Origin of the sequence: Maribacter aquimarinus (assembly GCF_047345505.1) — a bacterium.
In the GTDB taxonomy this organism is placed as follows: domain Bacteria; phylum Bacteroidota; class Bacteroidia; order Flavobacteriales; family Flavobacteriaceae; genus Maribacter.
Genome location: NZ_JBLFEO010000009.1, coordinates 1 through 57,671 on the forward strand (window position 1 = coordinate 1; position 57,671 = coordinate 57,671).

Consider the following 57,671-nt stretch of genomic DNA (forward strand, 5'->3'; position numbering starts at 1 on the left):
GGTATGTTACCCTAAGTTACGGAAACCCGTGCACTTGTACAACGGAATTCGTCGATTGTTCAAAAATAAAATGCTGATTGTTAATATCTTACGTTCCCGTTGATAGAAAATCAGCAAGCCCTAGTTTAGTTTCACGTCGATTATTAAAAAATCTTTACTGAAAAACGACGTTTCCATATTGTTCCCAACCTTTTTTCGTTATTTTTTCTATGTAGGCTTCCGCCACCTCGGCATCCCTATGCCATTTCCATTGACCACTTGGCACCTCTTTCATCGTTTTGATTTCGGCGATCATTTGCCTTGTTTCTGCAAGACCTTCTTCAATAATGGCATGCAGCTTTTCGGTGCGATGTTCTTCCCCACGGGCATAGATTCGATACCCGTAATACGCTTTTGCCACAGCTCTTCTTAACTTGGCCGCAATCAACGTTCTATAAAAAGTATCGTAGAGCACTTGGTAAGATTTGGTTTCAACCTTGTTTTCTACAGCTTTTATATGGCCTAAAGCTTGCATTGCCAAATCGACCCCATAATCTTTTTCCGTAATGACGTATTCCAAATATTTTTGATTCATTAGCTCCTTAGGTTGAATCCAATTAACCTCTAAAACCTTTGGGATTTCCTTGAGGTTATATCCCTCGGCTTTTTTGTGGTGGGCAGGTGCGAGGTGGTTGACGATATGCTTCCAATAATGAAATTCTTTGTTTACGCCATTTTCAACCTTGACCATTGGAGAATCCGTCCATCGCCCTGACACGTGGCGAGTGTAAATTGACCGATAATCGAAATCCAATCCGCTGTGGTTGTTCGAGTTTAACCCTAGGGTGTAGAAAGAGGATTTTACTATACCATAGGAAAGTCTAAAGGCTTTGTTTAAATCGGCAAACGCTGCTTCACCATAGCGCTTTTTCAAAAATATGTTATAAATGGAATCGTATTTTTCCAGTGTTGGGGCACGATACATGGCTTCCAAAAGGATTTCAGAGGGTTTGTCGATGGTCTTGGTCGTTCCGTAACGGTCTACCCTTGCCACGTATCCGATAACATGGGGGCGGTCCTCAAAGCTTTTCCATCTATTGAAAACATGCTCCACATAGGTGTTGGCAATAATACTTTGCCCATTGAATTCATTGCCCAGATCAAATTCTACGAGGGTAGGGCGGTCTATTTTTCCAGGCAACGGGTTGGGAGGGTGGTAGAGAAAAAAATCGTGGGGCGTTTCTTTTATCATCAACTTGATTTCGTCGTGTTCCAAAAGTTGCACACATTCCAACACATTTTTGTATTCGGTGTCGTTGTAGGCAAAAGTTCGTATGTACAGGCTTTTGTCCAATTCTTTGATAAGAACGTCGGCGATGGCGTTTACCACTAGGGCCAATTTTTCACCTCCTGTCTTCAGGTATTCCGAATACTGGTCTTCGGCGCGTGCACCTGTTTCGATAAAGGTCAATACGATGCCATCTACCTTGGGTAGCAGGGCCATCATTTCCCGATAATCGTTTTTGAACCATTCCCAAAACCCGGCATTGTCCAGATCCAGTTTTCCTGCACTGTTCTTGAATTCATCCGGGTAGTAGTCCAGATTGTATAAGGCGTGATCCCATACCAAGACTTCTTTTATATTTTCTTGGTGTGCCTTGTCGATAAACGAATTGACCAAGGCTACCTTCCTTTTATCTCGGGCATCCTTTAAATCCATGATCAAATGATGCGACAATTGTAGGTGGTTGACCTCATATTCCTTCGCTCGTTGGATAATGGCTTCCCCTTCTTCGGGGATATTTGTCAGGATATTCCACCCCCTAATAATGGGTTTTAAACCGTTATCATCTTTCTTTTGTAAGTCGTTTTGCGTCAATCCACACGCGGAGAAACATAGGAGCCATAAACTCAGTAGTGTAGGAGCTTTCATTCTTTTGTCCAATTATTGGTGATCAACCAGTTTTTTAATAGCTGTGTCCATTGTGCCACATTTCCTTCTTTCCTCAAGGCCATTCCATATCCGTGTCCACCGTTTTGAAAAACATGCAGTTCGGAATCTTTAACCCCGTTTTCGATTAAGTTTTCATAAAATCGAACGCTGTTGGCGAACGGAACTGCCGTGTCATCTGCGGAATGTACCAAAAAGGCGGGCGGCGTTTGTTCGTCAACGTGGTCTTCATTTGAATATTCGGCCACCAGTTCATCGGTAGGATTTGGCCCCAGCAATTTCTTTCGCGACCCCATGTGGGTAAAGGTGCTGTCCATTGTGATAACGGGGTATATCAATACGGAGAAATCGGGTCGTTGTTTTTCATTGTGATGGGTGGAAAGCGAAGCGGCCAGATGCCCTCCTGCCGAGAAGCCCATAACCCCTACTTTTTTAGTATCTATATTCCAATCTTCGGCATTTTCCCTAATCAGCTCCATTGCGCGCTGCGCATCTTGTAGCGGAACGTTTTCTTTCTTCGTCATCATTTTGTCATTTGGCAAACGACTTTTTAATACGATACCGGTTATCCCCAGATTTTGCAACCATTTGGCCAAATCGACACCCTCTGGAGTAAAGGAGAGATAGGTATAGCCGCCGCCAGGGCAAATAAGAATGGCCGAGGAACGATTGGAAGTGTTTTTCGCCTTATAGATGCTTATCGTAGGATGCTTGACCTTGAAAATCCGTCGCACCACGGTATCTTCCATTTGTATCTCTTCTTCGATGGTATTCGGGATGGCATTCGGAATGGCGCCATCATATAAGGGTACCACGAGGTCTTGGGCATTCAGCCAACTGCCAAGGATAAAAAGACACAATGGAACAATGTATTTCATACTAAATTTGGGTTAAGAGTTGTACTTCACTTTTCAAAATTTTTAAGCGCCACCAATTGCCCAGCGATAAAATCAGCTTGTTTTTCCCTTATCTCATTATGAAAATGAACATGGTCTTTATAAGCTTCCGGGCCAAATTTTTGGGTAAACGTGAACAGGTCTATTACGCTGATATCTGCGTCGGCCATTAATTTCCCGGCCTCTTGATTGTACCGAAGAACATCTTTTGAAAACCGGTGAAAACTTGCCTTTCTATTGTGGATGGAATCGATTACCGGGGTCGTGTTGATCCAAACCAATTCGGCTCCCAGTTTTTTGGATATACCGATGATGGAATCAAGATTTTTCTTATAAAGTGCCAACGACACCTGCACTTCGCCCGTAGCGGGCTTTGTCTTGATATCATGTAGTCCACAGTTGATTACCAAATAATCCGTGGCAAAACCAACGCTATCCTGTAGCTTTTTAAGATAGTCCAGTACCATTTTGGAGTCGCCGCCATTGGCACCTACCGGATTATCCAAATCCTTTAGTGCTTGGCCATCATCCCGCTTACGGTCATATTCAAAAAATCCATTTAAAGAATTTTTTAGGTAAGGACCATATTGGATGGATATACTATCACCAATAACAAATACCTTGGGTTTTAGCAGTTGGATATCAGCTGTAAAGGCTATTAATAAAAGGGAGATACTAAAAAAATAATAAATTTTAAACATATGAACCAAGGGTTTGTTTTTGAATGAAATACTAGTTGAACTGTAAATCTATCTTTTCTTTTTTTTCTGCCGAGAATATAGCTGTTTTCAATGTGCCATTTTCTAGGGTAAATTCAATTTCGTGGTCGTTTTTAAGAATTTTCGAAACCTCATTATCAGTATGAACAATAATCTGCCATTCCCTACTTTGAGACATGTTTTTAAAATAACCTTTTATAGGATGAATAGTAAAACTAAAATCATTTTCGTTCTCTTGTTTTAAATCAATCGAAGTAATCGAAAAAATACCCTGTAAATAATCATTTGAAATTCCGTCGTCTTCGATTAAATCGAAATTTCCGTTTTCACCAGGATATATATGCAGTTCAATGAAATTATTGGTGCCCGCTTCGATGCTTCTTGCGTATTTCCGATAAGGTATGATAGCTCCTTTTTTTACAAACAGCGGTATTTGATTGATGGGTGCCTCAATAGTGTGGTTCGTTCCAGATTTATAGAATGCTCCCGTCCAATAATTAATCCAATTTGAGCCCTTTGGAAATTTAACTTCCCTAGAGGTTGCTCCCTTTTCATAAATAGGAGCTACCAAGATATTCTCTCCAAAAAAATAGGTGTATAAATCGCCTTCTATGGGTCTGATGGTATTTACCCCATCAATACGCGATTTATGGGCGTAGGTATATATGTATGGAAAGAGTTGCATTTTTAGATGTGCAAACTTTCGAAAAATTGTATCAGCTTGCGCTGATACTTTATAGGCAAAATTCCTTGATTCGTTTTCTGGTTGGGCAAAAGGAGTGGTCAAAGGAACGAAGGTTGAAAACTGTAACCATCTTATGTATAATTCAGTATCTATAAACCCATCTTCACTTACGGCAAAGCCCCCCATATCATTGGCCAAAAAAGGAATAGTATGATAGTGCTTGTCCAGGTCTGTGTACATGGCGATATTCTCTTTAAGACCAATTTTGGGTATCCAAGGTTGAAACTTTCTTTCGTGAGTAAACGCAGACCAGTCCGATCTGGTGTCATCTGTCCATTTCCCAGGATATTTTTTATATTCTCCACTTTCTGTGCCATGACTATGAGAAAAAACAAAACCTCTACCTTCGGTTTCCATGCCATATTCTTGTGATAACTCGAACATAGTTTTGACTACTGGTACTGCATCGGTTCTATCGAGCTTTAAAAAATCAACTCCATCTTCAAAAAAAGGCTTCATTTTTGATTTGAAATAGGCAACAGCTTTAGGGTTTTCAAAATCAATATTGCCACACCAAGTGCCATCGATTTCCGTATCATTTCCATCCATAATAGTACTTCTGCTACCATTATGCCAAGAATTGGTGTTTATAAATTCATCTTTAAAAAACCCTCTAGATTTAAAATCTTCATAAACTTCCTCATTTCCGGTTTTAAGTATACAATCCCAGACCCACATTCCTGCTTTAATGTTCTTATCTTCCAAAAAGCTCCATAATTCATTCCTATCTGGATAGGAAATTGTGTCACCAACAAAATCCAAGTATTTATCTGGCCCTACACCTTCGTTCTGATAATCCCAAATCCATGAATCTATCCAAAAGGCGTCAATAGGGTAATCATGAGCTAATATTTCATTAATCAATTCAACACTTTCTTCCTGATTACTGTATGCACCGTAGATATAGCCAAAAGCCCACGATGGAGGTAAAACTACCATCGAATCGGCCAGTTGAACAGTTAAGGGCTTATCTTCTATATCTTTAGATAGGCTGTGATCTTTGCACGAAATGACGTAAAATGAAATAGTGAATAGTGCTATTTTTAAGAATCTCATCTTAATTATATTTGTTTGTAGAACTTCAATCCTTGAATCGACCCCTTGCGATACGGTAATACATAGCTATTTTCCTTCCAATAATCAGTATGGTCTGTATTCCTAAATATCCCCTTTAAGGAATGCCTATTTTAGTTTTTAAATTGATTTGGAAAGTAATAGCAACCTAAAGATAGAATCAGTAGGAAATAGAAAATATTCTTTGCATGTATCTTTATTGTTTAAAAATAAAAGGCTGCTTTTGAAGGAACAAACTAAAACTAACTAACTCAACTTAACTCAACCCAAAAACCGGATCAGTGTTCAAACAAACCTTTTGCAGCCTTTTACATTTTTTAATTTTTGGGAATCAGTCTTTTATACCATGCGACCGCCCCGGTACCATTCTGCTGAACGAATCGAACGTATAGCGACTCCTCGGTGATTTCCAGTATTTCGTACTCCGCGGCATCTACATCCATTCCAAGATAGGCCCCTTCCGAAAATCGAAGCAGCGGAACACCGTCATCTTCGCGTATGGCAAGCGACCATGTTAGGCCACCAGGTGAAACATAGTCGGCTTTGAAATCTCCCCCTGACAGAGTTCCCGCCGGACAGATATCGGCGGAAGGTTCAGAGCTATCATATTGGTCTATAAAAAGGTTTCGGGTATAAACATCACCGCCCGTTTCCAAGTCATACGCAAAACCATCTAGTTTGAAGGTATATTCGTCGTTGTAGAGACCGAGACACTCCATCGCCCCCGCAGGCCTTGACCAAAAATCATCGGCAAGTCCGGTAGACACCCTTCCGGCGGTTGAATGGCCGTCGATATCTTTATCAATGACCCAAGTCTTGCCTTCTAAAGAGCCTCCTGTTAAGATAGTTGCGGCTTCTGGAAGCGGCACCAATCGAACGCCCCAACGCACGGCTCCTTCACCACCTCCCTGAACAAATGCCAGTTGTATTTCATTCTCATTAAATACGATGGCCTCGTATTCCAGTGGTTCTACCCACATGCCCAAATAACCTCCTGGAGAGAGCGTAATAATTTTGGTGCCATCCGCTCTCGTACTCAAATTATAGGTTAAATCCGAAGGTGCATCATAAGTGGCCAAACGATCGCCTCCTGAAAGTACAGGTGGCGTTTCGCCTTCGGCTACATCATTACATCCGGCATCGGCAGGATTGAGGGAACTGGCAAAGCCAGTATCGAAGCCGTTTCGGGTATATACATCTCCACCCGTTGCTAGTATGAACTGATTATCTTGTGTTTTACCTTCTTCAAAGTTGAAGATGTAAACATCGTTGTACATTCCCATACAAGCCATATTATTCGCCGGGCGAGACCAAAATCCAGTGATATCACCTGCGTCACCTGTTCTTCCTGCTGAAGAATGACCATCGGTAAACCGGTCAACTATCCAAGCCTTCCCCTGACCTGGAATACTTCCTGTCAAAATTTGGAAATCTGGTGGAACGTTGGGTCCCGGGGGAAACTTTAAATCCACATTCTTATTTTTGGTCGTAAAACCCACATCATTGTAAGTGGTCATCGTTATGGTGTAGGTACCCTCGTCCGGATAGGTAACTTCCGGACTATACTCGATAGATCGATCCGTTCGCCCTTCTTCTATGATACCAAAATCCCACGCCAACCGAACCTGCGTGGTGTCGATGTTCAATGGAGTAAGCTTTATTTTAAGGGGATTTATCGAATCCAAGGCAATCGTGAAATCACCTCCTTCAGGCTTTTCCCCGAAATCAACGTCATCATCCTCGTTGCAGGAAGCGAGCAACAATAGCGACAAAAAGCATATTTTATATAGTTTCATAATTTTCATTTTTTAGTAGCCAGGATTTTGGGTTAAAAGAGGATTGATTTCCAAATCTCTGATGGGTATCGGCAACAATAATTTACCAGGGTTTCCACCACCTCCAGGAGAAGATGGGTCCAAACTTGTAGCTAGGAGTGCCCTATTCCCGCCATCATAGCTATCATATCGCAACAAGTCAAAAAATTGGTGCGGTTCGAGCATCAACTCCCGTTCACGCTCATCCCTCAAAAATTCCCTGAAACTATCTTGTGTCGAAAGCGTATCGAACGAAACAGGATCTACACCTGGGTACGTTATGTTGTTATAGGTACCAGCGGTTCGACCTCGCAGCTGATTGATAATATCGAGTGCTTCTTGGTTGGGATACGATGTTTCATTCAATGCTTCTGCCTTCAGTAACAACGCATCGGCCAATCTTAATAGTACAAAATTGGTAGGGTCATCGAAAATACGGGACCCATCTACATCGAAAGGGATAAATTTGACACCCCTGTAATAAACTTCACCAAAGAGTGGAGCTCTTCTAGCCGTAACACCCTGTCTCAGATCTTTGGGGTCATCTTCATCTCCTTCGTATAGAAAATATTTTTCAGGTGGAACTGAATTGATTCTCACATCAGGCACCAAGAATAAATATCCACCTTGATTGTTGAAGCCCGGATTAAAAGTTTGGATTTCCCAGATGGATTCGTCGGTATTCTGAAAAAACGTCCCGAAAATGCTGAAGAAATCATCTACTAGGGTAAATTCGCCACTGTTCTCGATTTCATTGACCAACCCTATTACATTTTCCCACTCTTGGTCTTCTGCCGCTAGTTTGGCCAGCATCAGTTTCGCGGCACCCTTGGTAACGCGGCCTTTGCTATTGATTGTCTCACCATTTTCGTTGCTATTGTTTTCGTCCAAGAGATTGGTATATCTCCAAGGTAACGACGCTGCCGCCGACTCAAAATCCGAAGTGTAAAAAGCGCGTACTTCCTCGACAGGGGTACGTGCCACATCATTGGCTCCTGGATCTGAGGATTCGGGAAATTGAGTGATCAATGGAACGTCACCAAAAAGCTTTGTCAAATAGTAATAGACATGCCCTCTCAAAAATCTGGCCTCTCCAATAATTTCTTCTTTTCTCGAGATACCTGGAGTACTACCTTCAGGAAAGGAATTTTCATCAACTAGATCAATATTGTCAATTAGAAAGTTTGCACGGGCAATGGCATTGTAGCCTACCTCCCAATATCGATCCGCCCCTCCGTCGTTATCTGCCCTCATAGCAGGTCGAAAATTGAATACATTGTTTTCAGGTGCGGTCAATCTAAAAAATTGATTGGCCGATTGCGGTAAACCTGTCATTGCCCGTTGTTGAAAGTCCCTAAAAACTTGAAAATAAACTCCTAAGAGTAGACCTTCTGTATCGGAGATCGAGTTAATGGTTAAATCTTGCCTGTCCTCTGGTTCCAAATCCAAAGCATTATCACAGGACACTTGCATTAGTACTAATACCAGTAAAATGAGTTTTATAGTGTTGAATTTCATAGCTTAAAAGTTTAAATTAAGGCCAAAGATGATTGTAGCTCCCGCAGGATACGTTCCATTGTCATATCCTTGCAGTATCCCTCTTGAAATATTATTATGGTTCACTTCGGGGTCATACCCAGAGTAATTTGTGAACGTTAGTACGTTGTTCGCAGTGGCGTAAAATCGAAGCGATTTTATCTTCAACTTTTCCAATGCGGTTTTAGGCAAAGAATAGCCCAGCGTCAACGTCTTTAAACGAAGATAGGAACCGTCTTCAATGTATCTGTCAACAGGCACCCCCCCAACGTAATTGTTATTAAAGTCTATACCTTGATACGTGGCGTTCGTATCGCCAGGACCTCGCCATCTTCCCAGATAGGCCTCTTCCAAAATATTTCCGGTGACTTGATCTCTATCACCAAGACCCGTGTTTTCCAGTATGGCTAGCGTATTGTTGACAATATCGTTGCCGTACGACCATTGCCAGAATATGCCCAAGTCAAAATTTTTGTAGTACAAATTATTGGCAAAGCCCCCGAAATGATCGGGCAGTGGACTTCCAGAAATTACGGCATCGTTAATATCGATAACGCCTATTTCATCCTCATCAAGTACCCCATTTTCATTGATGTCAATATCGGTTACATTGAGATAATTAAAATCTCCGGTTTCGGGATTGATACCGTCCGTTCGAACTGCCCGGAACGAAATTGGCTGGCCCTCTCTTGCAATTGAATACGTTCCAGCAACAATATCTTCCCCATTATTCGCCAATCGAAGTATTTTATTCTGATTGTAGGAAATATTGAAATTCATGTTCCATCGGAAATCCTTGCCCTCAAAAAGTCTGGCAATAAATCCAAGTTCCAATCCTTTGTTTTCAATATCTCCGATGTTACCTGTGCGACTTAGAAAACCACTAGTGCTGGGTAATTGAAGGCTGGAAAGCAGGTCTTCTGTTTTCTTTCGATAGTAATCCGCTGTGATTTCCAAGCGGTTGTTAAAGAAAGAAGCATCCAAACCAAAATTGTATTCTTTGGTAGTTTCCCACGAAAAATTTCTATTATCGATATTATCAGGAGCTAAGGTACCTTGAAGTAAATATGTCTGACCACCCTGTGGACTAACGGTTCCCTTCCATTCAAAAGGATTTCCCAATTGATCGTTACCAACTTCGCCATAGCCTGCCCTAAGTTTTAATAGGGAAACAATGTCATTGTCTTTTAGGAAATTCTCTTCGGATATAAGCCATCCCGCGGAAGCGGAGGGGAAGAAGCCCCATCTATTATCAGGTCCAAACCGAGACGAACCATCGTACCTACCCGCCAGTTGCAATAAATATTTTTCCTTGAAGTTATAACTCAACCTTGAATAAGTTGAGGCCAGGGCAAAATCGTTGAAGGGTAGCGCATTGTGCCCCGCATAAACCCCTGCACTGATACTGGCAACCGGTGCTGCCAGTTCTGAGACCACGACAGTAAAACCTCTGCTGTTGTTTTCTTGAAAACTAAAGCCCCCTAGAAGATTTAAATTATGGTTCTCACCAAGAAATGGAAATTCGTAGGTCAAATAATTCTCTGTGAGCCAAAAGAACGTTTTGGATGCCGCATTGATCAACCGTCCGCTTCGGGCAATCGCCGGATCGGGTGGATAGAAATAGTCATCAAACTGATCCCTTAAGTCAACACCAAAGCTTGTATGCAGTTTTAGTCCGTTGACTACCATAATGTCTGCAAAAACATTTCCCAAGAATCTGTTTGCCGTATTCTCAAGGTTTTGAGTTAAAGCCAATCCAACGGGATTCACCACATTATTGAGTGGATCGATGGTAAAACTTCCAAGTTCGTTCTTTACTGTATAGGTAGGATTGGCCACGAGGGCCGATCCGATTACACTGGGGCCGAAAAGGGAGTTGCCGTTGCCGAAATCATTGGTGTCGTTACCATTGTTACGCAATCGGTTACTGTTGCTTTTGCTGAAAACTGCTCGCGTACCTACCTTTATTTTATCGGAAAACGTCCAATCCAGATTGGTACGAAACGAAAACCGATCAAAATCTGAATTGATAATGGTTCCTTGTTGGTCAAAATAGGCGGCACTAACAGAGTAGGCCAGATTTTCACTACCCCCAGAAACACGTAGATTAACATCCGTCATAAGGCCCTGGCGAAAAATTTTATCTTGCCAATTCGTATTATTCTCGGGTGATTCAATATAAAACGGTGCCTGTCCTATTTGCGCCAGCCCTTCATTGGTCATAGCGGCAAACTGCTCTGCATCTAGAACCTTGTATCTATTTTTCTCAGGAATAAAGGTAACACCCGTGTAGTGGCTAAAAGATATTTGTGGTTTGCCCACTCTTCCTCTTTTTGTGGTTACCAAGATAACGCCGTTAGCTGCCCTTGATCCGTAGATACTGGCAGCTGATGCATCTTTAAGTATTTCAATCGATTCAATGTTCTCAATCGCAATATCGGCGATTGGGCTGACCGTTTCGTTACCGGCAGCACCTCTACCCCCATCCGCATCCGACCTTCTAAATGGATCGAATTGACCCGCTGGGTCATTTATGATAGGAACGCCATCCACAACATATAATGGTTCCTGACCTGATAAGAGCCCTGTAGTTCCTCGAATTCTAATAGAAACTCCTCCTCCCGGCGAACCTGTGTTTTTAGTTACCTGAACACCGGCAGCTCTACCTTGCAAGGCCTGGTCAAAACTAGCAACCGGAACTTCGACAAGTTCCTCGGCCTTTACCGAACTTATGGAAGAGGTTACTGCTTTCTTGATGCTAGAACCATATCCAATGACCACAACATCTTCTAACTGCTGTGCATCAGGTAGCAGTGAAACATTCCTGGTTGCAGATTCCTGAACACTTATTTCTTGGGTTTTGTAACCAACATAACTAAAAGCAAGGATTGCAGGAACATTTCTTAGCGTTATGGAATAGCTTCCATCAAAATCGGTGACGACACCATTTGAGGTGCCTTTTTCAATGACATTGGCACCGGGCAACGGTGCGCCATTTTCATCCGTAACCGTTCCTGTAATCTGTATTCCTTGCTGTTGCGCGCTTTTATCGAATACCGCTGAACGTTTGAAGTCGATAAACGCGTCTTTGTCTCTCGTGAGAATAATCTGTGTATTCCGTACTTTATATATCGTAGCGGTCTTAGAGAAAAGTTTTTCCAATACCGTTTCGATATTTTGTTTATCCACTTTCAAGGATACCGTCCGTTCGAGATCAACATCTCTGGTTTTGTAAACAAATTTGAACTTGGTGCTAGATTGAATTTCATCAATAACCTGTCTTACGGTAACGTTCTCTAGGTCTAAACTAACTTTTGCGGTTTGTGAATAGCTATCATTTGCGTGAAGCCCCAACATAGTGGTCAGCAAGAATAGCGTGGTAAGTTTCATTTTCAGACTGAATTTAAAACGAGGTTCTTCCAACCAAGTCGTATCTACTGGTTTTTTCATATTTTTGAGTGTTTTAATTTGGTTAGCAACTGTTGCCAATCAATTATTGTCACGCCGGAAGATGTTCGCCCATTTTCCGGCTTTTTTTTAGGCCAACTGACAAAAGCTTGCTTGAATTTTTTGCCTATTATTTTATCTTCATATCGTGCTGTTTGTTTGTTTGTTTGATTAATCAATGATTACTTTATTGTTCTTTATGGTGTATTCAATTTCGTGGGCATCATTAAAAAAACTGAGAATTTCCTCGATTCCGATATCATTAAAACTTGCATCAAACACCTCTTTTCCCAACTGGACATTATAGTTTTCTATCTCAACATTGAAATGCCGTTCTAACTTTAAAAGGATGTTGTCAAACGTTTTATTTTTAAAGACCAACTGCCCATCGCGCCAAGAGGTATATACATCTGTATTCGCCTCGTTGACCTGAATTTGTTCGGAATCGATATCAAAGGAACCTATTTGGCCAGGAATCAATGTAGCTGCCAGGTCGGATGTGCTAATACCTGTCAAACGTACCGCTCCTTCTACTAGTACGACGTTTATGGAATTGTCTTCACTATAGGCGGAAATATTGAATTCGGTGCCAAGAACCTCTGTGTTCAACTTGTTAGACGTTGTCACTATAAAGGGTCTCTCTTTGTCTTCAACAACATCGAAATAAGCTTCCCCGTCCAAAAAAACCTGTCTCTGCCCTTTTTCAAAAAAATTTACAGGATATCTAATGGAGCTTCCTGAATTTAAAAATATCTCCGTTCCGTCGGAAAGAAGTAATTGGAATTGTTTACCAAATGGTATTCGTAAGGTATTGAATACCAGTTTTTCAGACTTAGCAGCATTGCTGTATTCCAATTTTAGATTTTTTTGGCTGGCAATGACCTTACCTTCGGTATTCTTCAGTTCCTTTGTTTTTTTGGGATTTACGACCTCCACCATACCATTAGCAAGAGTAACCGTAATATGTTCATCTCTAGGAACCAAACGGTTCATATTATCCTTTGCATTCGTCTGTTTATTGTAGAAGTATCCGGCACAAAAAACAAGAAGCATTGCCGCGGCATATTTCATAAACCGCTTTACCTGCAACCTGTAAATGATACTCTTATCTTTGCGTATATTTTGGACAAGCTTCTTCTTTGCCTGCTCGGTATCAAAGTCTTTCATATAGTAGTCTATTGCGAAATTGATTTTAATAAAAGCTTTGAAATGCTCAAGGTTTTTTGGTTCTTCAAGCCATTTTTCTAGCTTTTTTCTATCATTAAGACCGCATTGGCCCGTAACATACCTTGAGATTAGAATTTCAACTTTCTTTGTCAACATATAGCTCAATCCTATATCTTTAAAACGAGTGCCATTTGCGACACCCCTATTTTTTTTAACTTTTATTTTACATTTGAAATATTTTTAATGATATTTATATCAATTCATCAATAGTCATTTTATTTTGAAAACAAATTTTCAGGACGACAAGGAACTGATTAAGCATCTTCAAAAAGGTGATGAAAGAGCCTACCAATATTTGGTAGATATGCATTATCGCAGATTATGTGTTTTTGCCAATAGTCTGGTACATGATGTGTTTCTTGCAGAGGATATTGTCCAAAATGTACTATTAAAGGTTTGGAAGAAAAGAAACCGACTGAAAGACGATTTTAATATCAAGGGTTATCTTTCCCGTTCGGTATACAATGAATTCATCGATCAACAGCGCAAACAGTCCGCGCTGCCTCTGGAACTCAAATACATTGATGCGCTCACAGAGATTGTCGAGGATAATAATACCGAGCGGCTATCAAAACTGGTTGCTATCGTAAAAAAAGAAATACAGAACTTACCGCCTAAATGCCGAGAGGTTTTTATGCTCAGCAAGCAAGAAGGCCTAACGAATATTGAAATATCAGGTTATTTGAACATTTCCGTCAAAACAGTAGAGAATCAAATAACCAAAGCCTTCCGAACCCTTAGAAAAAAATTAGATGGAAAAATGGGAACTATCTTGTTTCTTTTGTTCGATGTTGAAGTGTTGGAGACAGATAAAACAAATATTTCCTAATTTAACCTCAGATGAGAGGATCCGTGTCAGCCTCAGGCGCAATCCAAATGCTAGCTAATGGGGCGGTAAAACTATATTTCAATGTGTCGGGAGTGATCCCTTCTTTGTTCGCGCCGGTTAGGCAGCCTTGGTTACAACGGCCGCTATATGGTCTCCAAATTTTTCCACGATATTGTCCTTCCACCATCTGCTTCTTGTACCGCCACTTGGAGGTCTTCTGGAAACCGCTGGTCCACCAGCTTATTTCATTCCCAGACCGGATATTGAGATGGATGTTCTGGTACCGATATCCAAAAATCCCGGTGAGCGAACGGAAGGGCAGCGCTGTTATTGGGCTTTTAGTTACAACCTATATATGCCTGTGGCATTGTTCCATCCCAAACCTTTTCAGGAATTTGAAGAACCAAAAAACTATTAAGCCTTCTATCCCCAACGCCTCTATGGTTTTGTGGATGGGAAACTGGTGGTACCACAACCAGGCGGCTTTTACGCCGAATGGATAACGCCGGACCTGGTTGGGCCATATAAGGGCGAAAAAGGAAGGAACACTGGTAAATTCAATGAACACGCCATTAGAAACACTATCCCATCATTTCTTTTTGTGCTTAGACCGTATTTTATGGAGGATCGTGAATTGTAGCGTTTCTAGCCACGTCGTATCCATCACCTTCTCTTATCCCTTGCATCCTCGGAAAAGGCCACCAGATTGAACATTTCCCGCATGCGGCTGCGCACCCTGTCGCCATACCTTTTTTCCAATTCGGAGGCCGAGAGGTTAGTAGTCAGGTGGGTGATCCGCCTTTCGTTTTGCATAAGCTCAAACCTAGAGATCAGCAGTTCACCCATAACATTGCAATCTGCGGCATAGTGCCGTCCATCCGGTTCAACCCCTAGGTCGTCAAAGCAATAGTGCTTTTTGTTGCCAAAATCCTCTATGGTCTTATAGCCGAGGTGGTTGAAGGCGAAGACCACGTTTCTGCAGGGTATCACTTCGTACTGCGGCTTGTGTGGGACCAGATAGCGCATAAGTTTCATCAGGGCGGTCTTGCCACAGCCCACCGGCCCAGTAAGGAGAATGCCCTTTTCAAGGTCCATTCCCTTTGCCCTGCAGTGGTCGATATCGCCAATGAAATAGTTGACCAGGTCATAGATGAGGCCATAATCCGCTTCGTGCAGTCTGAACTTTTTTCCGAAGAGCTGCTTGCCCCTGTATTCCAAAAAACGCAATACCATTGGAAAATCGTAGACCAGTTGGTTGTTGGTGAGCTCGGCGACCTTGAACTCTTGGTGGCCCACAATAAGCTTAGAGGGGTTCCGCATAATTCTGGTCTTTTGGGGTGGAGAGATGGTCCTTTCTCAAAATCTCTGTACCATTGGCTGGACCGGTCTCGTGCCTGAGCATCCATTTTTTGGCCAGGGGCCTCCAATTTTTTATGATCTGGTGGCTGCCCAATTTCCAGTGGGTGCTGGAATAGTGCAGAAAGAATTTCTGCGCCTCTACATAGGGCCATTTTTTTTTCTTGAAAAAATCGAAAACATCTTTTTTTTGCGGCGCCCCACTCTGTTTTAAATAGTTTTCTTTTGTTTTTTTAATGTTTTTATAAGATCCCAATGCCTGTTCACCACTGGTACCATACCTGTCCACAGCCAGTCCGGTACTTGTATCAAAATTGAGCATGATCACCTCACTGCTCTTCATGGGGTTGTGGGTGGGCAGGTACCTGATGTACTTCCAGTTGTCCAGATCCCTGATGCACCGATGGTAGGTGTTCCTGGAGCCCACTTTGGAGAGGGACATCACCTCGTCCCGGTGCACGAAGAACCTTTGCTTAAAGCGGTAGAGGTTCCACGTTTGGAAGAGCGCCATATAGATGCTGATATGGCTTGCATTTAGCCGGGCGTCCTTTCGGAACTGCTCGAACACCCCGGTGATGTGATGTATGAAATTTACTGTCGGCATAGTTCAAAAGCTTCTGTCCACCCGGTTGTCCGAGATGACTTGTTGAATCTGTTCCCAATCGTACAAAAGCACACCACCTACCTTGGAGTAGGGCAGGGTACCGTTTATTCTGAGGTTCTGCAGGGTTCCCTGGCTGATCTTCAGCAGTTCCATCACCTCGGAAGATTTAAGGAAGCGTTTTGGTGCGCCCACGGAATTGGCCGTGAGCAGGGTGCGGATCTCGTCGAGGAGCTCCAGTTTAAGGTCCATCAGGTCCTCTGTGGTCGCAATCTTTGCTGGCATAATGTTCGGTTTTAAGAAGGGACCCCGGACGGTTCATCTTTTTTAGATCCAGAGCCCCATCATTGATTTGACTTTCGCTCCAAAGATGAAAAGGACAATTGGAAAAAACTACCTAGGGGGTAACAACAGGGTATAAAATTTAACATTTCATAAAGAGAATAAAGCAGGAAAGTATGGGTGGGTTTGTAGGCATTTTATGGTAAAATCGAAGGTAAAATGTGCCGTTGGACGGACAAAAGTGACCTGTGGCCCTTATTATGGCCCAGAGTATTCCATATGGCATACATTGAATGGAGGCACTGAAATGTATGGGAGCTATTGATTTTCAACATATTGCCCAATTGGATGGAATGGACTGCGGTCCCGCTTGTCTCAAAGCCATTGCAAAATACCATGGCAGGGACTTGCCCTTGCACCAGATAAGGAACCTGTCCTACCTCAATGCAGAAGGTATTTCTTTGGCAGGCATTTCAAAGGCTGCCACCTTCTTTGGCCTGGAGAGTTTTTGCGTGCGCATAGACTGGAACGAGCTACAGTCCTCCCTAACCGGTCCCTGTATGGTTCATTGGAAGGGGAATCACTTTATCGTGGTCTATCGTATTACCGAGGGGTTTGTTCATGTATCGGATCCAGCCATGGGCAATCAAAAGGTCTCGATATCCATGTTTCTCGAAGGCTGGTTGAACAGCGGAGACCAGGGTGTGGTGGTGTTTTTAGAACCGAACGCCAGCTTTTATACGCCTGACCATCTTAGTGAAACTTCCACCACAGGGAATCACCTGATGCATCACTTCTTTTCACATGTCAAGAGCATACACCAGGTTTTTATTGCTTTGGTACTTGTATCCGCTATTCAATTGACCTTACCATTTTTAACCCAGAGTTTGGTTGATTATGGTATTACATATCAGCATCATCAGTTTATATGGGTGGTACTGCTGTCACAATTGATGTTGGTTGGGGTTCAAGCCTTTTTACAACTGGTGAGGGATTGGAACTTACTGCAAGTATCCACGAATGTAAGCTTACAGTTGATCAATGGTTTTTTGGTGCACTTGGTGGGCTTGCCAATGATGTATTTTTCGTCACGGTCAGAAGGTGATCTGTTGCAACGCATAGCGGATAATGAAGTATTGGAGGAGTTTGTGAGCGATGGAGCCCTGGGTGTTCTTTTTGATATGTTCAGTTTACTTCTCTTTGCTCTGGTCTTGGGTTTCTTCAGTTTCAACCTGCTTATGGTTTACGCCGTTGGAACCATGTTCTATTTGATGTGGGTATTGATTTTTATGAAGGAGCGTGCCGTTTTGGACAAGGCCTTCTTCCGTGCCAATTCTACGGTGACCTCAAAGCTGTTGCAAATGCTACGTCATATGGAAGATGTGAAGATCAATGGGTCTTTTGGAAGGCGATTGGGCAATTGGCAGCAAGCACAGCGAAACCAATATCTTTTGAACGGTAGGCTGATGAAGCTCAAACAATATCAGGTAACGATCGGTAATGTGATTCATCAGATAAAAAATTTCATCCTTCTTTTTTTGGCAGCAAAAATGGTAATGGGAGGCACTATGACCTTGGGCACATTATTGGCCATATTGTTCATTATTGCCCAAATGAACGTACCCTTGAAAAATCTTACCCAGTTCATTTTAGATTTTCAACGCGTGAGGTTGGCTTACGAAAGATTGGGGGAAATTGAGAGCGAGCCACTTGAAAATACCGGTGATGGTCAGGTTGAAGTAATGCACCGAACCATTGCTTTAAAGAAACTACATTTTGATTTTGATTCCTCAGATGAAGGGTTTTCTTTGAAAAACTTGAACCTGACCATTCCCAAAGGCAAAGTAACGGCCATAGTGGGAACGAGCGGAGCCGGAAAAACAACCTTGTTAAAGTTACTTTTAGGGTTTTATAAACCCATGGGTGGGGCCATTCTTATAGGCAACGCAGCCCACGCAAATTGTTCAATGGATGCCTGGAGAGCACGGTGCGGGGTGGTGCTACAAGAAGGAAATCTTTTTGAGGACACCATACGAAATAACATTACGGAAGGGCGCTCCGATGAACCTTTCAATCCAGAACGCTATGACAAAGCCGTAAAAGCAGCGCTTTTGACAAGTTTTATTGAGGGTCTCCCTTATCAGAACGAGACTTTACTGGGAGCTGGTGGAATAAGGACCAGTGGGGGAGAAAAGCAACGGGTTTTAATGGCCCGGGCACTTTATAAGGATGCCGACTACCTGTTCCTTGACGAACCCACAAGTGCACTGGATGCCCATACTGAAAGGATGCTGATGGATAATGTATTGGAAGCCTGTAAAGAAAAAACGGTAGTTGTCATTGCCCATAGGCTCTCTACCATTGTCAATGCAGATCAAATTGTTGTAATGGGGCAGGGGCGATGCCTTGAAGTGGGAGGGCACAGAGAACTTTTAGAAAAACGGGGGATGTATCACAATCTCATCAAAAACCAATTGAACTATGTGGAACACTAGTGTTCATTGGCAACGGCAAATTCCAAACCTTGAATTTTTCAACGAAAAATCGTTGTGGAGCAATGGCGCGTCCTGGTCTGTTGTATTGCTCTTGGCGTTGATGGGCTTAGCTTCATTATCCTCCTATGCCGATATCTTGGTTGGACCTGCACAAGTGTTTTCAACCAATCCACCCATTCATGTTATCGCCAAACGCTCCGGACAGTTTAAGATGGTCAATGTATTCCAGCATCAAGAAGTCAGCGAAGGGGACGTCTTGATGGTAATGAATGCAAATGCATACCATTGCGATGTAGCGACGCTAAAGCATCAACTGAAATCAGATGACATGTCAATAGTGACTTTTGAATCCTTGAGAAGGCACTACAATGCCGATCTATCCCTGGGCCTGGAACTTCAACAACAATATGGCCATTTCATTGAACAGTACATGCAATTCGTAAGAACGGTTCAATCCAACGACCATCAGAGGGGTTATGAAAAGGAGAGGGGCAAGCTATCGCAATCGAAACGCTTGCTCAAAGCTCTAAATGCCAAGGTTCGCACGCAGGCTCAACGTGTAAAATTGGCCCAGGACAATGAAATGAGAAGTAAGGTGCTTTTGGGCAAGGGGGTCATTTCGCAGGCTGAATTTGAGAGGGTTCAGGAAAGTCTAAATTTCACAATAGCAAATCAACAAGAAACCATAGGTGAGTTGGAGTCGGCAAAAATCAGCCAAATCGACTTGGCGGGTGACGTTTTCGATGCAGCCAATGTTCAAGCGTACGACCTTCCCGTGCAACGGCTCCTTTTGCAAATGCAAAGACGGGAGCTTATGGAATTCATCTCAAAGTGGGAATTGGAAAATCTAGTTTTAAGTCCCATAAATGGAAAAATCAGTTTGGTTAAGCCACTATATGAGGGGCAGTATGTTGCGTCAGGAGTTCATTTGCTCACTTTACTGCCCACGCACCACGGAACTTTTATTGCAGAGTGCCAGCTGCCCATTTACAATTCCGGCAAGCTGCGCGAGGGCATGGATGTCTTTGTGAGTTTGGATAATTTCCCGAAGAGCGAGTGGGGCCAGCTGAGAGGTAGTGTACTGTCTTTTTCTGAAACCCCAAGCACCGACCATTTTAAACACTTGAAGGTTCAGATCTGTTTAGAGGATTTGGTATCCACCTATGGGAGGTCGATGCCCTTTAGACAGGAGATGTCCGGAAATGCAAAAATCGTTCTGGAGGATATGAGTTTTCTTAGGCGAATTGGATATGGTTTTCGGGATATCTGGGACAACTAAAAATCAAAGATGATGACACAAAAGTTGATATACGTTCTATTGGTTTTTTGGTCGGTTACCGCACCTTTAATTGCTCAGGGTGATTTGGAAACCCAGAGGATAGAGTGGCGACAATTGTCCTTGGATAGCCTTATGGACTTGGAACTTAAATTTGAAACTGAGGATGACATGACTTCTTTGACCGAACTTTATAAAACCATAGAACATCGGGCGGAAATCAATAGGGACACCATGCGGTTGATATGGGTGTATAAAAGAATGGTTTGGGTGTCATCCGAAGCCAATGCCATTCAATTACTGAACAAGGCTGCGCATCTCTCGGTTTCATTTGGAGCAGAAGACTTGGAAGGCAGTGTTATGTACCTTATGGGTGTTTTCTATTATGAAATGAACAGGCCCCATTTGGCCATTGAAAAATTTATAGGGGCTTACCAGCTCGCGAAGTCGGAAAATCATCATGAACTGAAGGTGGCATCCCTAAATGCAATAGCTTCCCTTAAAAGTGAGTACGGGGAAGACCAGGAGGCATTGAGTCTTCAGTTGGAGTCTTTCGATTACTTGAGGCAACACGCCAACAAGATTCCACACTATTATGACACCTATTTAGTGTCATTGGATAATTTGGCACTGAGCTATCTTCAATTGAATATGGTTGATTCTGCCAGGGTGTATACCAAGAAGGCCTTGGATTGGGCTTTAAGGCACGATGATATGGAGGCCCACAGGGAATTAAGAATCCTGGAGGCCCAGGTCAATTATCACGATATGAATTTGGTAAAGGCAAGGGACAGTATTTTGAAGTACTTTGATGATATGGAAAAAGATGGTCAAGCAGACCTGTTGTTCTACTTGGGTATGATAGAGGGAAAACTTGGTCACGAAAAGGAAAAACTGGCCTATTTTGAGCGCATGCACCAGACCTTAGCGGAAATCGATTTTCCTCCGATAGATAATACCAAGGAGCTGTATCGGTTTTTGATGTTAAAGGGCAGGAGCCAAAATGACAGTTACTTAAAAAGATGGGCCTATTATGATAGCTTGAACACCGCAATGGCCCATGCTATAAGAACAACCTCCTTCAAAGATTTTGATGTGCCCAGAATTCAAGAAATGGAGGAGGGCATTCTTTCCAACCTACTGATATGGCGAAGGAAAAACATCATTTTGTGGTCTGTCATCTGTTTACTCTTACCGCTCGTTATAGGGGTGTGCATTGTTTATTATAGAACAAATGGGAAACTGAAACGAATTAAGAACCTACCAGTTGAAGAAACTTTTGAGGAATTGAAAGAAGTGGATGGCTTGGACATCAGCCCGGATGTGATAAGGCGGATACGCCACGACCTAAAAAAGTGGGAAGGGGAAAAGGGATTTTTGGACCCTTCACTGGATCAGAAAAGCCTGGCCATGATGTTGCATACCAATGATACCTATATCTCCCTAATCATCAATCATTATCGGAACAAAAATTTCTCAACCTATCTAAAGGAACTTCGAATAGAATATGCCCTAAATACATTAAGGCGCAATCCGCAGATTTCTTTTGGAAAGTCGGTGGTTCAGCTGGCAGAAAAATTCGGATTTAAGTCTAAAGAGTTGTTTGCACGAAGTATGAAATCAAAAATAGGCATTACTCCCGCTGTCTTCTTGAAGCAATTGAAAAGCGATAATTTATAAATGTGGGCATATCATTTATAAAATATCATAGGGTGAAGAATATATTTGACCCATAATCTAAACATTCAATACAATGGAAAAGCTGAAGAAAAGATTCAAAGACAAAGAAGTGAAAAAGTTGCATCTGATAAAAGGAGGGGGAGATGGTACGCTTAAAAAGCGAAAAATGCGAAGGAAAATATAAGTGGTACTTTTAATATCCTAAACAGATAACATAATGTCAATGAAGTGGATACCGTTATATGCTTCTGTACTGGTTTTGATTTTGGTGCTGGCTTGTGCTGTTGAGCCTCGGGATTTGCCTTATCCAAAAATAGAGAACGTTCAACAGGTGGAATCAAGTTTTGGCATTACCTATGTCAACGTTTTTTTGAATTTAGAGGACTATAGAAACAAGGATGTAGTCCAATGGTTCAATACCCAAGATAGCCTGGCCGAGTTCTATTTTAGTTCAGATATGGCATTTCAAAACTATCGCGAACGAATAAGGAAATATGAAAATACAGGCAGTGGCAATGTAAGTGACCTTAAATACGACGAGAGGTTTTCTACGTACTTTTTAAAGGATACGTTGACATCCAGATCCTTGTACAAGTTGAATAACCGAACAGGTGCGGAAGAATTGCTCTTTGATCCAGGAGAACGGGCAACCACAGAAGAGGCTATCATCTTTTATAAACCTTCTTATGACGGCAAACATATTGCCCTGGCCTTGGGTAAAGACTCGGATTTTTTTCAAACCATTGTCATATACAACGTAGCCTCAAAAAAGACAGTGGCATCTGTCCGGGCACAAGTAAAGCCAAAGTTGGCGGGGGGCATTGTGTGGTCACCGGATAGCAAATCCATCCTGTTCATCGCATATCCTAACCAATCGGACGATGACAAAACGGATGAGAGCTTTATGGCGCGTTACGATTTGGACAATCCTGACGGTGAGATTACCGCCATCCTCCAGGACGGTGATTTGGAAACGCCCATAAATGAGGAGTTTTTCATAATGCCCAAAGTAAGATCGGAGAAGGACAATTATATTTTCGCATACATCGCCAATGCCAACGATCATTGGGATTGTTATTATATCACCAAACAAGAGTTCAGCAAAAGAAATTATCGGTGGAAAAAATTGTTCGATGACGATGATCGGGTACTTTATGATTATGGCACGGAAAGAAATCATCTGTTCTTTTACAAGCGGGTCAGGGACGATAGAATTCAGTTGTCCCAAATGGATTTGAGAGACCAGCATCTTCCTGTAAAGGTGCTGTACGAAGGGGAAGAAGAAGACCAATTGGCCAATTTTAAAGTTGTTCGTGATGCTGTTTTTTTTACGGTGAGCAAGAATGGTATACAGGAGCAACTATTTAAGATAAATCCCAACGCCCATATCCTTCCCATCCCATTGCCCAAAACCCCGGGGGAAATCACTATGAAATATCGGTCCCCTTATATGGATGAACTTTACCTTCAATTGAACGGCTGGACCATCAATTATGAGAATTACAAAGTGTTATCAGATGATTCCGTTGTAAAGCAGTCCTTTCCGATACGGAGCGACTACCCAGAATTTGCCAACATCGTCAGTCAAGTGATTGAAGTGCCTTCCCACGACGGCACCCTTGTACCTGTTAGCATTGTCCATCAAAAGGATTTTGAAAAGAATAAAGGAAACAAAGCCATACTTTCAGTTTATGGTGCCTACGGCATATCTGAAACGCCGTGGTTTCACGAACCCATATTGGATTTTGTCAATCAGGGCAACGTTTATGGGATAGCCCATGTTAGGGGTGGCGGAGAAAAAGGTCCGGAATGGCATGATCAGGGCAGAATGCTCAATAAGCCAAATTCGTGGAAAGACCTGAATCATGCCGCCAGGTACCTTATCGACCATGAATGGGTGCATCCCAAAAAAATAGGGCTCAATGCCAACAGTGCCGGGGCCATTGCGGCCGCGATGGCGGTGAACACCGAGCCCGGGCTGTATGGAGCGCTCACCCTTTTCAACGGAGCAGTCAATGATATTAGATCGGAAAGCATACCAGGGTTCGATACAACGGATAATATGTACGAATTTGGTTCAGGTACTGATAGTATAGGGTTAAGGAGCTTGGTGCAATTGGATCCCGTAGTAAATTTTAATGCAGATGTATCTTACCCGAGCACCCTGCTCATTATGGGATACGAGGACTATATGGTACCTCCGTCAGCAAACGGTAAATTTATGGCTCTAATTCAAACAGCCACTAAAAAGCAGGATAGGTCTTATTTGTTGGATGTCAACTTTGAGTTGGAACACGAGATAGATTGGTACGCTGATTATGCGAAAGCTTTTTTTTTTATGGACAAAGAGTTGGAGCGGCAACCTCAATAATCGGCATCTTCCATTGCCCTGGTAAAATTCTGTAGCATCCGATTTAGAAACACAGATCGATCCTTTTTTCTGTTTTTGATAGCTCCGTAGGTGTCATAAATATCAAAGGGCGGTAGTTGAAAGCATTTGGCCAAAACCTGTGCGATCACCTTCACGGGAATTTCTTTTTCTCCAAATGTGCCACTATGATAGAGGCCATAGACCAATTCGGTAAAGGAAACTTTTGAACCCTTCCATTTGAGTCTGGCGATCTCGTTCGTATCTCCCAGTTTGAGTTGTTCCAGTTCTTTTTCATAGAATTTTAGAAGAAGTTCATTTGCCCGTATCCGGCTCAAAAGCAAGTCGTGCACCGTGTGGCGGCCAGGGTCAAGAATCACATCAATGCCCTGTGGCCCATTTATTGCCGCGCCACCGCTGCAGGTGAAATATAGATGGTCCAGGTGGTAGGCACCCATATTGAGATAGCGTTGAAAATTGAGGTTCTTACGCAAAAATGCTCTCGAATCCTTTCGTTTGCTCTTTATATAGGATTTTTGAAAGTTGGTGTCCGCTGGGGGATAATGAGCCTGATATTCGCGCAGGGCCCAATAGTAAAAAAGCTGGGACTGAGCTTCCTGCTTCACAATCTTGAAGTAGTTGATCTCATCCTCAATTGAGCAATTTTGTTTTGCCAGAAAAGCTTGCTCCAGCCCGCTTAGCGTGTTGCGGCAAAAATCAATGGCCTTACCAAATGCTATCATCTTTACAGCCTCCTGCTCTACTATTTCCTTTAGTTCATTCTGAAAGTCCAAACCAAAATGGATTATAAGTTCTAAGCTAAAGGTGGGAATATCTTGGATGTTTTTTTTAAAGCGGTTTACGGGATTTATAAAAGATATGGTTGATATGGAAATTGAAGCAAGTTTACAGCCCTCGGGAGATATACTTTACTTCATCTCCAGTTTTTGCCTCAGGACGTTCATATCCTCGCTCACTTTTTGTTCCAGTACGCGAGCATAGATTTGTGTGGTGGCTAGTTTTGTGTGCCCCAATAATTTTGATACGGTCTCTATGGGCACTCCGTTGGTCAGTGTCACCGTAGTGGCAAAAGTGTGTCTGGCCATATGAAAGGTTAGATTTTTCTTTATACCAACTGCATCCGCAATTTCCTTGAGGTATAAGTTGACTTTTTCATTGGTGATAACCGGAAGTAGTGTTCCAGAAACAATTGTCACAGGATGCTCAGTATATTTTTCAATTATAACACGAGCTTTCTCCAGCAAAGGTATTTTTATGGGTGTTTTGGTTTTCTGTCGTTTTGTTGATATCCATACATTTCCATCAATGCCCAAAACAATATTTTCCCTAACGAGTTTTATAATATCTGCATAACTTATGCCTGTGTAACAACTGAAAACAAATAAATCTCTTACCCGATCTAGTCGTTCTAAAAGGAACTTATAGGTTTCAATATTGGATAGTTCATTGGAATTTAAGAATTCACGTCGTTTAGCTTCAAAAGTAGGCTTCCATCTGATGAAAGGGTCTTTTTCCACCCATTCCAAATGATAGGCCAAGGTTATTATTTTTCGAAATCGCTGGAGATGTTTCATCACTGTATTATGCCCCATAGCCTTTGGATGACCTTTTGGATAGTAATCAATCAAAAAGGTCTCAAAATCTGAGATGAACTTGTAGTCGAGCTCCTTGAGGTAAATGTCGGTTGTCTTATGCTTTTGTTTTAGAAATCTTTTAATGTAGTTTTCAGAAACGCTAAAGTTTCTAATAGTTCCTTGGGTCAGTGTATGTTTAATTTTACCATTGTGATATGTTAGTATATCCTTTAGGGTTTTAGAGCTCTCATCTTCTCCAATGTAAATGGATTTAATAAGTTGAGCAGTTATAAATTTCCCTGAATATTTTAGCTTTTGATAAATGCCAAACAAATTGGCCTGGACCGAGTTTATATGATTGTTGATTTCTCTTGCGGTTGCAGAGTTTCCCCTAGCTTTTTTTGCGCTGTTATCCCAATTTTTAATGTCGATTTTTCTCTTCAGACCAATGTTGGTACGTTTTCCATTTGCAGTAATTCTTGCATATAGTTCTGCTTGACCAGCAATGATACGAGATTTGTTTATCCAGAATAGGATTGTGAATGTGTGGGATGTCTTCATAGTTGTCATCTTTAAGGTTAAAAAATTAAGATGAAAGTCAAATCAACTATGGTTTGTGTTTTTAGTCATTCGTCAACACTGTTGACGATTAAAACATCTGTTGACGATTAGTTGACGTTTAAAACCAAATCAAATCAATTAAAATTATGGCCTAAAAACAACGAAACCCTGCAAATCATAGATTTTGCAAGGTTTTGTATTCATTTGGAGTTTCCTCCCAGTGACCTCGACAGGATTCAAACCTGTAACCTTCTGAGCCGTAATCAGATGCGCTATTCAGTTGCGCCACGAGGCCGTAATGTTGAAAGTTTAAACGCACTTTCCAGCGTTGTTTTTCAGTGACCTCGACAGTCCCGACGCTTCGGGAAAACCTGTAACCTACCCGACAGTAACGTCGGGATGCGCTGTTCTCCCGAGTATTCGGGAGCGCCACGAGGCCGTAATGTTGAAAGTTTAAACGCACTTTCCAGCGTTGTTTTTTCTGGACGCCCCAAGGAGTGCTCAAGGTCGTTCAAACGGGCTGCAAATATATTTCTTTTTACATTTACCACAAAATTATGTGATGCCAATTCCCACCGATTTTAATGCCTATATCAAGGACGTTGCCAATTTTCCCAAGCCCGGAGTGGTATTTAAGGACATTAGTCCGCTGTTGCAAGACGGCCCGGCCCTAAGGGCGGCCATTCTGGCCCTGAAGGATTTGGTTAACGGTGCGCAAATAGACAAAGTGGTGGGAATGGAGAGCCGGGGCTTTATTCTCGGCCCTGCGCTGGCCCTGGAACTGCGGGCCGGTTTTGTACCGGTGAGAAAGGCGGGCAAACTGCCGCGAAAAACCATTAGGCGCTCCTTTGCCCTGGAATACGGGGAAGATGTCCTGGAGCTGCACCAAGATGCCATACAGGAGGGAGACCGGATCTTGATCCACGATGATGTGCTGGCCACAGGGGGCACGGCCCGGGCCGTACAGCAGATGGTGCAGGAGTTGGGCGGCAAGATCGTACAGTTCAATTTCTTGATCGAGCTTCAGTTCTTAAAGGGCATTGAACAATTGCCCCAGCAGCAGGTGGCGGCCCTCTTGAAGTATTGAACCCATAAAAGGGCGGAGGTGCAGCATCCTTTACCGGTCAAGCTTCCAAGGCGCGGGTGGTCACAAAATAGCGCCAACCAATGATGGCCATTTGCCATTTGCTGGCCTTGGCCAGATCCAGCCGTTGCCGGGTAAAGGAGGGCAGGAGCACTTTGTTCAACTTGGCCAAAATTTTAAAAAAGGAGGTTTTCACGGTGCGTTGTTTGGTGGTTTTCTGGGCGATATGCCGCAAGGGACATGCGCATCCGGCGATATCAGATCATAAATGAAGTGCGTATGTAAAGGGCACACAAGACCGGTTGTGCTCACATCATCCGCATCAGGAACATCACGATCAGCGATAAGAGAATTTTTAGGAGTTCTACCATGGCTAGGGTTCTTAAGTTGCTTGGTCCTTGACCGTTGAACTGTGGCAAGGTAAAGGGATTTTCTTACAATACCAAGGGGCCAAAGGTTATTTGGAAGCGTTCTGTACAAGGTTCGCTAGGTCACGGTATTTCAGCGTCAGCCCATAAGGGCTTGCATCCTTTTAAGAATTCATCGCTTGGGTGGCCCATAATACCATTTAGTTCCCATCGTTGCCATATATTTGCCCAAACTTTTTTTCATGCAGGATTTTCTCTTTGTGGTCGCGGGCCTGGTGCTGCTCATTGGTGGTGGCAATTGGTTGTTAAAGGCGGCGGTGGACCTTTCCCTTAAGCTAAGCATTCCCCGGATCGTCATTGGCATGACGGTGGTGTCCTTTGCCACTTCGGCTCCGGAACTCATTGTGAGTGTCAATGCGGCCTTGGACGGTTTTCCGGACTTGGCCTTTGGCAATGTGGTGGGGTCCAACATTGCCAATCTAGGCTTGGTCTTGGCCATTACGGTCATCTTGGCCCCCATAGACGTGCGCAAAAGTTTCTATACCACAGATTGGCCGGTGATGATGCTGGCCTCTTTTATCTTCTTTTTCTTTATCTTTTTTGATGGGGTCTTGGAGCAACATGAGGGCATTATCATGGTGGCCGTGCTCTTTGCGTTCCTCGTGTACCTTCTTCGCTTTCAAAAACAAGCGGTGGAAGGGCCGGAAGATGATTACCCCATTTCCTTGCCCCTGTACCAGACCGTGTTGTTCTTGGGGCTGGGCGGGGTGGCGCTTTGGGGCGGCTCCGAACTCCTGATCAAGGGGGCCGTGGGCATGGCCACGGCATTCGGGGTCAGTGAGCGGGTCATTGCCATTACCATTGTTTCCGTGGGCACGAGCATTCCGGAGCTCGCGGCATCCGTCATTGCCGTGATCAAAAAGGAAAAGGCCATTTCCCTGGGCAATCTCATTGGTTCCAACATCTTCAACTTGTTGGCGGTGCTGGGCATTACCTCGATCATTACCCCGATCCAGGTCGTGGACCAGGGCCTGCTGGGCAATGATATCTTTTGGATGCTTGCCATCTCCTTTCTCATACTGCCCTTGGTCTTCATTCCCAAGGGCCTCCGTCTCGGTTGGCGGGACGGGGTGGTACTGTTGGCCGTTTACGTCGCTTTTGTGTATCTTACCATTACATAGCAATGGTATGGGATGAGAAATCTCTTTTTGCTTTTTTTTATGTCGATGGCCTTGTGGCCGGGGCAGGCCCTTTGGGCGCAGGAGCAAGAGTTTCTGCAGGGCAAGGTCTTGGACAAGAACACCGGGGAGCCCGTGGTCTTTGCCACCGTGCGCATCAACGGAAAGGCCAAGGGGGTCATCACCAATATGGACGGGGGCTTTAGACTGCCGCAGGCCTATAGGGAAGCTGGCGATTCCATCACCGTGAGCTCCATGGGCTACCGTTCCCAGGAGTACGCCCTGCGCCAACTTTCGGCCACGGAGCCCAATTTGCTTTATCTCGGCCCAGGGGTGCTCTCTTTGCAGGAAGCCGTGGTGAAGGGGAAAAAGAAAAGGCCACTTGGCCCCGTGAAAATTGTGCGGCGGGCCATTAAGAACATTATGCAGAACTACCCCGTGGAGGAGTTTGCCAGCATTGGCTACTACCGGGACTACCAGATGCACAAGGGGCAATATCTAAACCTCAATGAGGCGCTCTTGGAAGTTTGGGACCGTGGGTTTGCCAGTATGGACACCACCGGCACCAGGGTGCGCATCTATGACTACCGGCCCAATGATTCTTTTGCAAAAGATGAGAACGCCAGAGCGGAGTACGATTATGGAAATTACACGAAGATCATTGAAAATGCCTACTTGCCCAGTTACGGGGGCAATGAGTTCACCATTTTGCGCATTCATGACGCCCTGCGCAATTACAACGTAAATTCCTTTAGTTTTGTGAATGAGTTTCAATATGATTTTATTGGTAACCATACCTTTACCAAAGAGGCCGATGTGTTCTTGGGCGATGAAAGGTGCTATGCCATAAGCTTTAAGGGCTACAATAGTCCCAGGCACAGGGTCAAGGGCATGATCTACATTTCCAGGAAAGACTTCGCCATTCATAAAATGGCCTATGCGGTGTACAATCGGCAGAAAAAATTGCCTTCGGGGCAGGTGGACAAGGACGGGATGGGCATAGAGGCTGTTTTTGAAGTGGTGGTGGAGTACCTGCGCCAAGACGGTCGTATGTTTCCCAACTTCATTTCCTTCAACAATCATTTTAAAGTGGTGAAATCGGCTAGATTTGTCATGGAAAGGGTGACCATAGACCCCTTTCAAGGGTCTTTTCTGTTGTATTTTACGCAAGCGGTCGATCTGGATTCGGCCTCCAAAGAACGCAATTATAAGATTCGTTTTATGGGCAAGCGCCTGCGGTTCAGGGAAATTGAGGTAGTGGAAAATACCGTGCGTCTCCAAGTGGGTCGCGGCCATAAGGAGTTCAATGATTTTCTGGCCAAGCTCAGGGCTTTTCCGTCCCAAGAGAAGCTGCTAATGGAAAACTTGGTGGTCCGTGTGGAGAATATTATGAACATGGATGGCTCCGAAGAGGTGAACAAGCCGTTCACGGAAAATTATCTCCAGTTCCGGGAGTTTTTTGTGCAAGAGACCAAAAGCAACTCCTCGCCCGATCAGGGCATTCCCTTTATGGATAAGTATCGTCCCATCTTTAAGGACCAGCCCATGTCCAAGCCCAACAATTTCAACGAATATTGGATGAACACCCCCTTGCGGAAGGTGTCCGATCTCTGAGGGGGTGATCTATCAAGCAGTACATGGTCGGGAATTTACCGGGGAACGTCATCCTTAAGGTACGCGGGCCATAGGGTTCTTGTGAGTCCCCCCTCCCTGTTGGAAGTGAGCCAAAAAAGTTCAATTGGTTTTTGTTCTTCGAGAAAGAAACATCGGGAGCGGTATGGCTTTGGTCAATTTTCAATTGGAACATGACGTTATGGGGAGCATGTTCCAAAGTTTTCCTGACACGGTACCAAAAAAAAGCCGCCCCAACGATTGTGGGGGCGGTTTTTTAAAAAGGCTGCTCGTTCTGGCAGCGGTATGTGGTCCTTGTTTTTACAACTTGGCACTTTTTACGGTCTTGATGATCCTACCGGCCACCTTGTACGGATCGGCGTTGGAAGCGGGTCTTCTGTCTTCCAGCCATCCTTTCCAGCCACGTTCCACGGCCAGGATGGGGATGCGCAAAGAGGCGCCCCGATCGGAAACCCCGTAACTGAAATCTTCAATGGAGGCCGTTTCGTGAAGGCCGGTAAGGCGTTCGTCATTGAATTCGCCATAAACCTCTATGTGCCTTTCCGTCACGGGCCTAAAGGCCTCACAGATCTTCATGAAGGTGTCCTTGTCCCCGCAGGTCCTCAGGGTGGTGTTGGAGAAGTTGGCGTGCATCCCGGATCCGTTCCAGTCGCCCTTAACGGGTTTGGGGTGGTATTCAATGTAGTAATCGTATTTTTCGCACAGGCGGTCCAATAGGTACCGGGCGATCCAAATCTCGTCCCCTGCTTTTTTGGCCCCCTTGGCAAAAAGTTGAAACTCCCACTGTCCGCAGGCCACTTCTTGGTTGATGCCCTCAAAGTTGAGTCCTGCTTCCAGGCATAGATCGGCGTGCTCTTCCACGATTTCCCTGCCGTGGGTGTTTTTTCCGCCCACGGAGCAATAGTACATGCCCTGGGGTCCGGGATACCCGCCAATGGGGAAGCCCAAGGGAAGTTGGGTGTGCACGTCCATGATAAAGTATTCCTGTTCAAAACCGAACCAGAAGTCATTGTCGTCATCATCGATCTGCGCCCTGTGGTTGGTCTCGTGGTTGCTGCCGTCCGCGTTCAATACTTCGCACATGACCAAATAGCCATTTTCCCTGGCAGGATCCGGGTAGATGGCCACGGGCTTCAACAAACAATCGGACTCTTTGCCCTCTGCCTGCTTGGTAGAGCTTCCGTCAAAGGACCACAAAGGGCAATCTTCCAGTTTTCCACTGAAATTTTCTTCGATCTTGGTTTTGCTTCGCATGTTCTGTGTGGGATGGTAGCCATCCAACCAGATGTACTCCAATTTTGCTTTACTCATAATTAGGGTTCGTTATATTTTGATTAAAAAGACCCCCAAAAATATCTTTTTTCTGAAGAGTATGGTATAAATCAGGGGTAAAATCCACGAAAAATAAGTTTAATTGAATTCACCCCTAAAATTTATGGGGTATTTTGTGATAATTATAGTTTAAGGACGTAATTTTGTCAATTCCACACTAAAAAAGAACCACCATGGAAAACAACAGAACAGCCGCCCTGCGGGACAGCCAGGGCAGAACGCCCATAAGCGTCGTGGAATCCGGAAGACGCTCAGAAGTATTTGGGCGCCATGTGTTCAATGACAGGATGATGCTGCAGTACCTTACCGCAGATGCCCTTAAGAGCGTGCGCGCCGCCATAGATGCCAATAAAAAAATAGACCGCAAGATGGCCGATCAAGTGGCCGAGGCCATGAAGGCCTGGGCCATTTCCATGGGGGCCACCCACTACACCCATTGGTTCCAGCCCCTCACGGGGGCCACGGCCGAAAAGCACGATGCCTTTTTTGACCTGTTGCCAGACGGCACCGCCCTGGAGAAGTTTGGGGGCGGCCAATTGGTACAGCAAGAGCCCGATGCCTCCAGTTTTCCCAGCGGGGGGCTGCGCAACACCTTTGAAGCGCGTGGCTACACCGCATGGGACCCCACTTCGCCCGCCTTTGTCTATGGCACCACACTCTGCATCCCCACGGTCTTTGTGTCCTATACCGGTGAGGCCCTGGACAACAAGGCGCCCCTGTTGCGCGCCCTGCACGCCGTGGACCGGGCCGCCACCGAAGTGGCCCGGTATTTTGACAAGAACGTGAACAAGGTACAGGCCACCTTGGGCTGGGAGCAGGAATATTTTTTGGTGGACAAGGCCCTGCTCAATTCCCGGCCGGACCTCCTGTTGACCGGCCGTACCCTGGTGGGCCGCACCGCGGCCAAGGGACAGCAATTGGGAGATCATTATTTTGGGGTCATCCCAGAGCGCGCCCTGGCCTTTATGGGCGATCTGGAGAAGGAGTGCACCCAATTGGGCATTCCCGTAAAAACAAGGCACAACGAGGTGGCGCCCAACCAATTTGAGCTGGCACCGGTGTTTGAGGAAGCCAATCTGGCCGTGGACCACAACCTGCTGCTCATGGACATCATGCACAAAATAGCCAACAAGCACCATCTAAAGGTGCTCTTTCATGAAAAGCCCTTTGCCGGCATCAACGGCTCGGGCAAGCACAACAACTGGTCGCTCTGCACGGATGGCGGGGTAAACCTGCTGAGTCCCGGCAGCACCCCCATGAAGAACCTTCAGTTCCTCACCTTTTTCATCAACACCATAAAAGCGGTGAACACCTATGAGGCCCTATTAAACTCCGTTTCGGCATCGGCCAGCAATGAACACAGGATCGGGGCCAATGAGGCGCCGCCCGCCATTTTCTCGGTCTTTGTGGGTGCCCAGTTGAACCAGGTGCTGGATGAGTTGGAGGGGGTGAGCAAGGGAAAACTGTCCCCACAGGAAAAGACCCAGCTAAAACTGAACGTGGTGGGCAAGATCCCGGAAATCTTGTTGGACAATACCGATCGCAACCGTACCTCCCCGTTTGCCTTTACCGGAAACAAGTTTGAAATGCGGGGCATAGGGTCCAAAGCCAATTGTGCCAAGCCCATGACCGTGCTGAACACCATGGTGGCCAAGCAGCTCAAGGAGTTTAAAAAGGAGGTGGATGTCCTGATAAACAAAAAGAACCTAAAAAAGGACGAGGCCATTTTCAACGTGCTCCGGGAGTACATCAAGGACTCCAAAAGGATCCGTTTTGATGGCGATGGGTACAGTGCCGAGTGGAAGAACGAGGCCAAAAAACGCAAATTGAGCCATCCCACCAGCACGCCGGAGGCGCTGAGGAACATGGTTTCCAAAGAGGCCCTTTCCCTTTTTGCGGAAATGGACGTCATGAGCGAGACCGAGGTCATGGCCCGCTACAAGGTGGAACTGGACGACTATACGATGCGCCTGCAGATAGAGGGCCGGGTGTACAGTGAGCTCGTCTATGCCCATATCATCCCCGCGGCCATTGCCTACCAGAACCGATTGCTGGAAAACGTGGGCGGACTCAAGGAGGTCTATGGGGCGGCCCACAAATCGTTTTCGGAAGGACAGCTCACCATGATCGAGGACATTGCCGGGCATATCACCGAGCTAAAAAAGAACGTGGATGCCATGAACGACGCCCGTAAGAAATGCAACGGCATTGCGGACAGCAAGAAAAAGGCGGTGGCCTACGGTGAGGACGTTAAACCTTATTTTGAGGTGATTCGCCTCCACGCCGATAAACTGGAAAAATTGGTGGATGACCGCCTCTGGCCCCTGGCCAAGTACCGGGAGCTGCTCTTATTGAAGTAGCGAGGCATGGGCCGTTACATTTTTGGGCGGCCATGGCCTTGTCAATCCACCCAATCCGTTATTTTTGCCCACAAAACCCATCCTATGTCCTCATCCCACAGCAAACGGTACGATCAACGCGGGGTATCTGCCTCCAAGGAAGACGTGCACAAGGCCATAAAGAACGTGGACAAAGGCCTTTTTCCCAAGGCTTTTTGCAAAATTGTGCCGGACCATCTTACCGGGGACGAAGAGTTTTGCCTGGTCATGCATGCCGATGGCGCCGGGACCAAATCGTCCTTGGCCTATATGTACTGGAAGGAGACGGGCGATCTTTCCGTTTGGAAGGGCATTGCCCAAGATGCGCTGGTCATGAACCTGGACGATCTGATCTGTGTGGGCGCCACGGACAACATCATGCTGTCCAGCACCATTGGGCGCAACAAGAACAACATTCCGGGGGAAGTGATATCGGCCATCATCAACGGTACCGAAGAATTGATCGCCGATCTGGGCAAGCACGGCATTACCATCCACTCCACCGGTGGGGAGACCGCGGACGTGGGCGATTTGGTGCGCACCATTATCGTGGACAGTACCGTGACCGCCCGTTTAAGACGGAGCAAGGTCATAGACAATGCCAACATCAGGGCCGGGGACGTAATTGTGGGCCTGGCCTCTTTTGGCCAGGCCAGCTACGAGACCGCCTACAACGGCGGTATGGGCAGCAATGGCCTCACCTCTGCCCGCCATGACGTTTTCACCAAGGAATTGGCGGCACGCTTTCCGGAAAGCTATGATGCCCAAGTGCCCGAGGACCTCGTTTACTCGGGGGCAATGAAACTGACCGATGCCGTAGAGGGCTCCCCGCTGGATGCCGGAAAACTGGTGCTTTCGCCCACCCGTACCTATGCCCCCATCGTAAAGGCCATATTGGAGCGCCACGGTCCCGAGCAGCTGCACGGAATGGTGCACTGCAGCGGTGGGGCGCAGACCAAGATCCTGCACTTTGTGGAGGGCCTGCACGTGATCAAGGACAATTTGTTCCCCGTACCACCGCTCTTTTCCATGATACAACAACAGTCCGGCACGGATTGGAAGGAAATGTACCAGGTCTTCAACTGTGGCCATAGGTTGGAGATCTACACGGATCGGAATACGGCCCAGGACCTGATGGCCATTTCGGAAGGTTTTGGCGTCCCTGCGCGGATCGTGGGAAGGGTAGAGGCCTCCACCGCCAAAAAACTCACCATAGAGAGCCATTATGGCACCTTTCTGTATTGAGCCATACTAAGGCCGCCGTGCTTGCGTTTGTATAAGAAACAAATGCTATGGAACGCAAAGAATTTCTAAAATCCCTGGGGGCGGGTGCGGCCTTTGCCCTTACCTTTCAGTGTCTTGGGGGCTGCTCCGGCGGCGATGATTCGGAGGGCAACGTGGTGGAGCAGCCGGACAATGTGGATTTTACCGTGGACCTGGACGATCCCAAGGCCAGTGCCCTGGCCAATAATGGGGGGTACATTTTGGTAAAGTCCACCGCCAACATCAGCTTTAACGATGTGGTGGTGGCCCGGAACCTGGAGGGCGATCTCATTGCCGCCACCACCGTCTGCAGCCACGAAAACTACGATCAGGTACGCTTTGTGCCCACGGAGGGCGGTATCTTTTTCTGCGATGTGCACGGCTCCAAGTTCGATCAGGGCGGGGCACCCTTGAACAGCGTGCAAAACACCACGGCCAAGCCCATTAAAGTTTACAATACCTCACTGGACGGCAATCTGCTGCGTATTTTTGAGTAGCTCCAGGGGGCTTTGACGTGCAATGCGCACGATCACGGCAAATGGTTGGCAAAAGGCCTGGTGGGGCACGCCATTTTTTTACCTTTTCCAACGCCATTTTTTAAGGTCGATGCCCACCTTGCGGGACCCCTGGAAAACAAATGGAAATTATCCATTTTCCCCTTGGTGGCATCCCGGACACTTCACAAAAAAATACTAACTTCGTGCCCCTAAGCGACCCAGGAGCATGATAGATAAACTGAACATAATTAAGCAGCGGTTTGATGAGGTGTCGGACCTGATCATTCAACCCGATGTGATCAGCGATCAAAAGCGCTATGTAACGCTCACCAAGGAGTACAAGGACCTCAAGGACCTGATGGTGAAGCGGGACGCCTATATGGAGCTTTCCCAGAATATAACCGAGGCCGAAGAGATCATTGCGGATGGCAGTGATGCCGAGATGGTGGAAATGGCCAAAATGCAGTTGGAAGAGGCCAAGGCCGGCCTACCGCCGCTGGAGGAGGAAATTAAGTTGTTGCTCATTCCCAAAGATCCCGAGGATGCCAAGGACGTGGTCATGGAGATCCGTGCCGGTACCGGTGGGGACGAGGCCAGCATCTTTGCCGGGGACCTCTTTAGGATGTACACCAAATATTGTGAGGGCAGGGGCTGGAAAACCAACGTCATAGACCTCAGTGAGGGCACGAGCGGCGGCTACAAGGAAATCCAGTTCGAGGTTTCCGGGGCAGACGTGTACGGCACCCTGAAGTTCGAGGCCGGGGTGCACCGCGTGCAGCGCGTGCCGCAAACCGAGACCCAAGGCCGCGTGCACACCAGTGCCGCCACGGTAATGGTCTTGCCGGAAGCAGAGGACTTTGATGTGCAGATCGATCCAAAGGATGTTCGCATAGATTTTTTCTGCTCTTCGGGTCCTGGAGGCCAGTCCGTGAACACCACCTATTCTGCCGTGCGCCTTACCCACGTGCCCACCGGACTGGTGGCGCAGTGCCAGGACCAAAAATCGCAGCACAAGAACAAGGAAAAGGCGTTTCGGGTGCTGCGTTCCAGACTGTACGACCTGGAATTGGCCAAAAAGCAAGAAGAGGATGCCGCCAAGCGAAACTCCCAAGTGAGCAGTGGGGATCGATCCGCCAAGATCCGCACCTACAACTACGCCCAGGGCAGGGTCACCGATCACCGCATAGGGCTCACCCTGTACGATCTGCAGAACATCATTAACGGCGATATCCAAAAGATCATCGATGAGCTGAGCCTGGTGGAAAACACCGAAAAGCTCAAAGAGGCCTCCGAAACATTCTAAACACTTATGAAGACAGCACAACTGGTGGCCCAGATACGCAAGAAACAATCTTTTTTGTGCGTGGGCCTGGACACTGACCTTGAAAAGATCCCGCCCCATCTGTTGCGGGAAGAAGACCCCATCTTTGCCTTCAACAAGGCCATTATAGACGCCACCCATGATCTTTGTGTGGCCTACAAGCCCAATATGGCCTTCTATGAAGCCTATGGCACCCAAGGTTGGAACGCTTTGCGCAAAACCATGGAATACCTCAATGCGCACTATCCGGAACAGTTCACCATTGCAGATGCCAAGAGGGGCGACATTGGCAATACCTCCTCGCGCTACGCCAAGGCTTTTTTTGAAGACCTCGCCTTCGATTCCATTACCGTGGCGCCCTATATGGGAAGGGACTCGGTGGAGCCTTTTTTGGCAGTGAAGGACAAACATACCATTTTACTGGCCCTGACCAGCAATGCCGGTGCTTTTGACTATCAGACCAAAGCGGTGAACGGGAACCAGCTGTACAAGGAGGTCATAAAGGTGTCCCAGGGGTATGCGGGTGCCGAGAACCTGATGTACGTGGTGGGCGCCACAAAAGCGGAATATCTGGGTGAGATAAGGAAGATGGTGCCCAAGGCGTTCCTGTTGGTGCCCGGTGTGGGCGCCCAAGGGGGAAGTTTGGAAGAGGTGTGCCGGTTTGGGTTGAATGGGGAGGTGGGACTGCTGGTCAATTCTTCAAGAGGCATTATCTATACCTCCAAAGAAGCCGACTTTACCGATGCCGCACGGAACAGTGCGCACAAACTGCAGCAAGAAATGCAGCAATTGCTAAAGCACGGTGGGCATTAGACCAAATTTTCCAGGGCCTTCTTGATCTTCTGGGCCTTGTTCTCAAAGAACTCACCCAATTGGGTGTTCTTCATCATCGATGCTTTTTCCAAGAACAATTGGTACTGGTGCTCCAAGAGGTGTACGGCGTCCGTTGTGGCCGCCAAAGGGGTTACACTGCCCACTCTACAATACTGCTTTTCCATAACACTGTTTTGTTTAACAAAGATACGTCGCAAATGGGGTTTTGGATGTTTGTCCAGGGCGCAATACAACTAAAATCTGGGTAATTTGACTTATTTTTAACACTACGGGTTTGGATGTCGTAAAATGGGCGCCCAAAAACACGATATTTTTTGGAATAGGGACCATTTTTGAAAAAGTTTCCATACCTTGCCTACTTGCTTTATGCCAATTCCCCTTCATACCTTGTTAAACTACAATAAATACCTTCACGAAACATCGTCCTCATGGGTCACTTTTGTGCACGGGGCCGGGGGCAGTTCTTCCATTTGGTACAAACAGATAAAGGAATTCAAGAAGCATTTTAACGTGTTGTTGCTAGATCTTCGGGGACACGGCGGTTCCAAGACCAACATTAAGGCAGCCTTTAGCGATCGCTACACCTTTGATTCCATTACCAACGACATTTTGGAGGTCATTGACCACGAAAAGGTGGCGCGTTCCCATTTCATAGGAATCTCTTTGGGTACCATCTTGATACGCAACCTGGCCGAAAAGCACCCGCACCGGGTGGAGAGCATGGTCATGGGCGGGGCCATTATGAAATTGAACCTAAGATCGCAGATCTTGATGAAGCTTGGGGTTTTCCTCAAGTCCGTGGTGCCCTACATCTGGCTCTACCGTTTTTTTGCCTTTGTGATCATGCCCAACAAGAACCACAAGGAGTCTCGCCTCCTTTTTGTGCGCGAGGCCAAGAAACTCTACCAAAAAGAGTTCATTCGTTGGTTTAAGCTCACTTCGGAGATCAACCCCCTGCTGCGCTTCTTTCGCACGGCAGACATCAAGATACCCACCCTGTATGTCATGGGCGAGGAAGACTACCTCTTTTTGCCAAGCATACGCAAAGTGGCCAGCGCACACAGCCTTTCGGAGCTTTTTGTGGTGGCAGATTGCGGCCACGTGGTAAACGTGGAGCAGCCCTTGTTGTTCAATGAAACCGTCATTGCCTATCTAAACGGTATGGAACGGCGTCAACTGCCCTAGTCCTTTTTCCCTGCTTCCCCGCCGCCTCCAACGGGCTCGTCCGTTCTGTTACCCAGATGGAGGGATTGCCTCCCCGGAGTTTTTCCGTACTTGCTGCATCAAACGGACAAAACGTTGTATCTTAAACCCGGATTATGCATTGGACTTTTGTAATGAGGGTGCAAAGGCCAATAAAATCAAGACTTTTGCGATTGAGGCACCCGCCTGAATGACAGGGTCGGGCAGGTAGCCACCGCTATGGTGATTGAGCAAAAGTCAGCGCAGCGATTGATTTTGCAGGTATTTGTGACCGTAATAGAACTTCTATTGCTTAATCTGGGTTAAACCCAGCTAAAGTATTGGAGGTTGGTACCAAGGGTGCAGGATAAAATCAACACTTTTGGGGTATAAGTTGTTGATGGACAATGGTATGGGGCGAATATTGGCGCGGCGATCGGTTTTGCAGGGAGTGCAGCCGTATTGGGATTTTTAAGGCTGGGTCTGGACCAAAGGCCTTTAATGGGTGGCCCAAGGGTAACTTAGTGCCCCAGTGGAACATCAACCTAAAACAGTACCAATAATGAAAAAAGAAAGAAAAGGGTGCGGCGTTCCCGCGCCAAGAAGATCATGGTTAAAGAAAGCGGCCTTGGTGGGTTCCGCCGCGGTAACGGCGCCGTCCCTTTGGGCAGGGTCCACAGCTGCGGGGATGCGTAAGGTGAACACAAAACAGGCCATTCGCTTGGTGGTGAGCACCTATTCCTACTGGCATTTCCAAACCAAAAAGTATCCGGTGGAAAAGGTCATTGAGAATGCCGCCCGAATTGGTTTTGACGGGGTGGAAATCCTGCACCGCCAAATGGAAAACGAAACCGTGCCCTATATGAACAAGTTAAAGCGCATGGCCTTTGATCATGGGCTGGCCCTGCCCTTTCTGTCCATTCACCAAAACTTTGTGGAGCCGGATGCCGCCAAGCGGAAGGAACACATAAAGCATACCCTGCACTGTATGGACCTTGCCGTGCAAATGGGCATCCCCGCCATAAGGATGAACACCGGGAGCTGGCCGGGAAAACGACCCGAAAACTACTACAAGACCGGCATAAAGCCTCCGGTGCCGGGTTACACGGACCAAGATGCCATAAAATGGGTCATTGATAGTATGGAAACCTGTCTGGTGGCCGCGGAGCGGGCGGGCATCGCCCTTTGTCTTGAGAACCACTGGGGTCTTTCCAGTAATATTGATTATCTGGTGGAAATCTATGAGGCGCTGAAGGGATCACCCGCCATGGGCCTTAATTTGGATACTGGTAATTTTGTGGGCGATCCTTATCCTCAGCTGGAGCGTTTAATGCCCTACGCCAGCATCATACAGGCCAAAACATATTATGGCGGGGGAGAGGTTTACGACCTTGATCTGGACTACGACCGTATTGCAAAAATCATGCGGGACGCCAATTTTACCGGGTACGTTTCCCTAGAAATGGAAGGAAAAGAAGACCCCGATACGGCGGTGCCCAAAAGTTATGCCCTGTTGCGCAAGGCTTTTCAATGATTCTTACTTTTTTAAGTCAGCTTTTGTGCTTAGGGTGCGGCCTCCAATGAAATCAAGACTTTTGGGGTCTAAGTTGGTGATGGAAAAGGGTATGGGGCGAATATTGGCGCGGCGATCGGTTTTGCAGGGAGTGCAGCCGTATGGGAATTTTATGGCTTCACTTGGGTCCATTGGGCTGGATGCTGACCATAAAAAAACCGGTGCTCCCACCGGTTTTTCCTAAACTAAACTAACTAACTCAAAAACTACTAACTCAAAGAATGTAAAAAATTTGCTTTTTTGGCTCTTTGAAAGAATAACGTCGTGGTCCTTGAATTATTGTACTAGCGGCCAAAAAATCAATCTTGCAGGGCAAACACCCTTTTTAGAAGGTCCGTGGTCCTGGAAGCGGCCTTGTTGCGTATTTCACGTTCTTCCACGGCGATCATGGTGAACACACCGTCCAGCGCTTCCTGGGTAACGTAATCGGTGAGGTCGGGATTCACCTTATTGGTGAGCGGGATGCTGTTGTAGCGGTTTATGAGGTTGGCCCAGATCTTGTCTGCCCCCACTTTTGCAAAGGAAGACTCAATGACCGGGTTGAATTTGGCGTACAACTGGGTGCTGGTCTTTTCCGTGAGATAGGTGGTGGCCGCGTTGTCTGCCCCCAAAAGAATGGATTTTGCATCGGCAAAGTCCATCTCATTAACGGCATTGACAAAAATGGGCGTGGCCTCGGAGACCGCATCCTCGGCGGCCCGGTTCAGGACACGGAGGCCCTCATCGGCAAGGTTTCCCAGGCCAATGCCGCGCAGGGCCTTGTCCACCTTCTGCAGTTCTTCCGGAAGCATGATCTTAACGAGTTCGTTTTTAAAGAAGCCGCCCTCTTCGGTCAGTTTGGCCACTTGCTGTTCTATTCCCTTGTTCAGGGCCTGTTTTAGGCCGTTGGCAATTTGATCGTTGCCCAGCGCCGGGGCCGGGTCGGGCAGTTGGTTCACCACTTGCTGCAGTTCGGTGCAAGCGGTAGGGCCCAACAAAAGGCAAAATAGGAAGGTGGCCTTGAAAATGTTCATTTTGTTCATGGGTATGGGTGTTAAGAGAAAATAATGGTTTTGTTGTTGTGCACCATGGTCTTTCTGTCCAGATGCAGTTTAACGGCCCTGGAGAGCACTATTTTTTCCAGGTCCCTGCCCTTGGCAATAAAATGTTTTATGCTGTGGGCGTGGGTAACATAGGTAACGTCCTGTTCAATGATCGGGCCTTCGTCCAGGTCTTCGGTCACGTAGTGACTGGTGGCCCCAATGATCTTTACACCGCGTTCAAAGGCCGCGTGGTAAGGTTTGGCGCCGGCAAATGCCGGCAAAAAGGAATGGTGTATGTTTATGATCTTGTTGGGGTAGGCGTCAATGAGGTCTTTTCCAACGATCTGCATATAGCGGGCCAGCACCACAAAATCCACCTGGTGCTTTTTCAATAGGGCCAGATGCTCCCTTTCCGCCTCTTTTTTGTTCCACTTGCCCACGGGCACGTGGTAAAAAGGAATGTTGAACTGGTCTGCAATGGGTTTCAGGTCCGGGTGGTTGCTCAGGATAAAGGGAATGTGCGCCTTGAGCTCACGGGCGTAAAACCGGCTCAGCAGATCGTAGAGGCAATGGTTGTACTTGGAAACGAAGAGGGCCATCCTGGGCCAAACATCTTCCGTGTGCATGCTCCATTGTATGGCATATTGCTGCGCCACTTTTGCCGAAAATTGCCTTTTAAAGTCCTGGGGAACAAAGGTTTTTGGGTCAAACTCACTTTCCAGGCGCATAAAAAAGGCGTCAATGGACTTGTCCACGTGTTGGTCCAGGTAAACCACGTTGCCCTTGCTTTCCTTGATAAAGGTGGTCACGGAGCTAATGATTCCCCCACGATCGGCACAATGGATAAGGATAATGATCTTCAACGGTCTTTCTTTGGCCACAAAAATAAGGTTTAATTGAAGACCAACCGCTAGGGAACCTTCCCCGATCATTGCTTTTGTGGAGCCCTTGGGCCTGGTTGTCCTTTTTTCATGGTCCTGGGGAAGATGGGTGCCTCGCCCCGGGCGCAATGTAGGGGTAAATTGACCCAAGGGAAGGTGCGGACGTTCGCCATAAGGGGGCAACCCGAATGAGATCAAGGTTTTTGCGCTCGGGGCCTGGCCATCGCCACGGGGCTTGGGCCAATGGCGGCGCAGGGATTTGCAGCCATTATGGAATTTCTATTGCTTGATCTGGGTTCAAGGGCAACTGTTGGGTTCAGCGGGCATGCCCTTTTATAGGTTTGTGGGGCCGGTCATGGGAATGATGGTGTGCAAAGCTGCCCCGGCCTAGATTTGCGATCGTCGCCAGACTTTGAAACTTTTTTTAAAGCTCTTCACCTCTTTGCGCAAAAGATTAAGGTACTCCACCTCCTTGATGCCGTCCTTTTCCAGGCCCAGACAGTAGGAATTTATGTTCTTGATGATGATCTGTATGAAAGAGGCGGCTTGGATGCGCTCCCTTTGGCAATGGGTATGGGTCGCGGCCTGTATTTTTTCGGGGATGAGCACGCTGTCCGTGAGCAGGGCGTGGGCCAGATTGTCCCTAAAACTATTGGAGGAGCACAATTTTTTCATGTCCTTGTTAAAGGAAATGTAAGACGCTATGGCCTGGGCCATCTCGGACAGGTCCAGGGCCTTTTGGTACAAGGGCAGGTGTTTAAAATTGGGATAGGCCATCACAGCTAATTTTTATTTAAAATTACCATGGTATTCTTAAACAACACTTTTAAAAGCAATGTTCATAAATATTAATACCTTTGAAAGTAAATAATAAAGCTATTTTTACTTTGAATACCAAGATCGATGCCCTAAACTGGAAAATTTTGAGGCTTCTGCAGGACAATGCACGGGTCTCCTTTGCCACCATTGGGCGTGAGGTGGGGCTTACCGCTCCCGCCGTGGCAGAGCGGGTAAAGAAAATGGAGGATAGCGGCGTGATCATGGGCTACAAGGCCTTGGTCTCGCATGCCGTAACGGGCCACCAGCTAAAGGCCATAATAGCGCTCAGGGCGTTTATGGGGAAACTTAAGCCCTTTTTGGCACTCGTGGGCACGTTTGATGAGGTGGTGAACTGCTACCGCATCACGGGAAACGAAAACATTGTGATGGAGGTGGTGATAAAGGACCAGTTTCACCTGGAGCGCTTCATAGACAAGCTCATCCAGTATGGTGAGACCCGCACCCACATTGTGCTTTCCCACGTTATTAACAACGCCCCCATACACGGGGCTCCCAATTGATTTTGTGGTCCCTTGGTGGCCCTGACCTTACCTATGCCGCTGCCCCCTGGAGACCAAATTGGGGCCATTGGGCCCTGTGCCACGGGCTTCCTTTTCATTTTTTTTGGGGCCACCTCCTGTCCCCGGGGGGCCGGTACCCGCTGTCTTTTACGCTACTTGCGCTGTTTTTTGCCACCTTGTCCCAGGAAGCAATGGCGTTTTCCCAGGGTTTAATTGATGGGCAAATGGTGCCAAAACTTTAAATTAATGGTTAATTTGGAAGCCAAATGGCACAGCAAGGGCACTGTCCTTATTTTGGCCAGATTTTTGATACCGATTTAATTATGAAAAAAGCAGCGATCCTATTATTTCTTTTTTGTGCTTTGCCTTTTGGACTTATGGCGCAGGAGGTCACTTTGTCCAAAGGGGCCATTACCGAGGGCCTTGTGGTGAACGACAGCCTCAAGGAAACCTTTTCGGTTTTCCTTCCCAAAGCTTTTGACACGGAGCGCGCCTGGCCCATTGTTTTTGTGATGGACCTCAAGGGCAAGGGAAGGCAGGCATTGTCCATGTTCACGGCTGCCGCAGAGCAAGAGGGCTTTGTTTTGGTGGCACCGGACCATTTGAGCGACAGCCTCTCCCTGTCCCAAAATGTATTGGTCACCAACCGGCTCTTTAATCGGGTGGCCACCTTGTTGCCCATTGAAAAATCTGGCGTTTACACGGCAGGTTTTGATGATGGGGCCAGGTTCGCCTCCGTTCTGCCCACCTTCATAAACCGCATAAAGGGGGTCATTGCCGTAAATGCCTCCATGGCCACAACGGAAGTACTGAACCCCAAAAATCCCTTCCATTTTGTTGGTGTGGTCTCTCCGGAGAGTTACAATTACACCAATCTGTTAAATGAAAAGGCAGTGATGAAAGGTATGAAAATGCCCCATCATTTGGTCTTGCACAAAGAAGACGGGATGTTGCCAGACCCGAAGACCTTGGGCCAGGCACTGAAGATAGCGGCACTCCAGCAAAAAAAACGTGGTGCCGCCGGCAGGGATGAGGCCTACGTGCGCCGTGCCTATGAAGAGATGTTGGATCGCGCCAACATGTTCTTCACCAACAATGAGCCCCTATTGGCAGAGAATGTGCTGGAGAACATGGAGGACCTCTTTAAGGGTTTTAAGGATACGGACGCGCTGCGCTCCACCTACCGCACCCTGCGCAGGAGCAAATCTTATCGCATCCAAATGCGCCGGCAGGAGAGCTACATGCTCAACGAGAGCTTTACCAGAGAGGATTATTCCTATTACCTGGAAGAGGACATCATGACCTACAACTTCAAGAATTTGGGTTGGTGGCAATTTCAGATGGAGGAGCTGGACAAACTGGAAAAGGCCCCGGAAGTACAGAAAAAACGCTTGGCCCGAAGGCTGCGGGGATATGTGAACGCATTGATCGATGACAACATGGAGCTCTTGGCCTCCGAGAAGGAGCTGGACACGGATGCCCTGTTGTTCACCTACATGCTCAAGACCATCACCGAGCCGCAGAATCCCGAGTTTTACCTCAAGGTCATTTCCAACAGTTCCAGGGTGGAAGACTATGGCACGGCCCTCTTCTATCTGGAAGAGCTGCTCAAAAAAGGCTATCGGGAGAAGGAGCGGATCTATGCCCTGGAAAATGCCGCACTGTTCCGGGTTACCCCTGAGTTCAATGAATTGATGGACACCTATTTTAAGGATGGAGGTCCGTAAAAAATACATAAGAATTCAACAAAGTAATTACGTCATTATCATTTTTACGGTGGTCATTTCGCTATCAACCCGATTTAAAATGGCGACCATCCACTGAAATCAGTTTTAAGGAAGCTTCCTGAGCAGGTTCCGGTCGGGGCGGGCATATCATTTTCCTTGTGGTGGAAGTGTTTTGTCCCTACCGTTGTTTCTCAGTATTTTTATGGGTAAATACAGTATAATGAGAATCCTTTATCTTGTTTTTGTTTTGATGCTGATGTTTGGTTGCAGGGAAAAGAAGAAGTACCACGACCCCAAGGCCGATCTGATCCAGGTGGAAGATGAAACCTTGGCCTCCATCATCCAATGGCAACGCGATAAGGACGAGGAATTCAGAAATCCCGAGACCTCACCGCTGCCCGATCGGTTCAGGAAGGATTTTGAAGGCTTGGATTTCTTTGCCCCGGACACCAATTATGTGGTCACGGCCCAATTTGAGAGAACCCCGGACGCCCTTCCTTTTTTAATGCCCACCAACACCGAAAGGGAGTCGGAGGAAGTCCTTTACGGCAGGGCGCACTTTACCTTGAACGGTAGGGATTTTACCTTGGAAGTGTACCAGACGCCTGAACTTATGGAACAGCCCAAGTTCAGGGACCACCTCTTTTTGCCCTTTACCGATCTCACCAACGGCCGCCAAACCTATGGTGGTGGGCGCTACCTGGACCTTAAAATACCCGATGGCAACACCATACAGCTCGATTTCAACAAGGCGTACGCCCCTTATTGCGCCTACAACAGAAAGTATTCGTGTCCGCTGGTGCCCAAGGTAAACCATCTGGACACCGAGGTTTTGGCGGGCATCAAGGAGTACGAAAAAATTAAATACTGATGTGGGCGTCCACCATCTTCGTGAAAATGGTGGGCCAAGGCAATCTTTGGTTTCAGTGCCTATATTGTACCATTGCCAAAATTGAATGCCACGTTGATCTGAGCCAACCTGGAACAGATTGATAACGGTCTTGCTTTTCGCCCATCGCGGTGGCAGACCCTTCTTGGTTCTTGGTGTTGCATCAGTGATAAGCAAAAACGGTGCGTTTTTCAGAACGCACCGTTTTCATTTTAGTGTTGGTTCATCCTGAAGTCCGGATAGGAATCCATACCGTGTTCGTGAATGTCCAGTCCTTCCAGTTCCTCTTCCCTGGAGACCCGTAGGCCCAGGGTGGCTTTGAGGGTCCCGAGGATCAATCCGGAGGTTAGGACGCAGAAGGCGCCAATGATCAAGACCCCGTACAATTGGGTTAGGAACTGTGCCCCACTGGCCTTGTCGCCAAACAGGCCCACGGCCAAGGTGCCCCAGATGCCACAGATGAGGTGCACCGTTACCGCGCCCACGGGATCGTCCAATTTCAGGCGGTCTATGAAGGCCACGCCCAAAACAACGAGGAGCCCGGCCATAAAGCCAATGAGCACCGCCTCGTTGGGAGACATGAGGTCCGCTCCGGCCGTAATGCCCACCAGGCCACCGAGAATGCCGTTCAGGAACATGGTCAGGTCCAGGTTTTTGTGGAGCACGGTAGAGAGGATAAAGGCCCCAAATCCTCCCGCAGCGGCGGCCAGGCTGGTGGTGACCAAGACCAGGGAGGTAAGTGCGGGATCGGCGGAGAGCACCGATCCACCGTTGAAACCAAACCATCCCAACCACAAGATCAAGACCCCTGCCGTGGCAATGGGGATGCTGTGTCCGGGAATGGCCCGTGCCTTTCCGTTGGGATCGAACTTACCTATTCTGGAGCCCAAGAGCACAATGGCCATCAAGGCTGCCCAACCGCCCACGGAATGGACCAAGGTAGAGCCGGCGAAATCGTAAAAGCCCCAAGATTCCAAAAAGCCACCGCCCCACTTCCAAGCGCCCACTATGGGATAGACCAAGCCAACATAGACAATGGTGAAGAGCATGAAAGAGACGATCTTGATGCGTTCTGCCACAGCTCCGGAAACGATGGTGGCCGCCGTGGCGGCAAACATTCCCTGAAAAAGAAAATCTGTCCACCAGGTGTAACCGCCGCTCGCATACTCGGCCGTCATCCCGCCTTCCGGGGCAGCAATGCCAAAACCGGCAAATTTTATCAGGCCCATATCGCCCTCCTCAAATCCGGGATACATCAGGTTAAAGCCAAAGGCATAATAGAGGAGCAGGCCTCCCGTGATGATGAAAATGTTTTTAAAAAGAATGTTGATGGTGTTTTTTTGTCGGGTCAACCCTATTTCCAGAAAGGCAAAGCCCGTGTGCATGAAGAATACCAGGGCGGTGGCCACCATCATCCAAACATTGTTTGCTGTAAATAATCCTGCGTCCATAATATGTACTGTTTTTAGTGTTTGTTGGTTATGCTTAGTTGATGCCGGCCTGGCCACTTTCCTTGGTGCGTATGCGGTAGGCTTCCTCAATGTCCGATACAAAGATCTTCCCGTCTCCCACGTTGCCACTGTAGGCAGAGGACAAGATGGCGTTCACCGTTTTTTCCAGAAAGGAATCGGATACCACTATGGACAGATAGCGCCGCTGTATGTCCGATGTGCTGTAGGAAATGCCCCGGTAAACATGCCCCTGCTTTTCGTTGCCCACCCCGGTGACATCCCAATAACTGAAGAAGTTCACCTCAATGTTGTGCAATGCCACTTTGACATCGTCAAATTTGGATTTTCTAATGATCGCTTCAATTTTTTTCATTTGTGAAGGGTTTTGTTGCCATCAAATCTATGTTAAAAATTATTTTGACCCATAAAATAATAGGGTGTAATTCAATTAAATTATATAATTAAAAATTATACCCTATATAAAATAAGGGTATAGTTGTAATTTTATAGATTATTTATCAAATTAACCCCAATAAAATCACGGTTGTTTAAAATCAAGATATAAATACTGGATACGGACGGTTGGTTTTGAAGGGAAGAGGGGGGTGTTTTCTTTTTAGTGGTGAGGCTGTCCCAGAAGGTGGTACGTTTTGGAGGTGGTGGCAGGTAAAGCAAAAGCTTGGGATGTGGGGCCTTCTCCCGGGATCAAGGTGTCCGGCCATCATGGACATACATGTAAAAAAGGCTTCTGTTCGTGGGCCTTGGTCTTTTGCCCCTTTGTACCGCCCACGGGGCAGGGGTTCCGGTTCTTGCAACGTGTGTTTGGGGCAACTGGTGGCCCGTACGGCCGGGCGCATGGCTTGCTCGTTTAACCCAGATGATGTCATGGACTTTTGCAATCAAGGGGCTTGGCCCAATTAAAATAGGTGCTGCGATCGGATATGCAGGGATTTGGGGGTGGGGTGGAATTTTAAGGCATCATCTGGGTCTATGGTACGTTCCATTACGGCTCCAATGACGGTGCAAGTGGTGTACGTTAATGGAATAATGCGCCCGGGACTGGGGAAAGGGCCCTGTGTTTTGGGGCCTACGCCATATGGGTTTGGCTCACAGTGTTCTTGAAAGCCAAACTCCCAGGCCCACGGCCAGCAGGCCCACGGCCAAACTGCCCAGGACATACAGTAAAAAATAAGTGATGTTCCCCTCCCTTAAGAGGGCATGCCCCTCAAAGGCAAAGGCAGAAAAGGTGGTGAAGCCCCCACAAAAGCCCGTGGCCAATAACAGCATCCCATATTGTGGCAATAAGGGAGGGCGCAAGGTGGCGCCCAATAAGATGCCCATGAGCAGACAGCCCAAAATGTTCACGCTAAAGGTGCCCAGATAAAAGTTGGAAAAGTAGGGATTCAGGGTCTTGGACATCCAGTATCGAAGTGCACTGCCAAGACCACCGCCCAAAAAAACCAAAAAAATATGTTTCATACCGGTCTAAAGGTATAAAACTAAACGGCTTTTTTGTAGCTGCGCTCCAAGATATCCGACGGATAAATGGGCAAAGTGGGCTTTTCGGTACTTGCTTCAGATTTTTTGCTTTTGCCAGAAACACTGGCCATGCTAAAAATCAACAATGCAAGGTTAAGTCCCACTAAAATCAAAAATATGGTAATAAAAGTCATCATAATACGCCCCTAGATGATTTAATAACGCAAAATTACATCATTTAGTCTATTATGTAGGAAAATTTACGCTTTTGTTGTGGAAACGTTAATTTTTATGATATGGTCAGGGTAAGTGTTAATTTCTAAGGGAAAACCTAAGAACGACCAAAATAATCAAAAAGACGACAAAAAAAACGCCGATCCAAATAACGCCCTGGTAGTTCTTTTGGTGCAATTTGATGTCCTTTTTATAGGAAAGGGCAACGATGGTGAGAAATACAATGGCAAAGACTGCTCCAAAAATGATTTGACCGGTGCTGAACATAAGGTGATGTTTACGGCGGTGCGCCGTTGTTTTCGCAAAGGTAAGGCAATCGTGGCTGTTCCCGTATGTTGTTTGCCTTGCCGGGCCTTTTAAGGGGCCGTAAGGCCGCAAGCGGGCAAGGTGGCCATAAGCGAAATTAGGGCCTGCACCTTGTTTTGCGGTTCCCGGGCCAATTGTCCCAATGGTCCTTTACCGGGGCATTTGGGGCAAGCTACATCACTTGGTAGCGCCAGCCGTAGGGGTCATCGGCCAAATTGTACTGTATGTCCGTAATGGCCTTCTTTATCCTAGTCGCATACGGGTCTTGGAGCTCGGGAAGGTCGTAATCCCTGTCCCTGTGGCCAAAGCCGGCGATGGGGGAGACCACCGCTGCCGTTCCCGCCCCGAACATTTCCTTCAGGGAACCATCTTGGGCGGCTTTTACCACTTCACTCACACTGATCTTGCGCACTTCCGTGGGCATCCCAAGGTCTTCTGCCATCTGTAGGATGCTCTTTCGCGTAATGCCGTCCAAAATTCTGTCGCTGGTGGGCGCGGTGACCAAGGTGTCCCCGATACGTACAAAAATGTTCATGGCACCGGCTTCCTCAATGAACTCGTGGTGGGTGTCATCCGTCCAAATAACTTGGTTGTAGCCTTTCTTTACCGCCAGTTCGGTGGGGTAGAATTGCCCGGCATAGTTGCCGCCGGCCTTGGCAAAGCCAACGCCACCGTTCGCCGAGCGGGAATATTTTTCCTCTATGAGCACCCTGACCTTACCCGAAAAATAGGCTCCGGAGGGGGCACAGGCCACCATGAACTTATAGGCATCTGCGGGGGAGGCGTGGAAACCCTTTCCGGAGGCAAACATAAAGGGCCTTATATAAAGGGAGCTGCCTTCCTTTTGCGGTATAAAGGCGTGGTCCAGACGGAGCAGCGCAGTGAGGCCGTCCATAAAGTGGGCTTCCGGGATCTGGGGAATGCACATCCGGGCCGCAGAAATATTGAAGCGTTTGTGGTTGTCCAGTGGCCTAAAGAGAAAAACCTGTCCCTTTTTGTCCTTATAGGCCTTCATCCCTTCAAAAATGGACTGCCCGTAATGGAATATTTTCGCAGATGGTTCCAAGACTATGGGCTGGTAGGGAACTATTTTTGGGGTTTCCCAAGCGCCATTCCTGTAGTTGCCCACCAGCATGTGGTCCGTGAACACGGAACCAAAGGCAAGGTTGTCAAAATCCACTTCATTGATCTTGCTGGTTTCCGCCCGTTCTATCGCTATGTGCGTTACATTGGTTTGCATAAAAGCTGCTTTTGTTTCTTCGGATTAAAAATAATGAATTATGGGAACCAGCTCTTCTTTTTGTCGTCAAAAATGTCCAAATTTGTATGGTAACTTCAATTTTTATCGGATATGAAAAGATTTAACGTTTTTGTTGTTCTATTGGCGGTATTGACCGGGTGCAAGGGGCAAGGGGAATCCAAGGAGGCCAGTGGGCCCGTACAGGAAGAGGAAGCCACACTGGCCTATGCTTCCTTTGGGGAGAAGATAGCCGATGCCAAGGCAAAGGATGCCAGCGAGATGTTGCGGGCATTCCAGGCCATTGCGCCAAAGGACAGCGTGGAGGCCAAGTTCAGGGCCACGGTAAAGGAGGTTTGCCAGAACAAGGGATGTTGGATGAAGCTGGAACTTGCCAATGGTGAGGAAACCATGGTAAAGTTCAAGGATTACGGCTTTTTTGTGCCCAAGGACATCTCCGGTAAGGAGGTGGTGGTAAGCGGTATGGCCTTTGTCAATGAGATGGGGGTGGATGAGCAGCGGCACTATGCCGAAGATGCGGGAGCCACGCCCGCGGAAATTGAAAAAATCACCGATCCCAAGCGCACCTTTGGCTTTGAGGCCAATGGGGTATTGGTGGCCCAGTAGTTTGGAAAGGGAGGTCATTGTTACGGCAGATGGTTCCAAGACCATCCAGATCAAGGATTGGAACGAGCAGTACCATTCCAAGCACGGTGCGTTTCAGGAGGCCTATCACGTATTTATTGCCCATGGGCTAAGACGTTTTAAGGCGCGTTCCATAAACATCATGGAGGTGGGCTTCGGTACCGGTCTCAATGCCCTGATCACCCTGCTGGAGGCACCTAGGTTGGACCTGCGCGTAACCTACACTGGTGTGGAGGCCTATCCCGTATCCTTGCAAGAGGTTTCCCAGTTGAACCATGTGGAGCGGCTGGAAGCCCAGGAGTGGAAAGAAGCCTATGATCTCATGCACCAGGGGGCATGGCAAGTGCCTCTGGATATTGCCCCCCATTTTGTTTTGGAAAAGCAACAACGCCTATTTAAGGACATCGATGCCGTTGGGCTGTTCGATCTTATTTATTTTGATGCCTTCGGGGCCAGGGTGCAGCCAGAACTGTGGACCGTTCCAATATTTCAGAAAATGGCAGCCGCACTGATTCCCGGCGGAATCCTGGTCACCTATTCCGCCAAAGGAAGCGTAAGACGGGCCATGGAAGCCGTTGGCCTTCTGGTGGAACGGCTGCCGGGACCCCCAGGTAAGCGGGAAATGCTGCGCGCCACAAAACCCCTGGGATAACGGCCAAGGAATTGGCGCTTCCCGGCACTGCACTTGCAAAATGCCCTGTTAAAAGTTGAACAACTTTGTTAAATCCAAACTAAACGCATCTGGGCCAAGGGCCATTTCTCCTATATTTAACCCATGAAGGTATTAGTAACAGGCGCCACCGGGCTGGTGGGAAGCAGCATTGTGGCCGTGTGTCGGGAAAAAGGGTATGAGGTAAACTACCTGACCACAAGACGGGAAAAAATAAAAAACGAGGTCGGTTACCGGGGGTTCTTTTGGAACCCTGCCAAAGGGGAAATGGACACCGCTTGTCTTGAAGGCGTGCAGATGGTGATCAATCTGGCCGGCGCCAGTATCTCCCAGCGGTGGACGGCAACCAATCGAAAAGTGATTCTGGACAGCAGAATAGACTCCCTCCGTACCCTAAGGAAAGGTATGGGCGCCGCGGGCCACACGGTGACCTCCGTGGTGAGCGCGTCCGCCATAGGGATATATCCTTCTTCCCTTGAAAAATTTTATGAAGAGGACGCCCCGGGCGTGGACAACAGTTTTTTGGGGGAGGTGGTGGAAGCCTGGGAAAAAGAGGCCGATACCTTGGCCCTTCCCGGGGTAAAGGTGGCCAAGGTGCGCATTGGTCTGGTCATGTCCGCCAACGGCGGTGCCCTTCCTGAAATGGCCAGGCCGATCAAGTACTTTGCCGGTGCCGCCTTTGGCCACGGCAACCAATGGCAATCCTGGATACACGTCAAGGATCTTGCCCGTATGTTCCTTTTTATTGGGGAAAATGCCTTGGATGGGGTGTACAATGGCGTGGCCCCCAACCCGGTGACCAACAGTAAACTGGTAAAAAAGATCGCCGAGGTGCTCTCCAAGCCCCTGTTCCTGCCCAATGTGCCAAAGGCCATCATGCAATTGGTGCTGGGGGATATGTCTTACATCCTGTTTGCGAGCCAGCGCGTGAGCAGTAAAAAAATTGAGGAGGAAGGTTTTGTCTTCGATCACTACAATATCTGCTCTGCCCTGAACGAGATATACGGCAAGGCAGATGCTTCAAAGCCCGTGAAGACCGATCTGGACAGGGAGTTCATATCCTGAGCCACCACCCTCTTCCGGCACGCCCCACTTTTTTACCGCCATTTTTGGTCCCAACGTTCTTTATGCCCATTTCCAGGCTTGGGGAGGCACCACGCCATGTCGTCCCCTGGTTTCCGGGAAATGGTCCCGGGTCTGGGACGGCCCCCCTTTCAATACATTCCGTTGTTCACTGTTGCGTGCTTGGCCCAAAGCGTGTCTTGTTAAAGCCCTAAGGTCAGGTATGGCAAGCTGCCCAAGGTCTTTGGGGGCACAGGGATGGTGCACGCCAATTTTTGCAGCCTCCCCATCCCGCGCCATGATGGCTGTCCCGGTTCATGGTCCGTTTTCCATTTTTCTTTGATGACATTTTGACACTTTTAAGGAAATGGCAGTACTTTTGCCCACTGAAAATGCACTGAGTTAATATCCAAGGAACATGAGCAATAAAGAGAAAGAAGAATTGTTGGAGGACGATGCGCCTCAGAATGAGGCCAATACCTCTGAAAACGACGATAAGGAAATACAGGCCAATGCCGAAGGGGAAATGACGGAAGAGGAGCGCCTTGCAGAAGAACTGGCCAAGGAAAAAGATAAGTTTTTAAGGCTTTTTGCAGAGTTTGAAAACTATAAGAGGCGTACCTCCAAAGAGCGTGTGGAAATGTTCAAGACCGCAGGCCAGGACGTGATGACCTCCCTTCTTCCCGTTATGGACGATTTTGATCGTGCCCTGAAAGAACTGGCCAAGTCAGACGACAAGGAAATGTTCAAGGGCGTGGAACTGATCAACGGAAAGCTGAGGGACGTATTGAAATCCAAGGGCTTGGAAGCCATTGCGGTAAAACAGGGCGATGCCTTTGATGCCGAGGTCCATGATGCCATTACCCAAGTGCCCGCCCCCAACAAAAAGCTGAAGGGGAAAATTGTGGACGTGGTGGAAAAGGGCTTTACATTGGGCGATCGCATCATACGCCACCCCAAGGTTGTGGTCGGAAACTAAAATGCAGGTATGAAAGAAGATTATTATGAGGTATTGGGGGTGTCCAAAAACGCTTCCACGGCAGAGATAAAGAAGGCCTATCGCAAAAAGGCCCTGCAGTACCATCCCGATAAAAATCCCGGGGATGCCAATGCAGAGGCCATGTTCAAAAAATCTGCAGAGGCCTATGAGGTGCTCAGCAACCCGGACAAAAAGGCACGCTATGACCAGTTTGGCCATGCCGCCTTCGAGGGTGGCAACGGCTTTGGCGGCGGTGGCATGAACATGGACGACATCTTCAGTCAGTTCGGGGACATCTTTGGGGGTGCTTTCGGGGGCGGCGGTGGCTTTGGCGGCTTCGGCGGTTTTGGCGGCGGCCAGCGCAGGGTAAAGGGCAGCAATTTGCGCATCCGCGTAAAGCTCACCTTGGAAGAGGTGGCCAATGGGGTGGAGAAAAAGGTTAAGGTGCGCCGTAAGGTACAGGCCTCTGGCGTAACCTACAAAACCTGCGGCACTTGCAACGGGCGTGGCCAAGTGACCAAGGTGCAGAACACCATTTTGGGACGCATGCAGACGGCGGCCACCTGCAGCAGTTGTGGGGGCAGCGGTCAAATTTTGGACCAAAGACCAAATGATGCAGATGCCCAGGGCCTAAAAGTGCAGGAGGAGACCGTGAGCATCAACATCCCGGCCGGCGTGGAAGAGGGCATGCAGCTAAAAGTGCCCAGCAAGGGCAATGAGGCGCCCGGAAACGGTGTCCCAGGAGATCTTTTGGTGGCCATAGAGACACAGGACCACCCCGCCTTGAAACGGGAAGGCGACAATTTGCACTACGACCTCTACATCAGTGTCCCGGAGGCCGTTTTGGGCACTTCCAAGGAAATTGACGCCGTGGGCGGCAAGGTGCGCATAAAATTGGAGGCCGGCATACAGTCGGGAAAAATATTGCGCCTAAGGGGCAAGGGCATTACCAGCCTAAACGGCTACGGCAGTGGGGACCTTTTGGTGCACGTGAACGTTTGGACCCCAAAAGAGCTCAACAAAGAGCAAAAAACATTCTTTGAGCGGATGATGGGGCAGGAGAATTTTGAGCCCAGACCGGAGAAATCCGACAAATCTTTCTTTGAAAAAGTTAAAGATATGTTCTCTTAGTGCGGAAAAACTTTTCCAATTAAAAAAAATCCGTATATTTGGTGTTGATATTGGGAAGCCAATATTAATTTTCTTTTTCATAGCAATTTTTTTCCCATCCTCGATTCTCTTGAGGGTGGGTTTTGCTTTTTGGGCCATTTGCAAATGGCATTGTGCCCCTTGCATTTGGAACCATTTGCGTTGGCCTTGTTTTTAAACAATTCAATATCTTTGAACAAATTCCCTCAATGGACAAAATCTTGGTCGCCAATGGAGTCACTAAACGATATGGAGGCCATACCGCGCTAAAAGACGTTTCCCTGGAAATACCGGAGAACAGTATCTACGGACTTTTGGGGCCCAATGGGGCGGGAAAGACCACCCTGCTCCGCATCATAAACCAAATTACCAGGCCAGACGAAGGAACCGTGTTTTTTAACGGCGCGCCCTTGGCTGCCCAACATATTGCACAGATAGGCTACCTGCCCGAGGAGCGCGGACTTTACAAAGGAATGAAGGTGGGAGAACAAGCACTTTACCTTGCCCGTTTAAAGGGTATGGGAAAGGCCGAGGCCAAGAAGAAATTGAAATTTTGGTTCGATAGGTTCAATATTGGGGATTGGTGGAACAAGAAGGTCCAGGAGCTGTCCAAGGGCATGGCCCAGAAAGTACAGTTCATCGTTACCGTGCTGCACGAGCCCAAACTGCTCATTTTTGATGAGCCCTTCAGTGGTTTTGATCCCATTAACGCCAACATCATCAAAGACGAGATCCTGGCGCTAAAGGAAAAAGGGGCCACCATTATTTTTAGTACCCACAGAATGGAAAGCGTGGAGGAACTGTGCGAGTACATGGCCCTGTTGCACAAGTCTGAAAAAATACTGGACGGACGTTTGGCCGATATTAAAAGGGCCTATAAAAAGAATGTGTACGATGTGGTGATGGAAACGCGGCAACCTGCGGTGCTGGCCCATTCCGTTCAAGAGCATTTCAAGGTCATTTCTTCCCAATATCTGGAAGACGAGGCGCAGCTTCATTTCTCCGTGCAGTTGCCCAATGCCAATGCCGGTCCCTTGCTGCAGTTTCTCGGCGCCCAGGGCAATGTGAGCCGTTTTGTGGAGACCGTTCCCTCTGCCAATGATATTTTTATACGAACCGTACAAGACAAAAAATAGGCATGGGCAAGCTCCAACTGATCATAAAACGGGAATATCTGGCCAAAGTGCGCAACAAGTCCTTTGTGGTCATGACCTTTCTGAGCCCCATCTTAATGGTGGCCATGATCGTACTGATCGCTTACCTCACCAAGCTCAATGACAGTGAGAAGCGGGTGGTGGGCATTTTGAACGAGAGCGATTTTTTTGGCAATGAGTTCGTTACCACCCAAAGTACCTCTTTTGTGAACTTCACGGACGTTTCCCTGGAACAGGCCAAGGACAGTACCATGAACATGGGGTATTATGGCCTCTTGTATTTGCCGGCAGCACCTTTTGTGGAGCAAGTGGCAAACCGGGCCTTCTTTTACAGTCAGGGCCCGCCCAACACTGCGGTGTTGGACAAACTGGA

General features: G+C 47.0%; 50 protein-coding genes and 1 tRNA gene (1 of these 51 running past the window's edge). 26 read left to right on the forward strand and 25 right to left on the reverse strand.

The window, feature by feature from the left end:
- Positions 1-154: 154 nt before the first annotated feature.
- The 9 genes from ACKWCC_RS08180 to ACKWCC_RS08220 form a co-directional block, all read right to left on the reverse strand.
- Positions 155-1,912, reverse strand: coding sequence for a hypothetical protein (locus ACKWCC_RS08180; RefSeq protein ID WP_413995432.1), 1,758 nt, complete (start codon positions 1,910-1,912; stop codon positions 155-157).
- Positions 1,909-2,808 (reverse strand): alpha/beta hydrolase, encoded by a 900-nt coding sequence (locus ACKWCC_RS08185; RefSeq protein WP_413995433.1) that lies wholly within the window; start codon positions 2,806-2,808, stop codon positions 1,909-1,911. The genes ACKWCC_RS08180 and ACKWCC_RS08185 overlap by 4 nt, the downstream gene beginning before the upstream one ends.
- A gap of 26 nt (positions 2,809-2,834) precedes the next feature.
- Positions 2,835-3,527 (reverse strand): SGNH/GDSL hydrolase family protein, encoded by a 693-nt coding sequence (locus tag ACKWCC_RS08190; protein WP_413995434.1) that lies wholly within the window; start codon positions 3,525-3,527, stop codon positions 2,835-2,837.
- Between the two features lie 31 nt (positions 3,528-3,558).
- Positions 3,559-5,346, reverse strand: coding sequence for a glycoside hydrolase family 31 protein (locus tag ACKWCC_RS08195; RefSeq protein WP_413995435.1), 1,788 nt, complete (start codon positions 5,344-5,346; stop codon positions 3,559-3,561).
- Between the two features lie 335 nt (positions 5,347-5,681).
- Positions 5,682-7,160 (reverse strand): PKD domain-containing protein, encoded by a 1,479-nt coding sequence (locus ACKWCC_RS08200; RefSeq protein ID WP_413995436.1) that lies wholly within the window; start codon positions 7,158-7,160, stop codon positions 5,682-5,684.
- Between the two features lie 12 nt (positions 7,161-7,172).
- A complete protein-coding gene (locus tag ACKWCC_RS08205) occupies positions 7,173-8,696 on the reverse strand; it encodes a RagB/SusD family nutrient uptake outer membrane protein (protein ID WP_413995437.1) in 1,524 nt (507 codons plus the stop codon).
- Positions 8,697-8,699: 3 nt separating this feature from the next.
- Complete coding sequence (locus tag ACKWCC_RS08210; protein ID WP_413995438.1) at positions 8,700-12,164, reverse strand: TonB-dependent receptor; 3,465 nt, start codon at positions 12,162-12,164, stop codon at positions 8,700-8,702.
- Positions 12,161-12,340 carry a hypothetical protein gene (locus ACKWCC_RS08215; protein ID WP_413995439.1) on the reverse strand — a complete coding sequence of 60 codons (180 nt, stop codon included), beginning with the start codon at positions 12,338-12,340 and terminating at the stop codon, positions 12,161-12,163. Before ACKWCC_RS08215 ends, ACKWCC_RS08210 begins: the two co-directional genes overlap by 4 nt.
- Complete coding sequence (locus tag ACKWCC_RS08220; protein ID WP_413995549.1) at positions 12,333-13,484, reverse strand: FecR family protein; 1,152 nt, start codon at positions 13,482-13,484, stop codon at positions 12,333-12,335. The genes ACKWCC_RS08215 and ACKWCC_RS08220 overlap by 8 nt, the downstream gene beginning before the upstream one ends.
- A 124-nt stretch (positions 13,485-13,608) precedes the next feature.
- Here ACKWCC_RS08220 and ACKWCC_RS08225 point away from each other — a divergent pair, with 124 nt between their 5' ends.
- Positions 13,609-14,217, forward strand: coding sequence for an RNA polymerase sigma factor (locus ACKWCC_RS08225; RefSeq protein WP_413995440.1), 609 nt, complete (start codon positions 13,609-13,611; stop codon positions 14,215-14,217).
- A 663-nt stretch (positions 14,218-14,880) separates the two neighbouring features.
- Here the strand turns inward: ACKWCC_RS08225 and ACKWCC_RS08230 are convergent.
- From ACKWCC_RS08230 to ACKWCC_RS08240, 3 genes are read right to left on the reverse strand one after another with little or no spacing between them, the layout of a single operon-like run.
- Positions 14,881-15,537, reverse strand: coding sequence for a P-loop NTPase family protein (locus tag ACKWCC_RS08230; protein ID WP_413995441.1), 657 nt, complete (start codon positions 15,535-15,537; stop codon positions 14,881-14,883).
- Positions 15,521-16,177 carry a hypothetical protein gene (locus ACKWCC_RS08235; RefSeq protein WP_413995442.1) on the reverse strand — a complete coding sequence of 219 codons (657 nt, stop codon included), beginning with the start codon at positions 16,175-16,177 and terminating at the stop codon, positions 15,521-15,523. The genes ACKWCC_RS08230 and ACKWCC_RS08235 overlap by 17 nt, the downstream gene beginning before the upstream one ends.
- A gap of 3 nt (positions 16,178-16,180) precedes the next feature.
- The gene (locus tag ACKWCC_RS08240) at positions 16,181-16,459 is read right to left on the reverse strand and encodes a helix-turn-helix domain-containing protein (protein WP_413995443.1); all 279 of its coding nucleotides are present in this window, start codon (positions 16,457-16,459) and stop codon (positions 16,181-16,183) included.
- A gap of 290 nt (positions 16,460-16,749) precedes the next feature.
- Here ACKWCC_RS08240 and ACKWCC_RS08245 point away from each other — a divergent pair, with 290 nt between their 5' ends.
- From ACKWCC_RS08245 to ACKWCC_RS08260, 4 genes are all read left to right on the forward strand, one after another.
- Positions 16,750-18,951 carry a peptidase domain-containing ABC transporter gene (locus ACKWCC_RS08245; RefSeq protein WP_413995444.1) on the forward strand — a complete coding sequence of 734 codons (2,202 nt, stop codon included), beginning with the start codon at positions 16,750-16,752 and terminating at the stop codon, positions 18,949-18,951.
- Positions 18,938-20,230, forward strand: coding sequence for an HlyD family secretion protein (locus ACKWCC_RS08250; protein WP_413995445.1), 1,293 nt, complete (start codon positions 18,938-18,940; stop codon positions 20,228-20,230). The genes ACKWCC_RS08245 and ACKWCC_RS08250 overlap by 14 nt, the downstream gene beginning before the upstream one ends.
- Before the next feature lie 402 nt (positions 20,231-20,632).
- Complete coding sequence (locus ACKWCC_RS08255) at positions 20,633-21,907, forward strand: helix-turn-helix domain-containing protein (RefSeq protein ID WP_413995446.1); 1,275 nt, start codon at positions 20,633-20,635, stop codon at positions 21,905-21,907.
- Positions 21,908-22,124: 217 nt separating this feature from the next.
- Positions 22,125-24,278: a prolyl oligopeptidase family serine peptidase gene (locus ACKWCC_RS08260; protein WP_413995447.1), complete on the forward strand. Its 2,154-nt coding sequence runs from the start codon at positions 22,125-22,127 to the stop codon at positions 24,276-24,278.
- Here the strand turns inward: ACKWCC_RS08260 and ACKWCC_RS08265 are convergent.
- From ACKWCC_RS08265 to ACKWCC_RS08275, 3 genes are all read right to left on the reverse strand, one after another.
- Positions 24,272-25,069: an RteC domain-containing protein gene (locus ACKWCC_RS08265; protein ID WP_413995448.1), complete on the reverse strand. Its 798-nt coding sequence runs from the start codon at positions 25,067-25,069 to the stop codon at positions 24,272-24,274. The two genes, ACKWCC_RS08260 and ACKWCC_RS08265, sit on opposite strands and share 7 nt — an antisense overlap.
- Before the next feature lie 135 nt (positions 25,070-25,204).
- Entirely contained in the window at positions 25,205-26,431 is a 1,227-nt protein-coding gene (locus ACKWCC_RS08270; protein ID WP_413995449.1) for a site-specific integrase, read from the reverse strand.
- Between the two features lie 221 nt (positions 26,432-26,652).
- A tRNA-Arg gene (locus ACKWCC_RS08275) sits at positions 26,653-26,726 on the reverse strand.
- 267 nt (positions 26,727-26,993) lie between these two features.
- Between ACKWCC_RS08275 and ACKWCC_RS08280 the strand changes: the two genes are divergently transcribed.
- The gene (locus ACKWCC_RS08280) at positions 26,994-27,518 is read left to right on the forward strand and encodes an adenine phosphoribosyltransferase (protein WP_413995450.1); all 525 of its coding nucleotides are present in this window, start codon (positions 26,994-26,996) and stop codon (positions 27,516-27,518) included.
- A gap of 37 nt (positions 27,519-27,555) precedes the next feature.
- On the opposite strand, the gene ACKWCC_RS08285 is transcribed toward ACKWCC_RS08280, so the two are convergent.
- The gene (locus ACKWCC_RS08285) at positions 27,556-27,711 is read right to left on the reverse strand and encodes an SsrA-binding protein (RefSeq protein ID WP_413995451.1); all 156 of its coding nucleotides are present in this window, start codon (positions 27,709-27,711) and stop codon (positions 27,556-27,558) included.
- 414 nt (positions 27,712-28,125) lie between these two features.
- Here ACKWCC_RS08285 and ACKWCC_RS08290 point away from each other — a divergent pair, with 414 nt between their 5' ends.
- Together ACKWCC_RS08290 and ACKWCC_RS08295 are read left to right on the forward strand one after the other, a co-directional pair.
- Positions 28,126-29,064 carry a calcium/sodium antiporter gene (locus ACKWCC_RS08290; RefSeq protein WP_413995452.1) on the forward strand — a complete coding sequence of 313 codons (939 nt, stop codon included), beginning with the start codon at positions 28,126-28,128 and terminating at the stop codon, positions 29,062-29,064.
- A gap of 12 nt (positions 29,065-29,076) precedes the next feature.
- On the forward strand, positions 29,077-30,675 hold the full coding sequence (locus tag ACKWCC_RS08295; protein ID WP_413995453.1) for a carboxypeptidase-like regulatory domain-containing protein: 1,599 nt from the start codon (positions 29,077-29,079) through the stop codon (positions 30,673-30,675).
- Between the two features lie 318 nt (positions 30,676-30,993).
- On the opposite strand, the gene ACKWCC_RS08300 is transcribed toward ACKWCC_RS08295, so the two are convergent.
- Positions 30,994-32,004 carry a glutamine synthetase beta-grasp domain-containing protein gene (locus ACKWCC_RS08300; protein WP_413995454.1) on the reverse strand — a complete coding sequence of 337 codons (1,011 nt, stop codon included), beginning with the start codon at positions 32,002-32,004 and terminating at the stop codon, positions 30,994-30,996.
- A 194-nt stretch (positions 32,005-32,198) separates the two neighbouring features.
- Here ACKWCC_RS08300 and ACKWCC_RS08305 point away from each other — a divergent pair, with 194 nt between their 5' ends.
- The 5 genes from ACKWCC_RS08305 to pyrF all read left to right on the forward strand — a co-directional run bounded on the left by ACKWCC_RS08305 (position 32,199) and on the right by pyrF (position 38,297).
- Entirely contained in the window at positions 32,199-34,385 is a 2,187-nt protein-coding gene (locus ACKWCC_RS08305) for a glutamine synthetase III family protein (RefSeq protein WP_413995455.1), read from the forward strand.
- 84 nt (positions 34,386-34,469) lie between these two features.
- Positions 34,470-35,648, forward strand: a complete 1,179-nt coding sequence (locus tag ACKWCC_RS08310) for an AIR synthase related protein (RefSeq protein WP_413995456.1) — start codon at positions 34,470-34,472, stop codon at positions 35,646-35,648.
- 47 nt (positions 35,649-35,695) lie between these two features.
- Positions 35,696-36,163: a QcrA and Rieske domain-containing protein gene (locus ACKWCC_RS08315; RefSeq protein ID WP_413995457.1), complete on the forward strand. Its 468-nt coding sequence runs from the start codon at positions 35,696-35,698 to the stop codon at positions 36,161-36,163.
- A 226-nt stretch (positions 36,164-36,389) separates the two neighbouring features.
- Positions 36,390-37,466: a peptide chain release factor 1 gene (prfA, locus tag ACKWCC_RS08320; protein WP_413995458.1), complete on the forward strand. Its 1,077-nt coding sequence runs from the start codon at positions 36,390-36,392 to the stop codon at positions 37,464-37,466.
- 6 nt (positions 37,467-37,472) lie between these two features.
- Positions 37,473-38,297 carry an orotidine-5'-phosphate decarboxylase gene (pyrF, locus tag ACKWCC_RS08325; RefSeq protein WP_413995459.1) on the forward strand — a complete coding sequence of 275 codons (825 nt, stop codon included), beginning with the start codon at positions 37,473-37,475 and terminating at the stop codon, positions 38,295-38,297.
- Here pyrF and ACKWCC_RS08330 read toward each other — a convergent pair.
- A complete protein-coding gene (locus tag ACKWCC_RS08330; RefSeq protein WP_413995460.1) occupies positions 38,294-38,482 on the reverse strand; it encodes a hypothetical protein in 189 nt (62 codons plus the stop codon). The genes pyrF and ACKWCC_RS08330 overlap by 4 nt on opposite strands.
- Before the next feature lie 223 nt (positions 38,483-38,705).
- Here ACKWCC_RS08330 and ACKWCC_RS08335 point away from each other — a divergent pair, with 223 nt between their 5' ends.
- Together ACKWCC_RS08335 and ACKWCC_RS08340 are read left to right on the forward strand one after the other, a co-directional pair.
- A complete protein-coding gene (locus ACKWCC_RS08335) occupies positions 38,706-39,503 on the forward strand; it encodes an alpha/beta fold hydrolase (protein ID WP_413995550.1) in 798 nt (265 codons plus the stop codon).
- Between the two features lie 559 nt (positions 39,504-40,062).
- The gene (locus tag ACKWCC_RS08340) at positions 40,063-41,034 is read left to right on the forward strand and encodes a sugar phosphate isomerase/epimerase family protein (RefSeq protein ID WP_413995461.1); all 972 of its coding nucleotides are present in this window, start codon (positions 40,063-40,065) and stop codon (positions 41,032-41,034) included.
- Between the two features lie 338 nt (positions 41,035-41,372).
- Here the strand turns inward: ACKWCC_RS08340 and ACKWCC_RS08345 are convergent, their stop codons facing one another.
- The 3 genes from ACKWCC_RS08345 to ACKWCC_RS08355 all read right to left on the reverse strand — a co-directional run bounded on the left by ACKWCC_RS08345 (position 41,373) and on the right by ACKWCC_RS08355 (position 43,753).
- Positions 41,373-42,086 (reverse strand): DUF4197 domain-containing protein, encoded by a 714-nt coding sequence (locus tag ACKWCC_RS08345; RefSeq protein ID WP_413995551.1) that lies wholly within the window; start codon positions 42,084-42,086, stop codon positions 41,373-41,375.
- Positions 42,087-42,106: 20 nt separating this feature from the next.
- Positions 42,107-42,958, reverse strand: coding sequence for a formyltetrahydrofolate deformylase (gene purU / locus ACKWCC_RS08350; RefSeq protein ID WP_413995552.1), 852 nt, complete (start codon positions 42,956-42,958; stop codon positions 42,107-42,109).
- A gap of 405 nt (positions 42,959-43,363) precedes the next feature.
- Positions 43,364-43,753 carry a hypothetical protein gene (locus tag ACKWCC_RS08355; RefSeq protein WP_413995462.1) on the reverse strand — a complete coding sequence of 130 codons (390 nt, stop codon included), beginning with the start codon at positions 43,751-43,753 and terminating at the stop codon, positions 43,364-43,366.
- A gap of 110 nt (positions 43,754-43,863) precedes the next feature.
- Between ACKWCC_RS08355 and ACKWCC_RS08360 the strand changes: the two genes are divergently transcribed.
- The 3 genes from ACKWCC_RS08360 (at position 43,864) to ACKWCC_RS08370 (ending at position 46,914) form a co-directional block, all read left to right on the forward strand.
- Positions 43,864-44,316 carry an Lrp/AsnC family transcriptional regulator gene (locus ACKWCC_RS08360; protein ID WP_413995463.1) on the forward strand — a complete coding sequence of 151 codons (453 nt, stop codon included), beginning with the start codon at positions 43,864-43,866 and terminating at the stop codon, positions 44,314-44,316.
- 323 nt (positions 44,317-44,639) lie between these two features.
- Complete coding sequence (locus ACKWCC_RS08365) at positions 44,640-46,043, forward strand: alpha/beta hydrolase family protein (RefSeq protein WP_413995464.1); 1,404 nt, start codon at positions 44,640-44,642, stop codon at positions 46,041-46,043.
- A gap of 220 nt (positions 46,044-46,263) precedes the next feature.
- Positions 46,264-46,914 carry a DUF1684 domain-containing protein gene (locus ACKWCC_RS08370; protein WP_413995465.1) on the forward strand — a complete coding sequence of 217 codons (651 nt, stop codon included), beginning with the start codon at positions 46,264-46,266 and terminating at the stop codon, positions 46,912-46,914.
- Between the two features lie 230 nt (positions 46,915-47,144).
- On the opposite strand, the gene ACKWCC_RS08375 is transcribed toward ACKWCC_RS08370, so the two are convergent.
- The 3 genes from ACKWCC_RS08375 to crcB all read right to left on the reverse strand — a co-directional run bounded on the left by ACKWCC_RS08375 (position 47,145) and on the right by crcB (position 49,862).
- Positions 47,145-48,383: an ammonium transporter gene (locus ACKWCC_RS08375; RefSeq protein WP_413995466.1), complete on the reverse strand. Its 1,239-nt coding sequence runs from the start codon at positions 48,381-48,383 to the stop codon at positions 47,145-47,147.
- Positions 48,384-48,417: 34 nt separating this feature from the next.
- Entirely contained in the window at positions 48,418-48,756 is a 339-nt protein-coding gene (locus ACKWCC_RS08380) for a P-II family nitrogen regulator (RefSeq protein ID WP_413995467.1), read from the reverse strand.
- A 734-nt stretch (positions 48,757-49,490) separates the two neighbouring features.
- Positions 49,491-49,862, reverse strand: coding sequence for a fluoride efflux transporter CrcB (gene crcB / locus ACKWCC_RS08385; RefSeq protein WP_413995468.1), 372 nt, complete (start codon positions 49,860-49,862; stop codon positions 49,491-49,493).
- Positions 49,863-50,171: 309 nt separating this feature from the next.
- Between crcB and ACKWCC_RS08390 the strand changes: the two genes are divergently transcribed.
- Complete coding sequence (locus ACKWCC_RS08390; protein WP_413995469.1) at positions 50,172-50,456, forward strand: hypothetical protein; 285 nt, start codon at positions 50,172-50,174, stop codon at positions 50,454-50,456.
- Between the two features lie 118 nt (positions 50,457-50,574).
- Here the strand turns inward: ACKWCC_RS08390 and ACKWCC_RS08395 are convergent, their stop codons facing one another.
- Positions 50,575-51,642: a branched-chain amino acid aminotransferase gene (locus tag ACKWCC_RS08395; protein WP_413995470.1), complete on the reverse strand. Its 1,068-nt coding sequence runs from the start codon at positions 51,640-51,642 to the stop codon at positions 50,575-50,577.
- Between the two features lie 111 nt (positions 51,643-51,753).
- Between ACKWCC_RS08395 and ACKWCC_RS08400 the strand changes: the two genes are divergently transcribed.
- The 7 genes from ACKWCC_RS08400 to ACKWCC_RS08430 form a co-directional block, all read left to right on the forward strand.
- The gene (locus tag ACKWCC_RS08400) at positions 51,754-52,266 is read left to right on the forward strand and encodes a DUF4920 domain-containing protein (protein ID WP_413995471.1); all 513 of its coding nucleotides are present in this window, start codon (positions 51,754-51,756) and stop codon (positions 52,264-52,266) included.
- Position 52,267: 1 nt separating this feature from the next.
- Complete coding sequence (gene mnmC2 / locus ACKWCC_RS08405) at positions 52,268-52,936, forward strand: tRNA (5-methylaminomethyl-2-thiouridine)(34)-methyltransferase MnmC2 (RefSeq protein ID WP_413995553.1); 669 nt, start codon at positions 52,268-52,270, stop codon at positions 52,934-52,936.
- A gap of 123 nt (positions 52,937-53,059) precedes the next feature.
- Complete coding sequence (locus ACKWCC_RS08410; RefSeq protein ID WP_413995472.1) at positions 53,060-54,019, forward strand: TIGR01777 family oxidoreductase; 960 nt, start codon at positions 53,060-53,062, stop codon at positions 54,017-54,019.
- A gap of 415 nt (positions 54,020-54,434) precedes the next feature.
- On the forward strand, positions 54,435-54,995 hold the full coding sequence (locus tag ACKWCC_RS08415; protein ID WP_413995473.1) for a nucleotide exchange factor GrpE: 561 nt from the start codon (positions 54,435-54,437) through the stop codon (positions 54,993-54,995).
- A gap of 9 nt (positions 54,996-55,004) precedes the next feature.
- Complete coding sequence (gene dnaJ, locus ACKWCC_RS08420; RefSeq protein ID WP_413995474.1) at positions 55,005-56,126, forward strand: molecular chaperone DnaJ; 1,122 nt, start codon at positions 55,005-55,007, stop codon at positions 56,124-56,126.
- A 227-nt stretch (positions 56,127-56,353) separates the two neighbouring features.
- Entirely contained in the window at positions 56,354-57,280 is a 927-nt protein-coding gene (locus ACKWCC_RS08425; RefSeq protein WP_413995475.1) for an ABC transporter ATP-binding protein, read from the forward strand.
- 2 nt (positions 57,281-57,282) lie between these two features.
- Positions 57,283-57,671: the start of an ABC transporter permease gene (locus ACKWCC_RS08430; RefSeq protein WP_413995476.1), read on the forward strand. Its footprint extends 946 nt past the window's final position; 389 of the gene's 1,335 nt are visible here — the first part of the coding sequence; it begins with the start codon at positions 57,283-57,285; its stop codon lies off the right edge, out of view.

What these genes read in the sequence shown, in the direction of transcription:
- ACKWCC_RS08180 (WP_413995432.1), bottom strand. Translation starts at nt 1,912, where the DNA reads ATGAAAGCTCCTACACTACTGAGTTTATGGCTCCTATGTTTCTCCGCG.
- ACKWCC_RS08185 (WP_413995433.1), bottom strand. Translation starts at nt 2,808, where the DNA reads ATGAAATACATTGTTCCATTGTGTCTTTTTATCCTTGGCAGTTGGCTG.
- ACKWCC_RS08190 (WP_413995434.1), bottom strand. Translation starts at nt 3,527, where the DNA reads ATGTTTAAAATTTATTATTTTTTTAGTATCTCCCTTTTATTAATAGCC.
- ACKWCC_RS08195 (WP_413995435.1), bottom strand. Translation starts at nt 5,346, where the DNA reads ATGAGATTCTTAAAAATAGCACTATTCACTATTTCATTTTACGTCATT.
- ACKWCC_RS08200 (WP_413995436.1), bottom strand. Translation starts at nt 7,160, where the DNA reads ATGAAACTATATAAAATATGCTTTTTGTCGCTATTGTTGCTCGCTTCC.
- ACKWCC_RS08205 (WP_413995437.1), bottom strand. Translation starts at nt 8,696, where the DNA reads ATGAAATTCAACACTATAAAACTCATTTTACTGGTATTAGTACTAATG.
- ACKWCC_RS08210 (WP_413995438.1), bottom strand. Translation starts at nt 12,164, where the DNA reads ATGAAAAAACCAGTAGATACGACTTGGTTGGAAGAACCTCGTTTTAAA.
- ACKWCC_RS08220 (WP_413995549.1), bottom strand. Translation starts at nt 13,484, where the DNA reads ATGTTGACAAAGAAAGTTGAAATTCTAATCTCAAGGTATGTTACGGGC.
- ACKWCC_RS08230 (WP_413995441.1), bottom strand. Translation starts at nt 15,537, where the DNA reads ATGCGGAACCCCTCTAAGCTTATTGTGGGCCACCAAGAGTTCAAGGTC.
- ACKWCC_RS08235 (WP_413995442.1), bottom strand. Translation starts at nt 16,177, where the DNA reads ATGCCGACAGTAAATTTCATACATCACATCACCGGGGTGTTCGAGCAG.
- ACKWCC_RS08240 (WP_413995443.1), bottom strand. Translation starts at nt 16,459, where the DNA reads ATGCCAGCAAAGATTGCGACCACAGAGGACCTGATGGACCTTAAACTG.
- ACKWCC_RS08245 (WP_413995444.1), top strand. Translation starts at nt 16,750, where the DNA reads ATGGAGGCACTGAAATGTATGGGAGCTATTGATTTTCAACATATTGCC.
- ACKWCC_RS08250 (WP_413995445.1), top strand. Translation starts at nt 18,938, where the DNA reads ATGTGGAACACTAGTGTTCATTGGCAACGGCAAATTCCAAACCTTGAA.
- ACKWCC_RS08260 (WP_413995447.1), top strand. Translation starts at nt 22,125, where the DNA reads ATGTCAATGAAGTGGATACCGTTATATGCTTCTGTACTGGTTTTGATT.
- ACKWCC_RS08270 (WP_413995449.1), bottom strand. Translation starts at nt 26,431, where the DNA reads ATGAAGACATCCCACACATTCACAATCCTATTCTGGATAAACAAATCT.
- ACKWCC_RS08280 (WP_413995450.1), top strand. Translation starts at nt 26,994, where the DNA reads ATGCCAATTCCCACCGATTTTAATGCCTATATCAAGGACGTTGCCAAT.
- ACKWCC_RS08290 (WP_413995452.1), top strand. Translation starts at nt 28,126, where the DNA reads ATGCAGGATTTTCTCTTTGTGGTCGCGGGCCTGGTGCTGCTCATTGGT.
- ACKWCC_RS08295 (WP_413995453.1), top strand. Translation starts at nt 29,077, where the DNA reads ATGAGAAATCTCTTTTTGCTTTTTTTTATGTCGATGGCCTTGTGGCCG.
- ACKWCC_RS08300 (WP_413995454.1), bottom strand. Translation starts at nt 32,004, where the DNA reads ATGAGTAAAGCAAAATTGGAGTACATCTGGTTGGATGGCTACCATCCC.
- ACKWCC_RS08305 (WP_413995455.1), top strand. Translation starts at nt 32,199, where the DNA reads ATGGAAAACAACAGAACAGCCGCCCTGCGGGACAGCCAGGGCAGAACG.
- ACKWCC_RS08310 (WP_413995456.1), top strand. Translation starts at nt 34,470, where the DNA reads ATGTCCTCATCCCACAGCAAACGGTACGATCAACGCGGGGTATCTGCC.
- ACKWCC_RS08315 (WP_413995457.1), top strand. Translation starts at nt 35,696, where the DNA reads ATGGAACGCAAAGAATTTCTAAAATCCCTGGGGGCGGGTGCGGCCTTT.
- prfA (WP_413995458.1), top strand. Translation starts at nt 36,390, where the DNA reads ATGATAGATAAACTGAACATAATTAAGCAGCGGTTTGATGAGGTGTCG.
- pyrF (WP_413995459.1), top strand. Translation starts at nt 37,473, where the DNA reads ATGAAGACAGCACAACTGGTGGCCCAGATACGCAAGAAACAATCTTTT.
- ACKWCC_RS08330 (WP_413995460.1), bottom strand. Translation starts at nt 38,482, where the DNA reads ATGGAAAAGCAGTATTGTAGAGTGGGCAGTGTAACCCCTTTGGCGGCC.
- ACKWCC_RS08340 (WP_413995461.1), top strand. Translation starts at nt 40,063, where the DNA reads ATGAAAAAAGAAAGAAAAGGGTGCGGCGTTCCCGCGCCAAGAAGATCA.
- ACKWCC_RS08345 (WP_413995551.1), bottom strand. Translation starts at nt 42,086, where the DNA reads ATGAACATTTTCAAGGCCACCTTCCTATTTTGCCTTTTGTTGGGCCCT.
- ACKWCC_RS08355 (WP_413995462.1), bottom strand. Translation starts at nt 43,753, where the DNA reads ATGGCCTATCCCAATTTTAAACACCTGCCCTTGTACCAAAAGGCCCTG.
- ACKWCC_RS08365 (WP_413995464.1), top strand. Translation starts at nt 44,640, where the DNA reads ATGAAAAAAGCAGCGATCCTATTATTTCTTTTTTGTGCTTTGCCTTTT.
- ACKWCC_RS08370 (WP_413995465.1), top strand. Translation starts at nt 46,264, where the DNA reads ATGAGAATCCTTTATCTTGTTTTTGTTTTGATGCTGATGTTTGGTTGC.
- ACKWCC_RS08375 (WP_413995466.1), bottom strand. Translation starts at nt 48,383, where the DNA reads ATGGACGCAGGATTATTTACAGCAAACAATGTTTGGATGATGGTGGCC.
- ACKWCC_RS08380 (WP_413995467.1), bottom strand. Translation starts at nt 48,756, where the DNA reads ATGAAAAAAATTGAAGCGATCATTAGAAAATCCAAATTTGACGATGTC.
- crcB (WP_413995468.1), bottom strand. Translation starts at nt 49,862, where the DNA reads ATGAAACATATTTTTTTGGTTTTTTTGGGCGGTGGTCTTGGCAGTGCA.
- ACKWCC_RS08395 (WP_413995470.1), bottom strand. Translation starts at nt 51,642, where the DNA reads ATGCAAACCAATGTAACGCACATAGCGATAGAACGGGCGGAAACCAGC.
- ACKWCC_RS08400 (WP_413995471.1), top strand. Translation starts at nt 51,754, where the DNA reads ATGAAAAGATTTAACGTTTTTGTTGTTCTATTGGCGGTATTGACCGGG.
- ACKWCC_RS08410 (WP_413995472.1), top strand. Translation starts at nt 53,060, where the DNA reads ATGAAGGTATTAGTAACAGGCGCCACCGGGCTGGTGGGAAGCAGCATT.
- ACKWCC_RS08415 (WP_413995473.1), top strand. Translation starts at nt 54,435, where the DNA reads ATGAGCAATAAAGAGAAAGAAGAATTGTTGGAGGACGATGCGCCTCAG.
- dnaJ (WP_413995474.1), top strand. Translation starts at nt 55,005, where the DNA reads ATGAAAGAAGATTATTATGAGGTATTGGGGGTGTCCAAAAACGCTTCC.
- ACKWCC_RS08425 (WP_413995475.1), top strand. Translation starts at nt 56,354, where the DNA reads ATGGACAAAATCTTGGTCGCCAATGGAGTCACTAAACGATATGGAGGC.